The following is a 56,327-nucleotide window of genomic DNA, read 5'->3' as shown; positions in this document are numbered from 1 at the left end:
AGAAAGAAAAGGACCAGTTGGTTGTCAATGTAGTGATCTCTGATCGGACTTACGATTTTACCTTTGCTATCAGGGAGCCATCAGTCAGGTTAGATAAGGATCAGGATAAAGATAAAAAGTCTGAACTGGAAAAAGAAGAAAAGAAAGAAGCAGAGCCTGCCCGTGAAAAAGAGGAAGCCAAAGACGATAATGGCAAAAAAGATTAAATTTTGATAAGATAAGGAGCGGAGGAAACTATGAATTTTGAAAAAATCGAAGAAGCCTATACGCTCCTTTTAGAAAATGTCCAAGTCATTCAAAACAAGCTTTCAACTAATTTTTATGATGCCTTAATCGAGCAAAACGGTATCTATTTGGATGGACAAACGGACTTAGAAATCGTTAAAAAAAATCATCAGACCTTGAAGAGCTTAAAGTTAAGCAGAGAAGAATGGCGCAGAGCCTATCAGTTCATTCTGATGAAGGCTTCTCAGACAGAGCCTTTACAAGCCAATCATCAGTTTACACCAGATGCCATTGGTTTTCTGCTGATTTTCATCATTGACCAGCTGATGGTAGCATCAGATATTACTCTTCTTGAGATGGGGAGCGGAACCGGAAATCTTGCAGAGACAATCCTGAATAATAGTCGGAAAGAGATTGATTATCTAGGATTAGAGATTGATGATTTACTGATTGACCTATCTGCCAGTATTGCAGAAGTGATGGGATCAAAAGCCCATTTTGCCCAGGGAGATGCTGTGCGCCCTCAAGTTCTAAAAGAGAGCGACTTGATTATTAGTGATCTGCCTGTCGGTTACTATCCGGATGATCAGATTGCCAGTCGCTACCAGGTAGCCAGTCAGACGGAGCACACCTATGCTCATCATCTATTGATGGAGCAAGCTTTAAAGTATTTGAAGGTTGATGGTTATGCTATCTTCTTAGCTCCTAATCACCTCTTGACCAGCCCGCAGAGCGACTTGCTTAAATCTTGGCTCAAAGACAATGCCAGCTTGGTTGCGATGATTGCTTTGCCAGAAAAACTCTTTGCATCAGCCTCTCAGGCTAAGACGGTTTTTGTTTTGCAAAAACAAAAAAATATAAAAGCAGAACCTTTTGCCTATGCATTGACAGATCTACAAAATCATGATGAAATTACTCGCTTTCGCGAAAGTTTTCAAAAATGGCGCAAAGTTAGTGAAAACTGATCAAAATTCTGGTATAATGAGAACTGAAAACGCTTAAAAGAGGTAAATTATGTCTAAAACAATCGCAATAAATGCAGGAAGTTCTAGTTTAAAATGGCAACTCTACTTGATGCCAGAAGAAAAAGTATTAGCTAAAGGTTTGATTGAGCGGATTGGACTGAAAGATTCCATTTCAACGGTAAAATTTGATGGTCGTACTGAGAAACAGGTGCTTGATATTACTGACCACACTCAAGCTGTAAAGATTTTGTTAGACGATTTGATGCGTTTTAATATCATTGCGTCTTTTGATGAGATTACAGGAGTAGGTCACCGTGTCGTTGCGGGCGGTGAGTATTTCAAAGATTCTGCTCTAGTTGATGAAGAGGTCATTCAAAAAGTTGAAGAACTCTCTCTCTTGGCACCTCTTCACAATCCAGCAAATGCTGCAGGGATTCGTGCTTTTAAGGAACTTTTGCCTGACATTACAAGTGTGGTAGTGTTTGATACTTCTTTCCATACCACTATGCCAGAAAAAGCTTATCGCTATCCATTGCCAACGAAATATTATACAGAAAACAAGGTCCGCAAGTACGGAGCTCATGGTACCAGTCATGAGTATGTGGCGCATGAAGCAGCTAAACTTTTGGGCAAACCGATTGAGGAGTTGAAACTTATCACTTGTCATATTGGTAATGGTGCTTCTATTACGGCTGTTGATAAAGGTGTGTCTGTTGATACTTCTATGGGCTTTACACCTCTGGGTGGTGTCATGATGGGAACTCGGACTGGTGACATTGATCCTGCAATTATTCCTTATCTGATGCAACATACAGATGATTTTAAAAGTCCCGAAGATATCAGCCGAATTTTGAATCGTGAATCTGGTTTACTTGGGGTTTCCGAGAAATCAAGCGATATGCGTGATATTCATGAAGCGATGCGGGCAGGTGATGCCAAGGCTCAATTAGCTAACGATATCTTTGTAGATCGCATTCAAAAGTATATTGGCCAATATCTAGCCGTCTTAAATGGTGCGGATGCGATTGTCTTTACAGCTGGAATCGGGGAAAATTCAGTAACCATCCGCAAATTGGTTATTGAAGGTATTTCTTGGTTTGGTTGTGATATTGATCCAGAAAAGAATGTCTATGGGCAATATGGGGATATCTCAACACCAGAAGCAAAGGTCAGAGTGTTAGTTATTCCTACGGACGAAGAACTAGTCATTGCGCGTGATGTAGAACGTTTTAAAAAATAATAGGGGGTTAAGGCATTAGCCCCCCTTTTTTGCTAGATTGGGGAAGAAATGGAATTCTATTTAAAAAAAATAAAATATTGTTTAATTGTGTTAGTGATAGTGGTCTTGACACAAGTTCCTTTCATTGCAATGAGGTATATAGAAGACAAACAATCACCAATTAGTGTAGGTGGAATAATCATTCTGTACCTACTGATTATTCTTTTAACGCTCTTTCTTGCTAAAAGAGAAGGAATCCTCACATTTGATTTCAGCTTTTTTAGTTGGTCTTCAGTGGGACTTTTGGCCTTATCTTATTTCCTATCGATTCTCATCGGTGCTTTAGGGTTTATTGTCATGAGATTGGAAGGGGGCTCGCTCATACCGCGTAATCAAGAGAGAATTCAAGAGGCGATGCGTGAGATCCCACAGATTGTCATGATTATCGCAACAGTGATTGGAGCTCCAGTTCTAGAGGAAGTCATTTTTCGTGGCTTTATTCCCAAGAAACTTTTTCCTAAGCATCAACTGGTGGGATTTGTGATAGGTGCGATACTTTTTGGCCTTTTCCATGGTCCGACTAATATTGGTAGTTTTATCGTTTATGGAGGAATGGGAGCAGTCTTTGCCTATGTAGCCTATACGACAGAAAGGTTAGAAATGTCTATTATGGCCCATATGCTTCGAAATGGAATTGCCATATTCCTCATGTTATTTGCAAATAATCAAGCCTGACGAGAAATTTTCTCGTCTTTTTTCTGAGGAAAATATGATAAAATGTTAGTAATTAAGAATTAGTGAGAGAAATAAAATGGCTCAAAAAAAGATTGATGTTCGAAGACTAGTCCCAGACGGTAAGACAGGCTTGTGCGGGATTCTTAATGTAACCCCAGATTCTTTTTCGGATGGTGGCAAATACAACACTGTAGAATTTGCTTTAGAGCAAGCGAGGTATCTGATTCAAGAAGGTGCCCAGATGTTGGACATTGGAGGGGAGTCCACGAGACCCGGTAGCCATTATATTGAGATTGAAGAAGAGATCGAGCGAGTGGTTCCAGTGATTGAGGCTATTCGCAAGCAAAGTGATGTCTTGATTTCGGTCGATACTTGGAAGGCGTCTGTAGCAAAAGCAGCCCTAGCATCCGGTGCAGATATTGTTAATGATATCACTGGATTTTTAGGAGATGAAGGAATGGCGCAAGTGGTGGCTGAGTCTTCTGCGGGAGCTATTCTGATGTTCAATCCAGTTATGGCTCGACCTCACCATGCTAGCTCATTGATCTTTCCCAAGTTTGGCTTTCAAGATGTTTTCACAGACCAGGAATTATCAAGATTTGCTCATTCAGATATTGTAGATTTAATGTGGGCCTTTTTTGATAAGTCCTTGGCTAGAGCAAAAGCGGCAGGAATAGAGAAGAACAGTCTTATGCTGGATCCAGGTATCGGTTTTGGTCTGACCAAGCGAGAAAACCTAATTCTGTTACAGCATCTGGAAGATATTCATCGGGCTGGTTTTCCAATCTTTCTTGGCGTTTCTCGTAAGCGCTTTGTTGTGAATATACTGGAAGAAGCAGGCATTGAGGTTGATCCAGAGACAGATTTGGGCTACCAAAACCGTGATATAGCTTCCAGTCATTTGACCAGTATTGCGGCCAGTCAAGGGGTAGAAATGCTACGAGTTCACGATATTCCTTATCATAAAATGGCGGTGGAGATTGGTGATGCGATTCGTTTAGCTAACCGCGCTGAAGATTTAACCTTGGGACAATACAAATAAGATGATAGATAGAAACGAAAAACCAGATTTGAGCTGGATTGCAAACTATCGGACGGATACTCCGAACTTTGGCCTAGAACGAATGGAAGCCCTGCTGGCTCATCGAGGAGATCCTCATAAGCAACTTTCAGTCATTCATATAGCAGGAACCAATGGCAAGGGGTCAACGATTGCGACTCTTCGAGAACTTCTTCAGTTGAGAGGTTTACGAGTTGGAACCTTTACCTCTCCGTATATTGTTTCTTATAATGAGCAAATTGCTATAAACGGACAGGCTATTTCTAATCAAAAGTTGAACCAGCTCTTGCAGATTTATAAAGATTTGTTTGTCCATCAAGGACATCATTCGGCTTTCAAGGGAGTGACTGAGTTTGAAATTATCACGGCCTTGGCCTATGATTATTTTGCTCAGGAAGAAGTGGATGTGTCGATCGTAGAGGTAGGCATGGGCGGGCTTCTAGACTCAACAAATGTTTGTCAGCCGGATCTTACTGCGATTAGTACGATTGGTTTGGATCATATGGCTCTTTTGGGGTCCACCCTTGGGGAAATAGCAGAGCAGAAAGCTGGAATCATCAAGACTTCAATTCCAATAGTCACTGGTAAGATTGATAGGGCAGCCCTGGAAGTTATCCAGCGCGTGGCAACAAGTAAACTGGCTCCAACATATTTGTATGGACAGTCCTATCAGGTTGACTGGCTTGGAAGTGAAGAAACTGGCGAAGTCTTTTCACTGGAAAATAAATGGAGAGACTACAGTATTTACCAAACATCACTCCTAGGATCTTATCAAACAGATAATGCGGCCTTGGCTATTGAGATTTGTGATCTATACTGCCAACAAAAGGGTTTGCCTCTTCTGACAAAAGAAGAAATCGGCCGTGGACTTCTAGCAGTTGCTTGGCCAGCTAGGATGGAAAAAATTTTGGACCAACCTCTGATTTTTTTAGATGGGGCCCATAATCCGCATGCTTTGAGTCCTCTACTAGCTTCCTTCCAAGAACGCTTTGCTTCAAAAGATAAGAAGATTTTATTTACCTGTATTCGGACCAAAGCACTAGATGAGATGTTGCAGTTGTTTGCTCAAGCAGATGTATCTGTCACATTGACATCTTTTGCGGATGAGCGAGCAGTTTCTGAAGAGGAAATGAAGAGACAAGCCTCCCAAATGGAGCTAATCTATCAACCTTGGAAGCAGTATGTAGATAGCTATTTACAAGATGCATATAAGGATCGAGAGGTACTTCTGATTACTGGCTCCTTGTATTTTTTAGCTCAAGTTAGAGCTTATATATTGACAAAGAAAGAGGAAATAGATGGATCAGTTAAGAATTAAAGATTTGGAAGTCTATGCTTATCATGGGGTTTTTGCGGCTGAAAAAGAATTGGGCCAGCGTTTTGTTCTGGATCTGATTTTGGACTATGATATGACTCGGGCTGCCAAAACAGGCGACCTGACAGCTTCTATCCACTATGGCGAGCTGGCTCAGGAGCTAGTTAAGTGGTGTCAGGAAAGCAAGGAAGATTTGATTGAAACGCTGGCTTATCAGCTGATTGGCAAGATTTTTCAATCCTATTACCTGGTTGAGAAAGTCAGTTTAGAGGTCAAGAAACCTTGGGCTCCTGTTCCTCTACCTTTGGACACATGCTCAGTCAAGCTAGTTCGTCAAAAGCGGAAAGTCTTTGTCGCTCTGGGTAGCAATCAGGGTAGCTCAGCTACCAATCTGGATGCTGCTTTGGAAAAAATGGCTGAGCAAAATATAAGGATTTTGCAGGCATCAAGTCGTATCGAGACAGAGCCCTGGGGTGGAGTTGAGCAGGATCCGTTTCTCAATCAAGTTGTTGAAGTTGAAACCTGGCTCAATCCTGAGGAGTTGATGCAGACGCTCTTGGCTATTGAAGCGGATTTAGGACGCGTGCGGGAGATCAAATGGGGACCGCGCGTGATTGATCTGGATATCCTTTACATAGGACAAGAAGAGATATACAGTCCAAGCTTGATTGTTCCTCATCCTTATGTGGCTGAGCGGGCTTTTGTCTTGCAATCTCTGGTGGAAATCGCTCCACATTTTGTCGACCCCGTGCAGAAAAAAAGCATCCGCCAGCTCTGGGATGCAGTCGAAAAATGAGAAAAGAAGCTTGTCGCAAGGCAAGTTTTTTTCTTGTCTGATTTTCTTCTGAACTTGCCATTGTAAAATAAAGTCAAATAAAGAAAAGGAGTTCAGTATGGAACATATTGTAAAAATTGATCGTGTTTCTAAAAAATATGGAGACAAGCAAATTTTAAAGGATATTTCTTTTACAGCTAGGAGTGGTCGCATTACGGCTTTTCTAGGGCATAATGGTGCAGGGAAAAGCTCGACTTTGAGGATTCTTTTGGGATTAGATCGAGCGACCTCTGGGACTGCGACTTTTGATGGACAAACCTATCAGTCAATGATTTATCCGCTCAAAACGGTAGGTGCAGCCTTTGACGGTATTGGTGGTCTGCCAAATCGAAAGGTTTATGACCATCTGCATATTATTGCTGCAAGTAATGCCATTCCAAAGTTTCGGATTGATGAGGTATTGGAAATGACTGGAATTACTCATAAGAAAAAGGACTTCTTATCAAGCCTATCTCTAGGAGAGGGGCAGCGCTTGGGGTTGGCAGTAGCTTTACTAGGTGATCCTCAGTTTCTAATATTAGATGAGCCAACCAATGGACTGGATCCAAGTGGGATTAAGTGGTTTAGAAAGTTCATTCGCCAGCAGGCTGATTTAGGGAAAACCGTCCTTCTATCCTCTCATATCCTGTCTGAGGTACAAATGGTAACAGATGATGTAGTCTTGATTCATCATGGGCAAATTATCGAACAGGGAACGCTAGAGGATGTATTACAAGGAACAGATAGTTTAGAAGAGCTCTTCTTCGACTTAACAGAGGAGGTTTAAGATGAAAGAAACGATGTCCTTATTGCATTCAGAGTGGTTGAAAATCCAATCAACCAAGGCTTTCAGGGTAAGTGTGGTCTTTATGCTGTTATTGGTACCTGTTGTGTCATGGCTAGAGGGACGCCAGTATCTGTCTATCGGTTTAGATGCGACCCCCGAGACGGTTCCCGGTCTGGCAGAAGTTATTGATCCGCTGGAATATCTAGGTCTTAATGGCGCTTCTATGGGTGGTATGGTTTTAGTCATCTTAGCTGGAATTTTGGGAGCAACGGAATTTCAGTCTCATAGCTTGCGAACCAGTCTATTGGCTTGTAATAACCGCTTGAAGCTACTTATGGGGAAAATATTGACCTTTGGCTTGTTTTCACTCATCATTAGCTTGTTGTCCATTTATTTGAGCTATATTGTCATGCACTTGGCTTTAGGAAAAGAAGGGCTACATCCAATTTTACTTAATCAAGCTGCCTGGAGTCATCTTTTATGGAAGGCACTAGCTACTGCATTGTTGGGTCTCCTGTCATTTTTATTGGGATTGCTTGGGCGGACGATGTTGCTTCCCTTACTCTTTCTTGTTCCCCAGATCTATAATCTGGGAAACTACCTAGCTACCCACACGACTTGGGGAGCTTATTTGCCACAGCCTGCAGGAGAGTTGTTTGCTGCAACGCCAACTTCTCAATATGCCAACAATCCCTTGCAAGGACTGTTGATACTTGGTGCATGGTTACTAGTCATCGGCGGTATGACCTCTCTGCGCTTTTTGAAGACGGATTTAGGAGGGCGATACTGATGATAAAAGCTCTACTTAGAAGCGAATGGATTAAGTTCCGTTCTTACTATCTCGCTCTTGGTGCAGCCTTGGTGGCTCTGGGAGTCGTTCCATTTTTTCTAATGAATCTTGACTACAGTCAAACAGCAGTTGGCCAAACAAAGGCTCTGAGTGAGGCTTTGCATGCCCTCTATCTGGCACAGCCTGTCATCGTCATCTTTACTTCCCTCTATTTTGCCCAGGAGTTTGTCAAGTCTGGGATGCGAACGAATTTTCTAACCGTATCAAATAGAAGGGCTTGGTTGGCTGGGAAAATCCTTTTTCTGTTCTTGCTGCTCTTGATCCTCTACAGTATCATGATAGGCAGCTGTTTCCTTGTTATGCTGGCTCGTTTTGACCTAGACTTTAGCTGGTCCTTACTGGGGAAATTCCTTTATTACAACTTTTTTGGTCTTCTCAGCAATCTTTTTCTGGCTTTTTTAACTGGCGGCCTCGCTTTGCTCTTTCAATCTTGGGTTGTGCCGGTGTCGGTGCTCTTTCCTCTCTTGATTGGTCTCAGCCGTTTATTGGCAACGTTCATCAAGGAAGCAAAATACCTGCCCGATCTGGCTACGCTAAATCTTTTTGAGTATGAAGGGCTTCAGCATTCAATAGATCTATCAGGGCTGGGAACACAGCTGTTATGGTTAGCTTTGGTTTGGAGCTCTGCTACATTCTTAACCTTGAAACGAGATGTTCGCTAGAGGTATGCTATAATGGAAATCATGAGACAGTATCGTATTTTGGTGGTTGATGACGACCGGAGCATTTTGAAGCTAGTGAAAAACGTCCTAGAGCTCGATGCTTATGATGTGACGACGCTTGATCGGATAGAAGAGCTAGAGCTGACACATTTTGTCGGATATGACTTGATTCTGCTGGATGTGATGATGGAGCCTGTTAATGGTTTTGAGCTGTGTTCCTACATTCGTCCTCATCTTTCGTGTCCCATCATCTTTCTGACGGCTAAGGAGTTGGAGGCGGACAAGGTGGAAGGGCTCTTTCGCGGAGCAGATGACTATATTGTCAAACCTTTTGGGACCAAAGAATTGCTGGCGCGTGTCAGAGCTCATCTTCGGCGGGAGGAAAGACGTGAGGAGCGATATTCTGAAATTGCTTCTTGTCAATTTTATCCAGAGCGCTACGAAGTTGCCTGTTCTGGTAAAGTCTTGAAATTTTCAGAGCGAGAGTTTAAGTTGCTACATTTACTAGCTAGCAATCCCAAGCAGACCTTTTCAGCTGAACGCCTGCACACCTTACTTTACCCAGAAAGCTCAGAAACACAGCTTCGCTCCATATCAGAATACGTATATCAGATTCGTCAAAAATGTAAAAAAGAAGGGCTGCAAGCAATCGCGACAGTGAGAGGAGTAGGCTATAGATGGCAATTAGAACCCGAAATTTCAAAAGCCTAGTCTGGACAACCAGTTTAAAAATCGTCTTTTTCCATGTTTTGATTTTTGTGCTTATAGGTTATGAATTTACGCAAGGAAGTGATCACGTTCTTTTCACCTTGTTCTTTTGGGCGGGGAGCTTGCTGCTGATTACTTTTTATCATATTTTGAAATTGCTCCGAAAAATCGATAGGGAAATAAAAATGCTAACGAGCAAGAAGCTTTTAGAAGAAAATCAAAGCCAGTTTTTTCGGATCGAGGAAATGCTCGAAGTTTATAGCGATTTACGGAGCAGCCACCAAGAAAATGCTCGTCTTCTAGAAAGAGAGCAGCATCATAATCAGGAGTTGATTTTACAGCTATCAGCGACATCGCACGATTTGAAGACGCCCCTAACTGTGATTAAAGGGAATGCTGAGCTCTTGGAGTTGGCGCAGTTGAGCCAGCCACAGGCAGACTATGCTGCTGAGATTTTGCAGGCCAGTCACAAGATGGAAGAGTATTGTGGCTCTTTGATTGATTACGCTAAGACTTTTCAGATTGATTCTAATCAGTTCAGTCAGCTTTCCTTAGGGGACTTTTTGGCTTTTCTACAGGACGACTGGGCACTGTTCAGCAAACAGGAAAGCTATCGTTTCTACCTCCAAGAAGATTGTGATCTTAGTCTGATTTTGTCAATTTATTTGGACTATCTCAAGCGAGCTTTGCTCAATATCTTACTGAATGCGCTTGAACATGCAGACCAGGATCAAAAGGAAGTCAAGCTAACGGTATCAGTGCAGCAGGACCAGTTGGTTTTTTCTATCTGGAACAATGGTCCTGCATTTTCAGAGGAGATGCTGCTGGGAGCAGAACAACTCTTTTACCAGAGTGACCAAAGCCGCAATTCAGCTAATCCCCATCATGGAATCGGCCTAGCCTTTTCTAAGCAGGTAGCTCTCCTGCACGGTGGTCGTCTGACCCTGCTCAATCCAGACCAAGGAGGAGCCTGTGTCGAATTGACCGTAGCTTTGGAAAGCAAATAACAAAGGAAGTTAATAAAGATACTAAAACATACTAAGATTAGTAGTGAGGAAATCTCCGACGGGAGAAAGTACTCACTACTTTTTCGTTATGTTAGAACAATGTATTACCTTATAACGCATAACAAACTTTACGATTATACTTCTACCCAAAATCGGTAAAATTGTTTATGACATATTATTGTAACGCCTTATCAAAAAATCACCAGATGAGGTATTGGTTTAGTGTACACTTTTTACACTAAACTTTAGTTCAAAAAAAGACAATTCCCTTAGTTTGACTATGGAACTCAAACTATTTTTCACCAAATACCTTGATATACTTGACAAATGGTAGAAAAGGACTTAGTCCTGTACAATACAGAACTAAATCCTTTGCTTAAATAAATTGTCTAACTTTTGGGGTCAGTATATATTAAGTCAATTTTTTCCTAAAATCCCCAGGACTCATGCCAAATTCGTGCTTGAAAAGTTTGGAAAAATTACCGCTATCTTCAAAACCGATTGAGTAGGCGATATTTTTGATGGGGAGTTTGGTACTTCTGAGGAGTTCTTTGGCTTTACGAAGGCGAATATTGGTGAGAAAGGTTTTGGGAGCTTGCCCGATTTCCTGTACAAAGAGGCGATGGAGATAGGTGCGGTCGATAGCAAGGTGATTGGCGATGTCAGTTATACGGATATTGGTTTCGTAGTTATTGGTCATAAAGCTAATAGCTTTGGCAACGATGAGGTTATGGGTAGCTTGGGCCACCTTTTTGTTTTGGGAAGGAAAGTCTGAATTGAGTTGGTTGAGGATTTCCAAAAGACAAGCATTGAGCATGATGTCATTACTTTCAGAAATTAGAGAAATTTCAATTAGCTTGTTCATGAGACTCTTGATGGGGTCATTATTAGAAAAGACAGGATTGTTGCTAGAAATGGCGGTATCTTTGAGGTAGTGTTGGGCTAAATCTCCACGAAAGCCAAACCAGTAGTAGGCCCAGGGATCTGTTTCGTGGGCCTGGTATTGGATAGTAGCTTGAGGTGAGATAAAGAAAAAGTCGCCTGCCTTTAGGCTGTAAATCTTACCTTGACAGGTAAAGGTACCTCTGCCCTTGTAGATATAATGCAACATATAACCACTTCGAACAGCAGGGCCATAACTGTGGGAGGGTTGGGTTTCTTCATAACCAACTGTATACACACTTAGATAGGGATTGGTATTGGTATTGTTAAATAAAAAATTCATAAAATCTTCCTACAAATCGACTGATCTTGTCTACATTTTACCATTTATTTTAACTAAGTGAAAGGGTAAACTATAACTAAGTAAAACAAACAAGGAGGTTGTTCAGATGGCTCAATATCAAGACATCAGTGAACAAATTGAAAAATTAGTTGGTGGGCGTGACAATATTTCTAACGTGACACATTGTGCCACTCGCTTGCGTTTGGTCCTAAAGGATAATAAAAAAGCTGACATGGAAGGTTTGGAAAATATCCGTCTAGTTAAGGGGGTTTTCGTAGCGGGTGACCAGTTGCAGATGATCTTTGGCGCTGGTCTAGTCAATAATATCTATGACGAATTTTCAAGCTATATTGGTATTAATAGTGATAGTAAGATTGATGATGAGTCTAGTCAGGATTACCAGAATCCTTTGCAACGTTTTATGAAGGCCTTGTCAGATGTCTTTATTGAAATTATGCCATGTATCTTGGCTGCAGCGCTTCTTATGGGATTGTCATCACTCTTAACGACCAAGGACCTCTTTGGGGCCAAGTCCATCGTTGAGTATGTGCCTGGTCTGGCTGGTTTCAATCGTATTGTAAGCATTGCTTCATCAGGAATTTTTGCGCTCTTACCAATGATTGTAGCTTACTCAGCGACCAAACGTTTTGGAGGACGTGCTTCCCTTGGTTTGGCTATTGGAGCTGTTATGATTCACCCAAACTTGTCAGATGCCTATGCAGTAGCGGGTGGAACAGCTCAAGCAGAAATCGCCAATGTCTTTGGCCTCAATGTTGAGCTAGTTGGTTTCCAAGGCGGGATTATCATTGCCCTTCTAATTGGTTACATTGTTGCCTTCCTAGATAAGAAATTTAACAAAATTTTGCCCGATATGCTTAAGTTTGTTTTATCTCCTATGTTGACCATTTTGATCTCGTCATTCTTGCTCTTTACCATTATTGGTCCAGTTGGTCGTTCTATGGGATTTGGATTGACAGCAGGTTTATTGTGGATGGTTGAACACTTGGGTATCTTTGGTTATATGATTTTTGGTGGTATCCAACAAATTATCGTTATTACGGGTCTTCACCATACCTTTGGGGCTATCGAGACTCAGTTGCTACAAGATACAGGTCGTGATTTGCTCAATCCGCTCTTATCTGTTGCCATGATGGGGCAAGGTGGTGCAGTACTGGGGTATCTCTTCCTTAATCACAAGGACAGTAACAAACGATCAATGGCCGTTTCAGCGTTCACTTCAACTCTATTTGGGATTTCTGAGCCTGCTCTATTTGGTGTGACTGTCAAATACCGTTACCCATTGATTGCTGGCTGTATCGCAGGCGCTATTTCAAGTGGTTATGTTTACCTGTCTAAGTTGACCGCAGTTGGTTTCGGTGCGACAGCTATTCCTGGTTTCACTATCGTAGATGGGGCAAATCATGGCCATCTTAACTACATTATTGCTCACTTGATTGCCATTGTTACAGGTGCCATTTTAACAGTCGTCTTTGCAAAATTCTGGAAAGAAAAGGATTAATATCACATGAAGAAATATCATCAATACCGTGATATTCCTTCTCAATTAACAGCATCATTGGCTGATTGTGTGGCAGTGTGCCCTTATCGTCAAAGCTTCCATGTGGAAGGTGACATGGGCTATGTTAACGATCCTAATGGTGTTTGTTTCTTTGATGGGAAATATCATCTCTTTCATCAATGGAGCCCTCTCGCTTATAGCGAGGACAGCTGGTTTCAAGGCTGGTATCATCTGGTGTCATATGACATGATTACTTGGGAAGATGCAGGAGTGGGCTTGCAGACAGATACTGTCTATGAAACCCATGGAGCCTACTCAGGATCAGCCATCGCTGACGGTGATGTCATGCGTATCTTTTATACTGGTAATACTCGTGATGCCAATAACGAGCGAATCCCTTATCAAGTTGTGGCACTCATGGATAAGGCAGGTCATCTCTCCAAGGTGACACCACCAGCTATTATCGGTTACCCAGAAGGCTACACGGACCATTTCCGGGATCCAAAACTATGGAAGAAAGATGGTCATTATTATGCGGTTATTGGTGCCCAACGTCAAGACAAAACTGGTACAAGTCTGGTCATGCACTCACTTGATGGCTTTGACTGGTCTATTCTAGGTGAAGTGGGGACTCCTTACCAGGATTTTGGTTATATGTGGGAGTGTCCTAACTATTTTGAAATGGATGATAAGGGGATTCTCCTCTTTTCCCCTCAAGGACTAGCACCAGAGGGGAATTATTACCACAATATCTATCAGACGGGTTATGTGGTGGGGAATCACATAGATAAGGAAAATTTGCGTCTGACCGATCAGAAAAATTTTGTGGAGCTTGATCGTGGCTTTGATTTTTATGCAGCCCATGTCATGCAGGCTGGAGGTCGTACAATTCTCTTTTCTTGGATGGGTCTACCAGATATTAACTACCCAACAGAAGACTATGCTTATTGTGGTTGCTTGACTATGCCACGTGAGCTTTTCTTAGATGGGGACAAGTTGATTCAAAAACCTTTGCCGGAATTGGACAATTATCGTAAAGAAATATTGTCTAAAAATATTAATGCTTCAGAGGGCAAGGTATTCATGACTGGTTTTAAAACCAATCTTCAGTTTTCAGTGACCAAGGCGGAAGAAAGAGGGCAAGTGGTGATTAAACTTACAGCCAGTCAAGATGGTCGTTTGGGAACCAAATTGATCTTAGATTACGATAGAAAAGAGATAATTTTAGACCGTAGCCAGGCAGGTGCTCCTCTAGCAGAGGAGTATGGCAGCCAGCGCGTGCTTTTGGAGGATTTGGGTCAGCAACTTGATTTGGATATTTATCTGGATCGCTCATCCCTAGAGATTTTTGTGAATGGTGGGCAAGAAGTAGCTTCAAGCCGTATCTTCCCAGGTGATGAGCAGGTCTATACAGTGATTGAAGGAGCAGATGCTGAACTCGACATGACGATCTATGACTTGATGATTTAGGAGTTGATATGATTTATTTTGATGCCGATAAGCAGATTTTTCATCTGACCAACGGTCAGGTTTCCTATATTATTGGTGTGGAGGAAAAGGGACTTTTGGCCCAGCTTTATTATGGTAAGGCTGTTTCAGGTTATCACGGTGGGCGTCACTATCCCCGCTTTGAGCGCTCTTTCTCCTTTAACTTTGAGGAGGACAAGAAACGTGTCTATTCTAGAGATACCCTTTTACAGGAAATCAGTAGTTTTGGTGGTGGTGATTTTCGGGTGCCAAGCCTTGATATAGCAGGGTCGGATGGCTCTCATCAAACTGATTTTCGCTATGATTCTTACGAAATTTATAAGGGCAAGCCTGACTTGGGAGGGCTTCCTGCGACCTTTGCTTCAGAGGAAAATCCTGTTGAGACTTTGGACATCTGCCTTAAAGATAAGTATCGCCAGCTAGCTCTCCATCTACGTTACAGTATTTTTGAGCAGCTATCTGTTATTACCCGTAGTCATATCGTGGTCAATGAGGGCAGAGATGAGGTGGTTATTCACAAATTGTCTAGTCTTAGTCTGGATTTTCCAGCGGACAAATGGGAATCTATCCATCTACCAGGTGCTTGGGGTAATGAACGTCAATTGCAGAGGGACCCTCTCGTTCGAGGGATACATACCTTTGACAGTAAGCGTGGAACCAGTAGCCATCAGGAAAATCCCTTTGTTGCCTTGGTTAAGAATGATACGACTGAGAATCAGGGGCAGGCCTATGGTTTTGCTTTAGTCTATTCAGGTAATCACGAAGAAACCATCGAAGTAGACCAATACCAGCAAGTCCGCTTGACTATGGGGATTAATGGTTATGACTTTGTTTGGCATTTGTCTGCAGGAGAGTCTTTTACCACTCCTGAAGTTGTAATGGTTTATTCAGACCAAGGCCTTAACAGGATGTCCCAGATCTTCCATACAGTAGTACATAAGCATTTGACACGAGGGGCATGGAAGGATAAGGAACGTCCTATTCTTATCAATAACTGGGAAGCCACATATTTTGATTTTGACACAGATAGCATCAAAGGCTTGATGGATGAGGCTAGTCAACTGGGGATGGAGCTCTTTGTCCTTGATGATGGCTGGTTTGGACAGCGAGAAGACGACCAAACTTCTTTAGGAGATTGGTTTGTCAATGAGGACAAGCTACAGGGTGGCTTGCAGGCCCTAGCTACCTATGCTAAGAGTAAGAATTTAGACTTTGGTTTGTGGTTCGAACCTGAAATGATTTCACGGTCTAGTCAACTTTTTGAAGCTCACCCTGATTGGTACCTTCATCATCCAGGGTATGAGGCTGCGACTAGTCGTTCCCAATTTGTCCTAAACCTTAGTCGTGATGATGTCACCGATTATGTGATTGAAACCTTGTCAACTATTTTAAGGACAGTGGATATTTCCTATGTCAAGTGGGATATGAACCGTTATCTCAGTGATATTTATGCGACTGGAAATATTAGCAATCATGGCGAGGTGGCTCATCGATATGTGTTAAATCTTTACCGGATTTTCGAACATTTGCTAAGAGTCTTTCCTCATATCCTCTTTGAGGGCTGTTCTGGTGGCGGTGGCCGTTTTGATATGGGCATACTCCACTATATGCCGCAAATTTGGACTAGTGACAATAGTGATGCTATTGCTCGCCTAAAAATTCAATACGGTACTAGCTTGGCATACCCAGTTTCTAGCATGGGCGCCCATGTGTCTGCTGTACCTAATCATCAAAATGGGCGTATAACCAGCATGGAGACTCGCTTTAATATTGCCATGACAGGAGCCTTTGGATATGAATTAGATCCAAGACAGTTAAGTTCAGAAGAAAAAGCAATCATTAAAGACCAAATTGCCTTCTATAAGAAGAATCGTCAGCTCCTTCAGTATGGAACCTTTACACGATTGACTAGTCCTTTTGAGACCAATGCTTGTGCTTGGCAGTTGGTATCACAAGACAAAAATCAGGCTATGGTGATTTATACAACGGTCCTTAGTCATGCGGCTCCAGCTCTACAAATTTTAAAAGTTAAGGGCTTAGAAGCAAGCAGTCTCTACTATTGCCAACAAACAGAGCAATGCTATTACGGAGACGAATTAGCTGAAGTGGGATTCTATATCCACCCCATTTTTAACCAAAAAGACTTTGATAGCCGACGCATTGACTTTGTTAAGGTAGAAGATTTACCGAAGGGGAAATGACCGTAAATGGACAAACCTATACTCTGCACCCCAAAAGTTAGACAGAAAAAACCTAACTTTGGGGTATTTTATTATGAAATCCGAAAAGTTTTATGGTTATGAATAGACTTAAGTCACCTAACCAAATGGAACAGCTTTTGTAGACTATATTAATTACTACAACATTAAACGAATTAGAGTCAAACAAAAAGGACTGAAACTTTAAACATTTTAGTCTTTTTTGCCGCTTTCTTCTTGACAAAAGATGTAAAGGAGACTATACTATATTTGAAAAGTAAAGTTTGTTTTACATTATGGAAAGGAGGCAGCCTTGGAAAATCGAATTCAAGAATTACGAAAAAGAAAAAATCTCAGCCAGGAAGAACTGGCTGAGAAGCTAGAGGTCACGAGACAAACAATTATTTCTTTGGAAAAAGGCCGCTACAATGCTTCGCTCCTTTTGGCTCATAAAATTGCATCCTTTTTTAATTTAAGGATTGAAGAAGTGTTTCTCTTTGAGGAGGATGAATCATGAAATGGACTTATATGCTCAAATGGGGACTAGGTTTCTTAGTAGTCCTTGTCTTGATCTTTCTTCATTTACAGTTCGATTTTATTCCTAAGGAAATCCTGCCTATTGTGGGAATGATCTTGATTGTGCTGATCTTGAAAATTTTTCAAGCGTATGAAAAATAGGAGGCCGACATGGAAACATTAACTAAACAAGAATTTCGAAAAAAACTTCAAAAGAAAGTTATCGTGGGACGTATCTTAACCTTTATCATCTTGGTAGGATTGGCCTGGAGCCACTTTCATTCTCTGAATGATCGGCAGGAAGGAGTCATGGTCGGCATCCTGCTGGGGCTTTCTTTGATGACTATTCGGTATAATCTTGCCCTAAGACGGGAGGAAAATTTTGAGAAGCTCTACATTCAGGTGACTGATGAGCGCAATCGCATGATTGACGAAAAGACTCGCACTCTACTTTTTAATATCCTTTTGCTACTGGTAGCGTGCTTGAGTGTTCTGTCCATGATTTTCCCAATCATCTTAAGTCTCAATCAGTTTCTGACCGTGACCATTATCCTGGTTTTGGGACTTTACTATCTCTTGCGCTTTCTCCTATCTAAGCGTTATTAAAAAAAGCTGGCAGAGCCAGCTTTCTCAACAAGCTTTTAACAGAGCTTGTTTTTTATTTTCTATAAAGTCGATCATACTGGTAAACGGGGTCCATTGTAACATGGATGCCTAGTTTGCGCAGGACGTTTTTGTCTTCATCAGTCAGAGTGACGGTGGAGTGGGCCTCGCTGCCCTTGAGATTGCCGAGTTGTTGCATAGCATGCGCAGCATCTTGATTTTCCATGGCTGTGATAGCTAGAGCCATCAAGATTTCGTTTGAGTGGAGGCGCGGATTGCGGCTGCCCAGATGATTGATTTTCAGGCCTTGGATTGGCTTGACATACTCAGGCTCAATCAGCTTGGTTTCTTTAGCAATATGGGCTAATTTCTTAATGGCATTAATCAATACAGCAGCCGTAGGACCAAAGAGTTCAGAGGTTTTACCAGTTACGATTTCACCGTTTGGCAATTCCAAGGCTAGAGCTGGCTCACCAGTGCTTTCAGCCTTGGCACGCGCAGCAACTGTTACCTTACGGTCCAGCGGTGTGATGCCTAGGTCATTCATCAAGAGTTCGATTTTCTTGACAGCAGATTCAGAAACGCGCTCTGCCTTGAAGTCCAGAATCGTCTGGTAGTAGCGACGGATGATTTCTTGTTGAGATGCCTCGATAGCCGCATCATTATCTACAATGGCAAAGCCGACCATGTTGACGCCCATGTCCGTTGGAGAAGCATAAGGTGATTTGCCTAGGATGCGCTCCAGCATACGCTTGAGGACTGGGAAAATTTCGATATCACGGTTGTAGTTGACTGTGGTTTTTCCGTAGGTTTGCAGGTGGAAAGGATCAATCATGTTGACATCGTCGAGGTCTGCCGTCGCTGCCTCATAAGCTAAATTGACCGGATGGTGTAGGGGCAGATTCCAAACGGGGAAGGTTTCAAACTTGGCGTAGCCTGATTTGATACCATTGATTTGGTCGTGGTACATATTGGACAAGCAAGTTGCCAATTTACCAGAACCAGGACCAGGTGCGGTTACTACGACTAGATTACGGCTGGTTTTGATGTAGTCGTTTTTCCCCATACCTTCAGGCGAGATGATATGGTCCATGTCGGTCGGATAGCCCTTAATTGGGTAGTGGATGTAGGAGGCGATGCCATTCTTTTCCAGCTGGCTGCGGAAGAGGTCAGCTGCTGGCTGACCGGAATACTGGGTGATGACCACTGAGCCTACATAAATATCCAGCTCGTTAAATGTATCGATTAGTCGCAGCACTTCCTGGTCGTAGGAAATGCCCAAATCGCCACGCGCCTTAGAGTGTTCAATGTTGTTGGCATTGATAGCAATGACAATCTCTACTTGGTCCTTGAGCTCTTTGAGTAGTCTGATTTTATTGTCCGGCTCATAGCCTGGCAGGACACGGGCAGCATGGAAGTCTTCCAGCATTTTACCGCCGAATTCCATGTACAATTTGCCCTCAAATTGATTAATGCGCTCCAAGATATGGTCGCGCTGCAGGTTTAAGTATTTGTCAGAATCAAAAGCAATTTTTTTCATTTTCATTTTTACCTCTGCTAAGCATTATAACAAAAAAGAGACATTTTGGGGAGCAAAAGTAGTATCTGAGGACAAATAAAAAGAACCAATCAGAAGAAAAAATTTTAAATAGAACAATAAAAAAACCAAGGCTATTCAGCCAAGGTTCTTAATAGAAAAGAAAGGAAAAGTGGGAGTTTTAGAAAGGAAGCTCCTCTTCTTCCAAGACTAGGTCAGCCAAATCGGCTCCAGAATTATTTTCACGAATAGCCCGCTGGGCACGACTTTCAAGAAGCTGGAAACCATGTCCAAGGACTTCTGTGACATAGTGAGTCACACCGTCTTTTTCATAACGACGGGTCCGTAGTTCGCCGTCCAGAGAGATCAAGCTTCCTTTGCTGGCATAACTAGCTAGAGTCTCAGCCAATTTGCCCCAAAGGACAATATTGATAAAGTCTGCTTCGCGTTCACCGTTTTGATCCTTAAAACGACGGTTAACAGCAATTGTTGCGCGTGTGACAGATTTTTCATTGCTAGTTTTGTGCAATTCTGGTGTGGCCGTCAAACGACCGATAATAATGACTTTATTGTACATATAATTTCCTCCTACTTATTTATTCGGAAGAGAAAGAAAAAAATCGTGAAAATCACGATTTTTTTACCCTTGCCAATGTTTTGCTGGATCAAACGCAGTTCCGACGACTTCAGAGTCGGCTAATTCGATAATGCCACGTTTTTGAGGAGCGTTTGGTAATTGCAATTCACGTGGACTGCACATCATACCAAAACTTTTCTCACCCCGTAGTTCACCAGGAAAGATAAGGTTTCCCTTAGGCATCATAGCGCCAGGAAGGGCAACGATTGTTTTGAGACCTACTCGAGCATTGGGGGCACCGGCTACGATTTGAAGAGTCTTATCTGCTGCGACCTGTACTTGACAGATGTTGAGATGGTCACTATCTGGATGAGCAATCATTTCGACGATTTCTCCGACGACAAATTTCGGTCGGAGATCATTGATCAGAGTTTCAGAGAAGCCTTCTTTAGCCAACTCTTGGTTGAGCAAGGCAACCTCTTCGTCAGTAAGGAAGATTTGACCGTTTTGTTGGATATTAAGAATATCTGATACTTGGAAAATGTTCCAAGCTACGGTTTCGGCTGTATCTTGTCGGAAAATACGAGCAACATTTCCTTTGCGTTCAACAGAAAGTTTTGCATCTTCGTTGTTGGCAACAATCACCATCAAAACATCGCCAACAAATTCTTTGTTATAAGTAAAAATCATTCTTTTCTCCATTTGATTAGTTTAATGACGCTAAAAAATCATTGATTTCAGACTTGGTTTTTCGATTGCGATTGACCAACCGACCTATTTCGTGTCCCTTTTCCAGTACAACCAAACTAGGAATCCCATAGACATCCCAGCGTTTAGCAAGATCGAGATAGGCATCGCGGTCTACTTGGATGAAGGTGAAATTTGGATTCCTTGCCTCAATCTCTGGTAGGGAGGGCTGGATGAAATGACAGTCTCCACACCAGTCTGCTGTGAAAAAGAAGACAGTCCTCCCCTCTGACTGAACGTAAGTTGCCAATTCTTCTATATTTTCAGGAATAATCATCATTCTTCCTCATAAGTTAGCTGGCCGTTTTCGTAGACAAAGGTAAGGTGGCGGTCATCTTCAAGGACTACTCCACCAACCAGTGTATCTTCGCTGGACTCATAGAGTTGCACATAGACCGTGGCAATCTGTCCTTGACTAGCAAAGAAGCTACGGACCAGTTGAATAATCTCTTCTCTCTTTTTGGCTAGCTGTTGTTCTTTGACGACTTTTCGCGCGCCCAAGGCAAGACTTCCTGCTCCAAGAAGAGCAGCTGTTGTTAAAATGATTTTTTTAGCTTTCATGACAATATTTTAACACAAAAAAGAAGGGGGAACAATGGCCAAGATAGAAAAGGAGAAATTGACAAGCGAGAGGACTTAACTGAAATTTTTTTACTTGGATATTTCTCCTGTAGAGAGTTAGGCTTTTGCTACCTATCTTTCCCAAAAAGTGATAAAATAGGGGGCAGAAAGAAGGTAAATATGACAGACTTATTTTCAAAAATCAAAGAAGTAACTGAGATTTCTGCAATCTCAGCTCATGAAGGTCCTGTAAGGACTTATTTGCGGGAGAAAATGACTCCGCATGTGGATGAAATGGTGACAGATGGCTTGGGTGGCCTCTTTGGTATCAAGCATTCGAACCTAGCAGATGCACCTCGAGTTTTAGTGGCCTCTCATATGGATGAAGTTGGTTTCTTGGTCAGTGAGATTAAAGCAGACGGTACTTTTCGTGTAGTTGAAATCGGTGGTTGGAATCCTCTTGTGGTAAGCAGTCAGCGCTTCAAATTGTTTACTAGAGAAGGTCGGGAAATTCCAGTGATTTCTGGCTCTGTTCCACCTCACTTCCTACGTGGAGCTGGTGGGACACCAACCCTGCCACAAGTGAGCGATATTGTCTTTGACGGTGGATTTGCCAATAAGGAAGAAGCAGAAAGTTTTGGAATTCGTCCAGGAGATGCTATTGTGCCAGATAGCTCAGCTATTTTAACAGCTAATGGTAAAAATGTTATTTCCAAATCTTGGGATAACCGTTACGGGGTTCTCATGGTCAGCGAACTGGCTCAGGCCTTATCAGGTCAAGCTTTGGGTAATGAGCTATATGTCGGTGCTAATGTCCAAGAAGAAGTTGGTTTGCGTGGAGCTCACGCTTCAACAACTAAATTTGAGCCTGAATTGTTCTTTGCTGTAGACTGTTCTCCAGCTGGTGATGTATATGGTGGTCAAGGTGCTATTGGTGACGGAACGCTGATTCGTTTCTTCGACCCTGGTCATCTCATGCTGCCTAATATGAAAGACTTCCTGCTTACTACAGCTGAAGAAGCTGGTATTAAGTACCAATACTATTGTGCAAAAGGTGGAACAGACGCTGGTGCAGCTCATCTCCAAAACGGTGGTGTTCCATCTACAACTATCGGAGTTTGCGCTCGTTATATCCACTCCCATCAAACACTCTATGCAATGGATGACTTCTTACAAGCTCAGGCATTCTTGCAAGCAATTGTGAAGAAGTTAGATCGTTCAACAGTCGATTTGATTAAAAATTACTAAACTGATAATTATTTTTTGTGAAACTGCAATCAGTCAATAAAACAACGCCGCAGTTACCTGAAGCTCCATGATTCTATTTTGGTCATGGGGCTCTTTTAGTGGGGAAGACTAGATTGGAAGTATAGAAAAATTTTGATTTTAGCGATGAAAGGATAGTTGGCTTTTTAGAGTAGATTTTGATTTTTTCTCGCTTTGTAATATAATAATTCTGTATATAAGTGTAGCCTACTAGATAGATTGGGGGTATAAATAGTAGTGAAAACAGAAAAGCAAAGAAGTCATATTCATTTTAAAAATACTTTGTGGCCCCTCTTAGCTCTACTTGTACTGGCTTTATCTTTTGTGTATTTTAAGGGGATTCTTCCAGATCCAAAACAGGTCAAGATTGGGGTGACCTACATGACCATGAATAACGACTTTTACAAGACCTTGAATGCGGAGTTAGAGAAAAAAACTAATCAGCAGGGGAGTCGGCTCTATGTTCGAGATCCTGAGCTGGATGAGGGCAAGCAGAGCCAACAGATTGACTTTTTCGTCCGAGAAAAGGTAGATGTCATTGTGATTAATCCGGTGAAGAGTAATAGTCCAAGTATCATTTCTTCTCTTCAAAAGGCCAAGAAAGCTGGGATTAAAATCATCGTAGTGGATGCGCCAGTCAGCAAGGAAGTGGCAGTCGATACGACAATTGTTTCAGATAATTACCAAGCTGGTGTTTTAATTGCTAAAGATATGATGAAACGTTTGCCAGCTGCGAATATCCTTCTGCTAGAACATCGAAATGCAGTTTCTGCTATGGACCGCATTCGAGGTTTTGTAGAGACAATAAAAGATCAACCTCGTTACAAGATTGTTTCCCAAAAAGAGACGCTTGGCCAGACTGAAGAAGCAATGCCTCAAGTAAAAAGTGCCTTAGATGAAGGAATGGACTTTAATGTGGTCATGGCTCTCAATGATCGGGCAGCGATTGGTGCCCTAGCGGCTATTAAAAATAACGGCTTGAACCGAAAGCTTTCTATTTATGGCGTGGATGGCTCACCAGATATCAAAAACTTTTTGGCTACAACAAACGATATAGAGGGGACCGTGGCCCAATCGCCCATTCAGATGGGACGCAAGGTGGCGCAGGTAATTGAGCTGATGAAGGAAGGGAAATCCTACGACAGCCAATATCTGATTCCAGTTCATCTGGTTAATAGGGATAATATCAGTCAATACACAGTTACAGGGTGGCAATAATGAGACCTCAAAAAAGTATATTTTACAGCAAAATAGCGCTGATGGTCATCAATCTGGTTGCCATTGTCTATAATGCGTCTATCTATCTCTTTGCGACCAACTATGTGGCGGCTAAGGGCTTCAGTCACTCGCTTTTAGAGCGTTTGGATGCCATTCCCGGCTCTCCCAGCTTGATTTTCTGGGTATCAATTAGCTTGTATGCCTGCCTGCTCTTGGTCATGTACTATCGCGAGCGCCACCCTAATCAGCTGTCCGTCTATGACAAGGCGACCATTATTGAAATCCTGCTTATGCTGGTCATCTTTTCTGTCTTGCACTCATCCTACAATGGCTTGCTTCTCTTAGTGTTTGCGGATATTTTCTATGGCTCTAAGGAGTTCAATTCTTCCAAAGACAAGAAGTACTGGTTTTCTTTCATTATTTTGAGCTTTGGCATGCTGCTCTTGTCCAACTATGACCTCATGTCGCTCTTTATCAAGTTGCCTTCTCTAGATACCTATATTCGGTTTTATCCAGAGTCTGTCCGGCTGTTGCTGCTTTTTGGTAAGAACTTTCTCTACTCCCTCAATATCGTTGTCTTTATGATTTCCTTGCTCTTCTATATCTTGTCGGCTATTACAGAGCGTCATCGGATTGAGGAAGAGCTGCGCATGGCTTCTCAGGCCAATCGCGAGTTGAACTCTTATCTGGCCTTGTCTGAGAAAATAGCAGAAGATCGAGAGCGAAAGCGGATTGCCAGAGAAATTCATGATACATTGGGCCATGCCCTGACAGGAATTTCAGCGGGTATTGATGCGGTCAAGGTCTTGGTCGATATTGATACCAACCGAGCTAAGGAGCAACTCAATAATGTTTCAGTCGTTGTTCGAGACGGTATCCGTGATGTCCGAGGCTCGCTCAATAAAATGCGGCCGGGAGCTCTAGAAAATAACACTTTGAAGGAAGCTCTGATTAAGATTATCCGTGAGTATGAAGCTATCTCCAATTTGGAGATTCATCTCTGCTACGAATGGGATAATATTGACTTGGATATTGCCAAGGAAGACATTGTCTTCCGGGTGATTCAGGAGTCTATTACCAACTCTGTCCGACATGGCCATGCCAAGACTATCTGGGTTGAGCTATTGGAGGAAGACGAAGCTTATGTAATGACCATTCAGGATGATGGTGTTGGTTTTGATGAACTCTGCTACGGCTATGGCCTCAAGCAGATGCAGGAGCGTCTAATGATTATTGGCGGAAGCGTCCGATTTGAAAATCGGGACGGTTTCTACACGCATATCGAAATCCCAAAAATAGGAGGAAGACATGATTAAGGTTTTAATAGCAGACGATCAGGCCTTGATTCGCGAATCTCTGCAAATTATCCTGTCTGCCCACGCAGATATTGAGGTTGTCGGGACAGTCGGAGACGGCAAGGAAGTGCTGGAAAAGCTTCATCGAGTGCGCCCAGATGTGATTTTGATGGATATTCGCATGCCAGTCATGGACGGTGTTCTCTGTACCAAGGCTGTCAAGGAGCAGTATCCGGATGTTAAGATTATCATTCTGACGACCTTTGATGACGATGAATTTATCTTCTCCGCTCTCAAATATGGTGCGTCTGGTTATATTCTCAAAGGGGTTTCGACAGAAGAACTTCACGAAGCCATTCAGACAGTCTATCGAGGCGGAGCTATGATCAATCCCAATATTGCCACCAAGGTCTTCAAAATCTTTTCTCAGATGGCCCAGTCCAACTTTGCTATCACAGTGACGGAGGAAAATATAGAGGACATGAGCCGGACGGAGTGGAAGATTATCCAGCAGATTGGCTTTGGGATTTCTAATAAAGAAATTGCTGCCAAGCTCTTTCTATCAGAAGGGACAGTCCGAAATTACCTGTCAGGTATCCTAGCCAAGCTCAACTTGCGCGACCGAACCCAGCTGGCTATCTGGGCTGTTCAGACTGGGGTTACCCAGAGAGATTTTAGTAAGGAAAGCGACAAATGAAGTGGAGACTGAGACATTTGGCCCTACTGGTTGTCCTGATCATATCTGTTGCTCTGGCTTTTGTCTTTTGGGCTTCAGCTCAGGAAAAAATCCTGCGTATCGGTGTTTATGCTGGTTCTAGCTGGGGTGTGCCTAACAGCCGGGAAAACAAGATCTTAGACAGCTTGATTAAAAAATTTGAAAAGACGCATCCTCATGTCAAGGTCATTTATGAAAGCGGGATTCCCAAGGATGATTACGCCGACTGGCTGGCAGAGCAAGTCTTGAAAGGCGAGCAACCAGATCTCTTTATGGTACCGGAAAACGACTTTAGCGTGTTGGCTTCGACTGGCGCTCTCAAATCCTTGGACACCCTCTTACGGGATGATGAGCGAAAGGCATTTTATCCGGTGGCTTATGAAGCTGGGCAATATCAGGGAGTCAGCTATGCTCTTCCAGTTGAGAGCAATCCTATCATGATGTGTGTCAATAAAGACTTGCTTGAAAAAGAAGGAATTAGCATCCCTGAGTCAGGCTGGACTTTAGAGGATTTCTATGAGATTTGCAAGAAAGTAACCAAAGACACCAATGGCGATGGTGTGGTGGATCAGTACGGTATAACAGATTACACTTGGCAGCAAGCTCTGGTAGCTTATGGTGGGCATCTGACAAATAAATATGGCATCAATGTAGACAGCTCAGAGATGCACCAAGCCCTGTCCTTTATGAGCAAATTAGATATGCTCAGTCGGCACTATAAAGTTACTTCTAATGACTTTGATGAGGGAAGGGTGGCCTTCTATCCTATGAGTCTGGCCCAGTATCGGACCTACAAGCCCTATCCTTACCATGTTTCCAAATATTCTAGCTTTTCTTGGACCTGTATCCCAATGCCGACGGCCAACAATCAGGTGATGGGAACACAGGTCAAGACTTCGCTCTTTGCCATGTCTTCTAATACCAGTCAAGAAAAACTGGCATGGGAATTTATGCTTTTGTTGTCGCAGGATAAAGAAAGCCAACAGGCTCTATTTGAGAAATCTCAAGGGACTTCGGTCTTACCATCTGTAGTGAAAAGTCAGCAGTCTAGAGAAATCCTACAGGCAGATGATTTTGGCTTGGATTCTTTGACTTCTGAGAGGTTGGATCGCATGATGAATCGCTCTATCATTGATATCAGTCTAGAAGTAGATCAACATACGATGGAGCGGATGGACTATCTGATTCAAAATGCGATGCAGAATCAAGAGATTGATAGTGCCCTACCTAGTATTCAAAAGGAAATAGAAAGCGGAAAATAATCTGCTTTCTTTTTTGCATTTCAATCACAGAATAAACAAAGTTGACTAGACCAATATGACAATTGTCATATTCTTCCTAACAAATGTCATCTAACTTAAGTGACATTTGACAATATGAAACCGGTTCCACAACCTGTAAAATAAAATCATAAAGAAACCTTCGACGTTTAAAGCCTAAATTGGCTAAGAAGTAGAAGGGTAAGGAGGCAGGAAAGATGAAATATCTTGTATTGGTCAGCCACGGTGGCTTGGCCGAAGGGGTGCAAAGTTCTTTGGGAATGTTTGCCGGCGACAAGACAGATCAAGTGATTGCTGTTGGTCTAAAAGCAGGTAAGTCAGTAGACGATTTTGCCTTGGAGTTTCGCCAAGCTTTAGCGGGCTTAGCTGAGGAAGATCAGGTTCTTGTGTTGGCAGATATTGTTGGGGGAAGCCCTCTTACTACTGCCTGCGATGTCTTGGCTGAACTTGGAAAATTAGACACAGCAGTTGTCCTAGGTGGTCTAAACCTGACCATGGCTTTAACAGGGCTAGTTATGAAAGATATGTTAGAAGGCAAAGAACTAGCTAGAACCATTCTTTCAGAAGCTTCAGCAGCTCTTCAAGAATTCGAAGTCGCAACCGATAGTGACGAAGAAGATGACGACGATATTTAAATACTTAAAGGAGATTTATCATGACAATTTCATTTGTACGGATTGATGACCGCATGATCCACGGTCAGACAGTTACTCGCTGGGCTAAGGAATATCCTTGTGATGGCTTAATTGCGGTCAATGATGCAGCTGCAGGGAATGCCGTATTAAAACAAGCTTATAAAGCTGCTTCAGATAAGAAAACTTTTGTTTGGACTAAAGAAGCTTTTAAAGAAAAATCACAAAAGGTCTTGGATTCAGATAGCCGCTATTTCTTAATTACGAAGAATCCAATTGATATGAAAGAAATTTTAGTAGACCAAGGCTTTGTTCCAGCTGATGTTAAAGAAATTATCGTCGGGCCTGCTAATGATCGCCCAGGAGCAACGAAACTAGGAAACAATCAGTCTATTACTCAGGAAGAAGCAGAGGCAATTGAAGCAATTGAAAAGGCTGGTTATAAGGTGAAATTCCAATTATTGCCAGATGTTTCCATCGGCTACTGGAGTGATTTCAAGTCTAAGTTTGGTTTTTAATAATACTATAAGCGTTAAAGGAGGCTTATTATGACAATTTCTTGGTTACAGGCCGCTTTGCTAGGATTGTTTGCGTGTTTGTCATCCATGCCTGGTCTAGGTGGTACATCAATTGGTAACTATACTCTGGGACGCCCGCTTGTTGGTGGACTTGTTTCAGGGCTTATCTTAGGAGATATTAAACTAGGTATAGTCTGTGGGGTTGCCATGCAATTGGTTTATATTGCTCTGGTTACTCCTGGTGGTACAGTTTCAGCAGACGTTCGTGCGGTTTCTTATATCGGTATTCCGCTAGCGATGGTAGCTATTACGACACAAGGCTTAGCCTTAGATTCTTCAGATGCAGCTAACTTGGCTAAATCAATGGGAACTTTAGTAGGAACAGTTGGTACCGTTCTATTTTATGGTACAGCTACAATGAACTTGCTCTGGCAACACATTGGTTGGAAAGCAGTCGAAAAAGGAGAATTTAAGCGTTTGTACGCAGTAGACTGGGGCTTCCCATGGATTTCACACATTGTCTTCTCTTTCTTACCAACTCTAATCATGTGTAAATTAGGGGCAGATGCAGTTACAGCTTTGAAATCAGCCCTTCCTTTGGATGGAATTCCAATGAAAACCCTCTTTACAGTGGGCTCACTCCTTCCATGTGTCGGAATCGCTATTTTGTTAAAACAAATTGTTGAAAAAGCTGTCGACTTCATTCCTTTCTTTGTCGGTTTTACTCTTGCAGCTTCTCTAGGATTAAATCTAGTCTCTTGTGCAGTCATTTCATTGATTTTCGCTGTTCTATTCTATGAAATTCAAATGGCTAAAAATGTCAGAGCTCAAGCAGTAGCAAGTACAGGCGTGATTGATGACGATGATGAGGAGGATATCTAAAATGGCAAAATTAACGAAAAAAACATTAGGAAAATCTTTCCATCATTGGTACTATGGTAACTTGACCTGCTTCTCACAAGAGCACATGCAGACTTTTGGTTATCTTGCGTCTATGCTACCAATTGTGGAAGAACTTTATCCGAAAAAAGAAGATCAAGCAAAGGCAATGCATACTTATACAGCCTTCTTCAATACTGAACCTCAGCTAGGTGCCTTGATTGTCGGGATTACAGCAGGGCTCGAAGAGGCACGTGCAAATGGTGCTGACGGAGTGGATGATGAAACAATCAATGGACTTCGTGCTGGTTTGATGGGACCTGTTGCAGGTATTGGAGACTCGCTGATTGTTGGGACACTGATCCCGATTATCTTGGGGATAGCCCTTGGTTTATCAAACGGAGGATCTCCACTAGGTGCTATCTTCTACATCGTTGTCTGGAACTTGCTAGCTTACTTCGGTATGAAATTTGCCTATTTTAAGGGCTATGAACTGGGCGACAAAGCGGTTGAATTTCTTGTTGGTCCTCAAGGACAAGCTATCCGTAAATCTGTATCTATCATTGGTGGTATGGTTATCGGAGCAGTAGCAGCTACTTGGGTGCCTGTTAAAACAGCTTTCCAATTAAAAGACTCATCCGGAAAAGCATTCTTGGTTCTGCAAGATCAATTGGACGGAGTTTATCCAGGACTTTTGACGGCATTATTTATCGTCTTTTGCTGGTGGTTAATGGCTAAGAAAAATCTATCTCCAATCAAAGTGATGCTACTTCTTGTAGTTGTTGCATTTATTGGTGTATTACTTGGCTTCTTTAATCCAGGTTTGAAATATTAAAAGGAGAAATCATGACAGAACAAGAATTGATTCAAGGCTATGAAACAGAAATTCACTATCAAAAACATATGATTGAAAATCTAGGACGTTGGTTTAGTCTCTTCTTTACCATTGCGAGTATCGGTCTTGTTCTGATTTATTTCTTTCGCCAAACCAATATGATTCTTTTCATTGTTGGAATTATCCTAGCAGTTTTAGGTGTTCTTGCCATGTTAGTATTTGGTTATGGTATCTACAAAGGCCGACTCAATCTTCAAAAAGTTATTGATGATTTTGAAGCTAAAATTCAAATAAAATATTAAGCTAGATGCCCCTGATAAAAGATTATCGGGGGTTGATTGTTAAAAATTTTCAGAAATTTTCTAAAAAAGTCTTGACATTGTATGAAATTAAGGGTATAGTATTAAACAATAAAAACAAGGAGAAATAAAATGGTTAAACAAACGTCATCACAGACAATTAAATTAAATACCTACTTTTACTTTAGTTTCTTTAGATAGACGTTTGTAGCCGAAAGGATACAAACGTTCCCCGTTTGTATCTATGAAGCTAAAGCATTTTATGATGAATCCAGCTGATTAGATATCTTTTCTAACTGACTGGATTAAAGTGGATGATTGATCTCATCTATATCAGCACTTAAAAGCCAGTTAGAATATTATCTAATTGGCTTTTTGTTTTTGAAAAAAATTAAGGAGCATGATATGAAAAAAACACTACTTTCCTTGGTTAGTTTGGCGATAGCCTTACTTCTTGTAGCAGGATGCAGTTCTTCAAAGAAGTCGGAAAAACAGGTCCATATTGGGATTCTTCAATATGTGGAGCATGAGTCCCTGACAGCTGCTCGAAAAGGCTTTGAGAATGAGTTGAAAGACCAAGGGTATATTGATGGTAAGAATATCAAGATTGACTACCAGAATGCCCAAGGGGACCAGTCCAATCTCCAAACGATTTCTACGAGCCTACTCTCTAAGAATGACTTGGTTCTAGGGATTGCAACGCCAGCAGCCCAATCTTTAGTCAATCTATCGACTGACACCCCCATTCTCTTTACAGCGATTACAGATCCTGTATCCGCAAAGCTCGTGAAGTCTATGGACAAGGTTGGCGGTCTAGCAACTGGTACAAGTGACCGAGCTCCCGCCAAGAAACAAGTGGCCTTGCTAAAAAAAGTCATGCCTAATCTGAAAAAAGTTGGGATTATGTACACCACCAATGAACGAAACTCAGAGATTCAAGTGCAAGAGGCAGAAGCAGCTTTTAAAGAAGCTGGTATTGAAACGGTTGTCAAGGGGATTTCCTCTACAAATGATGTGCAAGATACCACAAAAAGCTTGATGAGTCAGACGGAAGCCCTCTTTATTCCAGCTGATAATACCATCGTTTCAGCGATCACCTTGGTGACAGACTTATCTAAAGAAATGAAGGTGCCTGTAGTGGGTGGTTCTGTTGATGTGGTAGATGATGGGGTGCTCTTTACCTACGGGGCTGATTTTGAAGCTTTGGGTCGCCAAACTGCTAAAATGGCTATTCGAATTATGAATGGAGAAAAAGTCGATGATATTTCAGCTGAAGATCCTGAGACGCTGAAGGCAGTAGCTAATAAAGAAATGGCTCAACTTCTAGGAATTGACATCAGCGCCATTGAGCAAGAGGAACAGGCAAATGCTCAAGCGAAAAAAACAACTCAGAAAAGCTCTTCTGCTAAAAATACCGCTAATCCGAAAGTGAATTCTCTTTCCAAACCTAAGTCGTCTGATTCATCTGGTGGTCTTCTAGATATTGTACTCTCTGCTCTATCTCAAGGTTTGCTCTGGTCTATTATGGCTATTGGAGTCTTCATTACCTTCCGAATTTTAGATATTGCAGACCTGACTGCAGAAGGATCCTTCCCGCTTGGTGCAGCAACTACAGCCATTTTAATTATGAAAGGCTTGAATCCTCTTCTAGCCACCATTGGCGGTTTTATTGCTGGAATGCTGGCGGGGGCAGTGTCTGGATTTCTACATACCAAGATGAAGATTCCGGCTCTTCTGACGGGGATTATCACTCTAACTGCTCTTTATTCTGTTAACTTACTTGTATTAGGAAGTTCTAATCTTTCTCTTTCAGGTCAGACAACACTGGTGACTGTGATGACAAGTCTACTTAGTCTATCTAAGACCTCTTCGGTCATTGTATTAGGGCTTGCCTTCGTTGCCTTTGTTATCTTACTTTTAATTGTCCTACTCAATACCCAGCTTGGTTTAGCTTTGCGGGCGACCGGAGATAATTTGGCTATGGGAGAAGCCAATGGAATTAAAGTTGACCGAATTAAGATTTTAGGTTATATGCTTTCAAATGGGCTAATTGCCCTTGCTGGCTCCCTTTTAGCTCAAAATAATGGTTATGCGGATATGAATATGGGAACAGGAACCATTGTAAACGGCTTAGCATCGATTATCTTGGCCGAAGTCATTGTTAAATACCTTCCGCTTGGAAAACGTCTCTGGTCCATTGTGGTCGGATCCATCCTATATCGTTTAGTTCTAGTAGTTATTCTGGCTATGAATGTGGATGCTCAAATGCTTAAATTAGCCTCAGCTATTCTTCTTGCTCTCATTCTTTACGTTCCAGAAATTCGTCAAAAATTGCAGATTAAAGCAAACAAAACCTTAACGCCAGGAGGTGACAGCTAATGTCTTTATTAACATTAACCAATATTCATAAGACCTTTGAAAAAGGAACAATCAATGAGAATCCTGTTCTCCGAGGCTTGGATCTCGAAATCGAACAGGGAGACTTTATTTCCGTAATTGGTGGGAATGGAGCAGGGAAATCAACCTTGATGAACTCTATCGCAGGTGTCGTAGAGATTGATGATGGAGATATCTTGCTTGATGGTCAGTCTATTAGAAAGCCTTCAGTAGCTGATCGATCGAAAAGTATTAGTCGAGTTTTTCAAGACCCGCGGATGGGGACAGCCACCAATTTGACGATAGAAGAAAATATGGCCATTGCTTATCGTCGTGGGAAGAAGCGGAGCTTTTTCAAACGATCAATTACAGAAGAAGAACGCCAAATCTTTAAGGGTGCACTGGAACATCTTGGCCTAGGTCTTGAAAATAGAATGAAGACGGATGCTAATTTCTTATCTGGAGGTCAAAGACAGGCTTTGACTCTTTCGATGGCGACCTTAGTTCGGCCTAAGGTTCTCTTGCTGGACGAACATACTGCAGCTCTCGATCCTAAAACAAGTGATATGGTGATGAACTTAACGAAAAAAGTAGTAGAAGAGCAGAAGCTAACAACCCTCATGGTCACTCATAACATGGAACACGCCATTGAGTATGGTAATCGCTTGATTATGCTCTATCATGGGAAGATTGTCGTGGATGTGAAGGGTGAAGAAAAGGAAAATCTAACGGTAGCTCAGCTCATGGATCTCTTCCATAAGAACAGTGGTCAAGTACTGAATGATGATGCTCTAGTCCTAGGATAAGACAAAAAAACTGACTGGTTTCTCTAGTCAGTTTTTTAAGTTCTTTGAAGAAAAAATAGTATTTTTTTCTTGACTATTTTTGACCAAGTGATAAAATAATAACTATAGATTAGCACTCGATATAAGAGAGTGCTAAAAATTAATCTCAGGAGGGATACTATGTTAAAACCATTAGGTGACCGAGTGGTCCTAAAAATAGAAGAAAAAGAAGAGAAAGTTGGCGGTTTTGTTATCGCTGGTAACAGTCATGCAGCGACTAAGACAGCCGCAGTTGTAGCAGTTGGCCAAGGAGTTCGTACCTTGACCGGTGAATTGGTAGCACCATCTGTCAAAGCTGGAGACAAGGTTCTTGTTGAAAGTCACGCAGGAGTAGAAGTGAAAGACGGTGAAGAAACCTACCTTCTAGTCAGCGAAGCCAATATTCTAGCAATAGTTGAGTAAGATTAGAAAAGAGGGATAAAAAATGGCAAAAGACATTAAATTTTCAGCAGATGCAAGAAGTGCAATGGTACGCGGAGTCGATATTTTAGCAGATACAGTCAAAGTAACCTTGGGACCTAAAGGTCGCAATGTTGTTTTGGAAAAATCTTTTGGCTCTCCCCTTATCACTAATGACGGTGTGACCATCGCTAAAGAAATTGAATTGGAAGACCACTTTGAAAATATGGGTGCTAAGTTGGTGTCAGAAGTTGCTTCCAAAACCAACGATATCGCAGGTGACGGAACAACAACAGCAACAGTTTTGACGCAGGCTATCGTCCGCGAAGGAATCAAAAACGTAACTGCCGGAGCCAATCCAATCGGTATCCGTCGTGGGATTGAAGCAGCTGTTGCAACAGCTGTCAGCGCTCTGAAAGAAACTGCTATTCCAGTTTCTAACAAGGAAGCTATCGCTCAGGTTGCTGCCGTTTCTTCTCGTAGTGAGAAAGTCGGTGAATACATTTCTGAGGCTATGGAAAAAGTTGGCAACGACGGAGTTATCACTATCGAAGAGTCCAAAGGGATGGAAACTGAGCTGGATGTTGTAGAAGGAATGCAGTTTGACCGTGGCTACTTGTCTCAATACATGGTGACAGATAGTGAAAAAATGGTGGCTGATCTGGACAACCCTTATATTTTGATTACAGACAAGAAAATTTCTAACATTCAAGAAATTCTGCCATTGTTAGAAAGCATCTTGAAAACCAACCGTCCGCTTTTGATCATTGCAGATGATGTGGATGGCGAAGCTTTGCCAACACTGGTTCTTAACAAGATTCGTGGAACTTTCAACGTTGTAGCTGTTAAAGCACCAGGTTTTGGTGATCGTCGTAAGGCTATGTTGGAAGATATTGCCATCTTGACAGGTGGAACAGTCATTACAGAAGATCTTGGATTGGACCTCAAGGATGCAACCATTGAAGCACTTGGACAAGCATCTAAAGTCACTGTTGACAAGGACAGCACTGTAATTGTAGAAGGTTCTGGAAATCCTGAAGCCATTGCTAACCGTGTAGCTGTTATCAAATCTCAAATTGAGAGTGCAACTTCAGAATTTGACAAGGAAAAACTGCAAGAACGTTTGGCTAAATTGTCTGGTGGTGTAGCTGTGATTAAGGTTGGAGCTGCAACCGAAACAGAACTCAAGGAAATGAAACTCCGCATCGAAGATGCCCTTAACGCAACCCGTGCCGCTGTAGAAGAGGGAATTGTATCCGGTGGTGGTACAGCCTTTGTTAGCGTTCTAGATGCAGTTGCTGGTCTCGAATTAACAGGAGATGAAGCTACTGGTCGTAATATTGTTCTTCGTGCCTTGGAAGAGCCAGTTCGCCAAATCGCTCTCAATGCAGGCTTTGAAGGTTCAATCGTCATTGACCGTTTGAAAAACTCTGAAGCTGGTACAGGTTTCAATGCAGCGACTGGCGAATGGGTTAACATGATTGAGGCAGGAATCATTGATCCAGTCAAGGTGACTCGTTCAGCCTTGCAAAATGCGGCTTCTGTTGCTAGCCTGATCTTGACTACCGAAGCAGTGGTAGCGAATCAGCCAGAGCCAGCTAGTCCAGCACCAGCCATGGATCCAAGCATGATGGGCGGAATGATGTAGTCATTAGCTAAAAGCTTAAATAACAAAAAGAGGAAAGAAATTTCCTCTTTTTTACTGTTAAAACATAATTACTTCCTTGAAGATTTGAGCTCAGGCTTCCTATATGATAAAATAACGATAGAAAAAGGAGAAAATGATGATTGATGTAGAAGAAATTCTGAGCAAGATGAATCTCAACCAGAAAATCAATTATGACCGTGTCATGCAGAAAATGGTTCAGGTTTGGGAAAAGGATCAGAAACGCCCGACCATTCTTATGCATACTTGTTGTGCCCCTTGCTCGACCTATACCTTGGAATATCTCAGCCAATATGCAGATGTGACAATTTACTTTGCCAATTCCAATATTCATCCTAAGGCGGAGTATCAGAGGAGGGCTTATGTGACTCAAAAGTTTGTCAGCGACTTCAATGAGAAAACAGGTTATACAGTTCAGTATTTAGAAGCCCCTTATGCACCTCAGGAATTTTTCCGAAAAGTTCATGGCCTGGAGGATGAACCTGAAGGGGGCGATCGTTGCAAGGTTTGCTATGACTATCGATTGGACCAGACGGCAGAAGTTGCGGTTGAACTTGGTTTTGATTATTTCGGTAGCGCCCTAACTATCAGCCCACATAAGAATTCACAAACCATCAACAGTGTTGGTATTGAGGTTCAAAAGGTCTATGCTACCCACTATTTGCCGAGTGATTTCAAGAAGAATCAAGGCTACAAGCGCTCGGTGGAGATGTGCGAGGAATATGATATTTATCGTCAGTGTTATTGTGGCTGTATTTTTGGTGCTCAAGACCAGGGAATCGACTTAGTAAAAGTAAAGAAAGAAGCTACGGCCTTTATGGCGGGCAAGGATTTAGAAAAGGACTACTCTCATATCAAGTTCACAGTGATAGATTAGTTCTTGATAGACTCATAGTCTGTGGCCTATAAAAAAGAACTGCTTTAAGATAGATTATTCTGTCTTGAGCAGTTCTTTTAACTATGTAAGTGTTTAAAAAGGTAAACTTGGCTGATCATTATCTAATCGCGCAGCTGTTTGGTAGGCTAAGAAGAAGGTAAAAATAGCTAGGGCAGATAGGATAGGTCTTACAAGCGGTATTTCGGTTTCAATAGCTGAGAGCGGTGAGTTCCAGATGAAATGTAGGATGAAAGCCGCTAGGAAGTATATAAGTCCTGTTTTGAAGTTGCTAGCATTCTTTTTGCGATAGCGAATCATGAGGGTCAAGCCGAAAGCAGTCAAGCCTGTGTAGAGCCAATGAGAGGCGATTGAGCCAACCACGCGTCCCAGAATTCCTGAGATAGCGAAAGAGAAGCCTTCAGACATATCAGATAGAATATATGAGAAGTCCTCGCTGATTTGGAAACCAAACCCTGCTACAATTCCCAGAAGTAAGATAGACTTCAAGTTTTTTACAGGAACTAGGTAGAGAGCAAAGGCTACGCCAATCAATTTGAGAGGCTCTTCAACTAAGGGAGCAACAATGGCACTTTCTAAATCACTAATAAAAGAAATAGATAAAGTAGAAACACCATCATGGATATAAGTGTTGGCAAGACCAGAAGTCCATCCTGCGATGAAGAGTCCGCCCAAGAAGGCAATGATTAAACTAGCAAGCGGAGTCTTCCATTTTTTTTGAAAGTGTAAAATGATTAAGCTAGCTGGAACAATATAAAGCAAGGCTAGTAAGGCAGCCAGTCCAATAATGCCGTAAGCTTTGCCAGATAATTCGCCTAGAGTATAGGTCTTTGTTTCGTACTCAATTCCAATACAGATAAGGACCAGAAATAGGAGAAATACTAATTTTTTCTTCATAAACTTCTTTCTAAGGTGAGATTATTATGTTGCGGTGATTGAGGGAATCAGTCGTGATGAATCATGGACAAGATTTCCTGTCTCTGATGAACATTTTCTTTGTAAATTCCTTTTGCAACTGTAGTAACAGTCTTACTACCAGGTTTTTTGATTCCTCGCATAGTCATGCACATATGTTCGGCTTCAACCATGACAAATACACCCTCAGGTGACAAAGCTTCATCTAAGGCTGTCGCAATTTGGGCAGTAAGGCGTTCTTGTAGTTGAGGACGTTTGCTAGCTACTTCAACAGCACGGGCTAATTTGCTCAGCCCAGTGACTTTGCCATTGCTAGGTAGGTAGGCGACATGAGCAACACCATAGAAAGGTAAGAGATGATGTTCACACATGGAATGAAATGGAATATCTTTTACAAGAACGACTTCTTCATGACCTTCCGAAAATACAGCAGTAAATTCATCCTTAGGATCTCGACCAAGCCCAGAAAAGACTTCCTGATACATTTTAGCTACTCGCTTTGGTGTGTCAAGCAACCCTTCACGGTCAGGATTTTCCCCAACTAATTCTAATAGTTGGTAAACAGTCTCTTGCAATTTTTCAAAATCAGACATAAAAAACTCCTCATTAGTCAAACTAGTCCTATTATATCGGAAAGAAACAGGGTCGTCAAATACTTGAGCAGTATCAGAACATCTCGTTCACGAAGTTTTAAAGAATTCTCTTGCTATTTCATAGAGAATCTAGTATAATAGTTATTCGTGAGAAAACCTCACTTACCCCTTGCAAAGTCTTGGGGTCATTAGACCAAAAGGAGGAAAAATCAATGGCTAAATACGAAATTCTTTATATTATTCGTCCAAACATTGAAGAAGAAGCTAAAAACGCTTTGGTAGCACGCTTTGACTCTATCTTGACTGACAACGGTGCAACTGTTGTTGAATCAAAAGATTGGGAAAAACGTCGTCTTGCATACGAAATCCAAGATTTCCGTGAAGGACTTTACCACATCGTTAACGTTGAAGCAAACGACGATGCAGCTCTTAAAGAGTTTGACCGTCTTTCAAAAATCAACGCTGACATTCTTCGTCACATGATCGTCAAACTTGACGCTTAATTAAGAAGGTAGATTCATGATAAATAACGTTGTACTTGTAGGTCGCATGACCCGCGATGCTGAACTACGCTATACACCGCAAAACCAAGCGGTTGCAACATTTACATTAGCTGTTAATCGTAATTTTAAAAACCATAATGGTGAAAGAGAAGCAGACTTTATCAATGTTGTCATCTGGCGTCAGCAGGCAGAAAATCTTGCAAACTGGGCTAAAAAAGGTGCTCTAGTCGGAATTACAGGTCGTATTCAGACTCGTAATTATGAAAATCAGCAAGGTCAACGTGTCTACGTCACTGAGGTCGTTGCAGATAACTTCCAACTATTGGAAAGTCGTACAAGCCGTGAAGGACAGTCTGGAGGTTATACTCCAAATAACTTTGGCGGTAATGCAGCACCAAGCTTCGGAGGCGCTGACTCGTCTCACCAAGTACCGAATTTTTCTCGTGATGAGAATCCATTTGGTAACTCAAATCCAATGGATATCTCAGATGATGATCTGCCATTCTAATTGGACAAACTAGAACTATAATATAAAGGAGAAAACACATGGCTCAACAACGTCGTGGCGGATTCAAACGCCGTAAAAAAGTTGATTATATCGCAGCGAACAAAATTGAATATGTTGATTACAAAGATACTGAGCTTCTTAGCCGTTTCGTTTCAGAACGTGGGAAAATCCTTCCTCGTCGTGTAACAGGAACTTCAGCTAAAAACCAACGTAAAGTAACAACAGCTATCAAACGCGCTCGCGTAATGGCTTTGATGCCTTTCGTAAATGAAGACTAATTTGATTAACAGCAGGCTCTGACCTGCTGTTTTTTTTATTATATCATTGACAAAATGTCAGTTAGGTGCTATACTGACCACAAGGAGGCAGAAATCATGCGTGATGTCAAGGAAGTAGAGGTACGGAGAGCAGAGATTATGTCTGCAGCCTTACAGCTCTTTGCCCAAAAAGGCTATCTAAAGACTAGAACTCAAGATATTATTGATAAGCTTGGAATCTCACGAGGTCTGCTTTACTATCATTTTAAGGATAAGGAAGACATTCTCTATTGTCTGATTGAAAAGAACTCTGAGCCCTTGCTGAGAAAGCTAGAAAAGATTAGCTATCAGCCAAATGTTGGGGCCAAGGAAAAAATCAGAGCCTTTATTGAGGCGACCCTTATCCCAGAGGAAAGCAGAACACAGGAAAATCAAGTTTTGCAGGAAACCGTCAATTTGGAGACCAATCGCTATGTTTTAGATCGCTTTTATCATAGACTCTGTGAACGGATGATTGTTTTCTTCACTCATATCTTGGAGGAAGGACAGAAATCCGGAGATTTTCATTTAATATATCCACATGAAACGGCTTCTTTTCTCATGACTGCCTACGTCTTTGTGTCAAATGATATTAAGATGAGTAATGAAAAACCAGAGACTTTGCAGGATTATCTCACCAGCTTCCAGGCGATATTAGAAAAAACCTTAGGATTAGAAGAATCTATTTTTTTAGAATAATCGGCAGTTTTCTGCCTTTTATTTAGAAACATAACTGACAAAATGTCAGTTCAAGTCTTCAATCTCTTAACCTAAATTTTAAAAAATTTTACGCTAAAACTGACAAAATGTCAGTTAAAACAAAAGGAGAAATTCATGTTAAAAATAGAACATTTAACAAAAGTATATAGCAATGGTAAAAAGGCTGTGGATGATCTTAGTCTGATGGTGGAGCCTGGAGATATTTATGGCTTCATCGGCGCTAATGGAGCAGGTAAGACATCCACCATTAAGTCCATTGTGGGGATTCATGATTTTGATAAAGGAGAGATTTATATCTGCGGGCACTCTATCAGGAAGGAGCCCTTGCTTTGTAAGAAAAAGATGGCGTTTCTGCCGGATAACCCAGACCTTTATAAAAATCTGACAGCAAGGCAGTTTTTGGATTTTGTAGCAGACATTTATAGGGTTTCTATGGAAAAGAGGCAAGCAGCTATAGAAAAGTATTCTAAAATGTTTGAGCTGGATACGTCTTTGGATCAGTTGATATCAGCTTATTCACATGGGATGAAGCAGCGATTGGCACTAATAGCGGCTCTCCTGCATGAGCCAGAATTGTTGATTTTAGATGAACCTTTTGTCGGTTTAGATCCGAAAGGCGCATATTATTTTAAGCAAATCATGAGAGAGCTAGCCAGTCAAGGGCATGCGATTTTCTTTTCTACTCACGTTTTAGAGGTTGCGGAAGAACTCTGCAATAAGGTAGCAATTCTGCAAAAGGGACGTTTGGTGGCTAATGGAAGGACCTCTGAAGTTAAGGGGGCATTCAGTTTGGAACAAGTATTTATGGAGTTACAGGAAGATGACTAATATTCTTTTGCTTTTAAAAGTACAATTATACAACACATTTTCGCTTAATGATTTAAGGAAAGGACGAGGGTTGGGCAGGTATTTTAAGCTTGGTCTGCTCTTCTTGCTTATTTTGCTATTTTCAGGCTATAACCTTTTGACGGCTTTGAGTTTGGTCAAGTTGGGGCAGGCAAATTTGATTCCAGCCTATATGATTGCCTTGGTTAGTTTTATTATTTTCTTTTTCAGTCTGATGCAATCAAATGGCATCTTGTTTGACCAAGAGGAACTTGACAGGCTCATCGTATTGCCGCTCAGTATTAGAGAGATTGTCTGTGAGAAATATGCTTTTCTTTATCTTTTGAACAGTGTGTTTGCCATTCTTCTCATGCTCCCAGCAGGCCTCGTTTGGTTTGGATATAGTGCGTCCTTGTTGGAGTTGCTTCTTTATCTGCTTTTAATGGGATTTATTCCTCTTTTACCTCTCTGTTTAGCCTCTTTACTTGGCTTGTGCGTTGCCTACATAGCCTCAAAGGCCCCTCATAAGAATCTAGTTGCCTTCCTTTTTTCTCTCTTCTTGCTTTTGGGGCTGGCAACAGGCAGTATGTGGGCTATGAGAGCTGGACTGTCAGCGGAAAATGTTGGTCTCTTGCTTACCAAGCAGCTGACTTCTCTCTATCCTCCGGCAAGCTTGTTTTTTAACCCTCAGCATTTCTGGTGGTCTAGCCTTTTGTTGATGTTTGTCTCGTTTGCGCTGACAGGACTTTTTCTGAGGTATTTAAGTAGAAATTATTTAAAAATAAATCAGATGATAACAGGAGTGAAGTCAGAAAGCAAAGTCTATAGAAGCTGGCAGAAGTCTCCCTTTATGGCTCTTTATAGGAGAGAATTTGCGAATTTTGTGAGTTCCTATCTTTATATGCTCAATAGTGGACTAGGAACTATTTTAATCATCGTTTTAGCCATCTCGCTTTGTTTTATGAGTCCTGATGTCCTCTTTTCTTCGATAGGACTCAGCGATAGCCGAGAATTTTTACCCCTATTACTGGCTGGCTGTCTCAGTATTTCCAATCCTGCAGCTGTCAGTATTTCCTTAGAGGGGGAAGAGATTTGGCTGCTTCAGACGCTCCCGGTTTCTATGAGGCAGATAATGATGGCAAAGCTGGCCTTGACGGTGTCCTTACATTTCACAGCCTTGCTGCTGGGCTTGCCTGTTCTGACTTGGCGTTTCTCGCTAGGAGGATTGCAAGTAGTGGATTTGGTCCTTATTTCACTGGCTTATTCACTGTTTACAGCTCTTCAGGGACTTGTGGTCAATTTTCATTATCCTAAGTTCATCTGGGACAATGAAATGATTGTTATTAAGCAAAGTTTTTCGGCTATCTTGTCTGGAGGAATTGGCATCTTGGTTCTTGTGTTCCCTCTTTGCTTATCCTTACTATTTGGTATGGACTTGGAGATGTCGCTGCGAATCTCAGCTCTTGGACTTTTGCTTTTGGCTGCCGTCCTTTATAGGCATTTAATAAAACAAGGATATTTTAAGGAGGTCCATGGCTAATGAAAAAGAAAGATTTATTCGTTTTGTTTTTCTTAGCAGTAATCATATTTTTGATTATCTGCCTGCTACCAGAGCAGGTTCCCATTCATTTTAACAGCGCAGGAAAGGCGGATATTGTTGTCAATCGCTTTTGCTTGATTCTCGGTTTGCCCATTCCCTACTCTCTTTATTGGAAATATTTCCGAAGCAAATCAAAAAGAGGTCAGTGAATGATTTCTAAAAGGAGCTGGATGTGAATAGTTTGGAAGATTTCAACCAAGCAAATTATTTCAACCTGCCTTTTTTATTAGCGTAAATTCGTTTATATCAAAATATTGGCCAACAGAGATATAAAGCAGGAGATTTTTCTGATTCAGTATTGAATAGAGTAGAAAAAGTGCAGTAGTAAGTAAAGTTGCTATATTTCTTGGACAAGCAGACTAGGTGTGACCATCAAAAAAGAACCCCTTATGAACAGAATATAGTTTTCTATACGGTTCATAAATGGTTCTTTTTCTTTTATTCTTTGCAATTAAGGTGATGGTATCTTTTTTATCCATGCTCTTAGAAAGCTTAGATCATTAAAGATAAAAATTAGAAAAATTATTTGGCAGAAGTAATATCCCCAATCAAGCTTATAAATATCTCTTTGTATGGTGATGGAGAACATTGTGTAAACCATTAAGACAAAACTAGCTATAAAAAATAGAAAAGATTGTAAACTTGCTAGAAAAGGATAGCCTTTGTTTTTTAAAATGAATTTCAATAAAACGGCTAGGGCAGGAAGAACAGATAGAAAAATAAAGGAATTCTTAAAATAGGAATTGTTCAGATCTGCAAATTCTTTTCCACCAAAAATAGGATTGTTATTTTGGAATAGATAAATTTGTGATGTTTTATCGTGTAAAAAAGGCATACTAGCAATAACTAAGTAAAGTGCAACTAATAGTCCGATTTGCCAAGGGAAACTTACTTTAACCCTTTCTTTATTCTCTGACATCCCTATCTCCTTTCTCTAATTTTTCCTTGCTCAACGACGACAAAATCGCCTCCTGCTTCATCAATCGTCCCTAAGACGTAGGCTCCATCTGGCAGGCTTAATTGTTCTAACAACTGTTGGATTTGGTCTCTTAGGTGGATATCTTCTCTGTCGACTCCTTTGGGCAAGATAATTTGGACATAGACAGCTCCTTGCGACAAGGCATGATTTAATGAAAAATCGTACAATTCCTCAAGGATAGAATGTTTATTTTTAGTAGCATTTTCAATGCGATCGCTATACCAAGTTTCACCTCTAACAAAATTAGCTTGATCAGATAGGGTGCTTCTTAACTTAGCTGATGCTCCACTTAGATCTGGAGCTTGATTTAATTTTCTTGTTAAAGACTCTTCCAACTTGGTCCGTTCGGGATTGATTTCCAGCATTTTTTCAATCATTGGTAAATAAACTCTGATAGATTCATCATAAGCCGTCCCTAACTCAGATATAGAGTTGTATCTATCAGATAAATCTATTTTGTCATAATAAGGCATGATTAATTGTTTAAAGCGTACGGATTTTTTCAAGGGCAGAGAAATGTTCTTGCCGTTAATTTTTTCAGTATAAGTAAAATTAACATCAATGCCCGTTCTTTCTTCAGCCCAGGAAAAGCCGTTAATCTTAATCTCTCCAGGGAAATTCCGATTAGCATAAAAACCCTTGAGATTGGCCTCTAGATTCTTATAGAAAAACAGGAACAAGAGTGCTAGAAAGCACACAAGGACAAGTATACTTTTCCACTTGTCAGAATTAATCTTCAATATCTTTTTCAATAGCATCCTCCTTAATTACTTGCTTGAACTCTTGATCTGTTTCTACATACTCTTCCCGGCCAGTTTTTGTATATCTACTCCTAATGGTCCAGTGAAAATAGGAGGCATCAGGATATAAAATCTTTGTCAGAGTTTCACTATCATCTAAGGTCATATTTTCTTTTAAAACTAATAAATAACCATACTTCTTAAGTGTTGCAAGTGTTATGTTATCCTCCGTTTTAACATTACTGCTACTATGATTCTTGTCGGAAGAATTGCCAGTTGAAATTGAGTCTTTATCGTCTTTTTCATACTTAAACCAAGGTCCGTAACTATGTATATTACTCTCGTCATCACTATATGCCTCAGTAATAAATGATGGATCTGAGAGTGCACGATAGATTCCTCCATAGCCGAATTGGATCGTCTCTTTGGGGCGTTTTTTTGTTGCCTTTTTATTAGTCAGATTGATATAAATTTCGTTATCGTAGTCTATTTGGATTTTTACATAGTCATTTTTTCCATCAGAATACATCTGATTATCTAATTCGCCATTTATAGATACATATCCCATATCTTGAACAATCTTTAAGGCATCAATCGTTTGACCTTCTCCTTTTTCTTGTCCTAGTTGGTAATAACGAATTCGGAAGTATTCTTCCTTATCCTTCTTTTTCAGTGTGCCATCATATTGCTTGGAATCTTGAACTGCTAGATATTTCCGACCTACGGCAAAAACAGATGAGCTCCGATCGTCATCATCTTCCTTAAAAGAGAGGGCTATCATAGGGAATTCAGGCTCATTCTCTCCAATTGTTACATAATTCGTTAGACGCAGATTCTTCCCTTTATAAACATAATTTCGTTCTTTAACTACATAAGTAGCTTCTTTTACAAAAAAGAAAGAACAAGCACCACCGACAATAAAGACGACCAGCGCTGCTAAAGCATAAATTTGCCACATTTGCCAAGAGAAATTCTCTAGCTTCTTCATCCTATACTCCTTTAAGATAGATTATGCACTATTATATCATTTTTTGGTAAGATTTCTGCTAAAACTGGAAGAAAAGTATGATAGAATGGTATTATTATATTTTTATTAGGGAAGCGAATATGGATCAAACACCTTTCAAAAAAATCATTAAAATATCTAGTTTCTTTTTTCTAGCGCTAGTAACCTATCTGATCTATTATCCGACGATTAGTCCTGAACCTGCAAAAAGGGAAGTGGTTAGCAAGAATCATAGTCGGACCGAGTCAGAAGATCGATATCGAATAGGTGTTAGTCAGGTAAATGACTTTCAGAAAATCGGAAATATTGCCCTAGCTATCGATAAGTTTGGAAGAGTCCAGGAGAAAGATGGCTATTTAGTTGCTCAGAATTACAAACTCCCCGAGGATCCGTATCCTGACGAGGGGAAGGCTTTTTATGATAAAAAAAACACGGAATATTTTTATCAGATTGATATTTACAAAGAGGACGAAGGGATTCAGTCATTAAAGAAGGTCGATGTACGAGCCCTCCTTCTTAAAGAAAAGAAAAAATATAACATTAAGAGTACCGCGAAATTAGACGTGCTTGACTCGTCTCCAGATGCTCCTTATATAGAAATAGCGCTGGAAGAGATTGATGGTGGCCCTCAAAAAGCATCTCTGATTATTGACTTAAAGACGGCAAAGAGTCGGATTGCTCACTACATAGGAGCTGCACAAGAAGAAGTCTTAACTGCTAGCGATAATAGTGAATTAAAAATTGCTCAAAGCAATCCTATTTTTGCTGACCGTTTAAAGAGCTTAAGCTTTATTCTTGATGCAAAAAAAGACACAAATTCCTATGATAACCAAGAAAAGCAAAATCAAGAAAAAATTATCATGATGAGACCATATCAGGGTGGAGACCTAATCAATCTTTACCAAGAATATCCTCATGCCCTCGAAATGGCTAAGAAAGGTAGTTTCGCTATCTATCCATTGTTTAAATACACCCAGGATTCCACTCAACAAGCCTCTGATTTTGCTAGACTCTTTAATTATCCAGGAGAAGCTCCTTTTTGGTCTGCTCAAAAGAAACAAGAGTATGAAGCAGAACAAATCGTAAAACAGAAGAAAAGTCCTGAAACTCCACTTCCTTATGACTTGTTTATAAAGAAGGTACAGGAGGAAGGAAAAATCAATTGGGCGGAAGGGATTGTCCCAATTGGACTTGATATCGATAGTGAAGAAGTAGTTACTGTTGACTTCAAAAAAGGTCCGGTTTACACGCAGCATTTCGATCTATATGACCACATAAGTGCCTTAGGAAGCCTGACTGATCTTAGCTCTACCAATACGATGCTAAATCAAGTTAGTTTCGATAAAACCAGACGTTATGGACTAAAAACTGTAAAAGACGTCAGCACTCTTATTGATGAATCTAAGCGGTCTAATCCAGCCGGCCCGCAATATATTAATTGGCTTCAATATAACCCTGGTAGCCCTTTGTCTGAAACGTATATGAATACCGTTAAGGAGATTGTGGAGCAGGGACCTCTGTATAGAATTTTCTCCATATTTAGTCTTGAGGTAGGACAGATGACGGTTAGTCAAGCCGAAACTAATGACAATCTTGTGGCAGGGTCAATTTCTGTAATGGTTCAAAACGGCAACCAGGCTTTAGTTCCTCTGCAGTTTAAGATAAATAATTTTCATAATTTAACCCCTGATAAAATGATAAAATCGGGACGAATTATCTATGTCCTTATAGATGGTCAGCTTCGTCGAGTAAAAGTTCCGGAGGAAAGATAAGTGAGTCAGATCATTATAAAGATAAAAAAACTATTTCAAAATAAAATCTTTTTGAATATTGGTGGCTATACTTTAGCATTTGCAATTGGTCTATTTTTGGCTTCTTATGTTGCTGAAAAACAAAAAAACACTATACACTCTCAGCAAAGTCAGACTGAGCAGCAAGAGGTTGGTAAAAATAGGCCAGATAAGGATGCGACTTTTAAGATAGAAAAGCTGGGTGATAATCTCTATATGGTCGAGAATCCTAATTTGGCCATCTTGTCTGACAAGTATATCTTGCAGCAAGAGATGAATTACCCCAACAAAACTTTTTACTACGATAGTTACCAGCAATTTAGTAAAGATAAGAACAAAAATAACCACCTAAAAATTAGCCTTCTAAACCAAGCTGAAGGGACTTACAAAGATTATGACCTACTTCAATTGGCTCAAAAACTACATCCTCAAGCTATTCCAGGGAAAGTGAGTCACCAACTGTACCAAGATCCTCAAGACAGTCAACTCTATTTTGCTTTTGAGGTATATCTACCAGGTGGATCAAATGCAAGCTACTATTCTAGTTCAAGTAGTGGCTCCTTTACCCAGACTCTCTATACGAATATTGAAAATGGTCAGACTTTTTCTCTTGATCGCTATTTCGGACCTCTAACAGCCCATTCGAAGCAACCAATCTATTCAGCTACTGACCTGGATGATAAATTGAATCGTTATGGACTAGTCTTGGCCAATAAAACACAGAATATTACTCTCATCGAGGGAGGAGAGGATTTAAATATTAAGAGTTTGAGATTAAGTAAAGAATTGCCTGGTATAGAAAAGAAATTTAGTGCCGGATGGAGCTTAATGATAACTGGCGATGATTCTTATGAAAAAAGTCTAAAGCTTCTAGCTGCTGAAGGGGAAATCGATCTTTATACTAATATCAAACTAGATGGTTCGTACTCATCCGATAAGAAAGATCATCTCTTAAAATCTTATCAAGATTTTCTAAACCTCTACCAAAAAGGTAAAAACTAACTTGCTTCTTTTCTAGCAAAGTTGGTCGGACATGGTTGAGAGAAGCTTATACACTTGATAACACTTAAAGAATGTATTCATAGCGATCAAGGACGGCTTTCGTAAAAGGAGACCAAGTAAATCCCTGCTTTTGCAGGGGTTTTTTATTATTCTTTAAAGTGTTAAAATGAGATGAGAATCTGTTATAAGGAGTATGATATGGGTGAAGAGCGAATCGTCAGAAAGATGCTTTTTGAGGATATTGAAGGATTATCAAATGCTTTTGTTGAGCAGGGATGGCCTGAGCGAAAAGATATTCTGCACAAATATTTTCTTGAGCAAGAGGAGGGAGAACGCCAAGTTTTGGTGGCTCTTGTTGGCAGATTTTTGGCAGGTTATATAACAGTCATTCCATCAGCAAATCACGGTCCTTTTGCAGGTCTTTATCCGGAGTTAACTGATTTTAATGTTTTTGAAAGCTTTCAAAGGCAGGGGATTGGCACGGCTCTAATCGAAAAAGCAGAGCAAGAAGCCTTGAAATATTCAGATGTGGTTACCTTGGGAGTGGGATTACATAAGGGATATGGGCCGGCACAGCGCTTATATATTAAAAGAGGATATATTCCAGATGGTTCTGGACTTTGGTTTAACAATGAAGCCCTTGCCCCATATACTCCTTGTGAAAATAGTGATGACCTAGTACTTTATTTTTCGAAAAAAAGAAAATAAAAAAATTCCTAAGCTGGTTTGCTTAGGAATCAAAAAATTAGTAGCGTCTCGGGTTAGCTGTGGCGCTTTTAATGTTGAATTTTTTCTTGAGGTACCAGCGTCCTACTAGGGCAAGACCACCAATCATTATGACAAGGAGGTTTGGCAATTGCGGATTAAGGAAGCTTGGTAGGAAAGCACTAAGAGTGAAGGCTACCAACCAAAGTAGGACAGCACCACTCATAACAATGGCTGATTTCCAAAAAGGTGGTTTAGTACCGTATTCTTGGTCCGGTTCATAGTAGCGATAAATGAAATGGTAGAGTGAATAGAAAACCAAACCTCCTGTTAAACTACCCAGAACTAGGGTAGTAAATCCGTAAGGATTCGGTGTTTTTGCAAAATAGTTAACTGCTCCTTGGAAAATAGATAAAAGCCCGAAAATTAAAAGAGCAGAATCCAAAATCATGAGGCGCGGATCGTCATTTTGTGCAGGATTTTCAGCTGCTTTTTTCTCTGCAGCGGTTAATTGCTGAACCCAGGCAGTTGGGGAACCGTAGAGACCACGGGCAGTGATTCCTTTGGATTGGTTTTCAAGGATGGTAGGAATAATATCTTCTAGGAGGACTTTGATTTCCTCATCGGTTTTCCCAGCTTCAATCAACTGGTGAGTTGCAATGCGAATAAATTCTTGGTTTTTCTTGCTAAGTTTGTCTATAGATACTTGTGACATAGGCTTTCCTTCTATCAATTAAAATAGTTTTTTGTGCATGAGGTAAACGGTGAGAGAACCGCTGATAGCAAAGGCGATAAACATGATGATCCAAAAGGCATGAGGTTCGCCATTGAGTGGGATATCGTTATTTTTAAAGTTCATACCATAGGCAGAAAAAATCATAGTTGGAATGGACATAACGACCGTTACCAAGGCCAGAGTTTTCATAATGTTGTTCTGGTTATTGGAAATAATGGACGCAAAGGTGTCTGTCATCCCACGCAGGATATTTCCATAAATGTCTGCCATCTCAATGGCCTGCTGGGTCTCAATCAAGGTGTCTTCTAGCAAGTCTTCATCCTCTAGGTATTTTTTGATATTGCTAGTGGCGCTGGTCAGCTTTTTAATCACGCGCTCATTGGTTTTGAGAGAGGCCTTGAAGTAGACAATGGTTTTTTCCAACTCCATGAGTTCAATCAACTCTTCGTTTCGCGTAGACTGGTGTAGCTGGCTTTCAATCTGCTCGCTCTTGCGGTCAATAGAACGTAGGGCTGTCAGATATAGCTCGGCATTACGATAGAGAATCTGAAAGATAAAGCGTGACTTCATAAAGGTGTAAAAGTTGCGCAGGCGACGGTGGATGAAGATATCCAACAAGGGGAGCTTTTCCAAACAGGTGGTGATAATGGCATCCTCTGTCAGAATGATACCAAGCGGAATAGTGACATAATAGGTCTTGTTGTTTCTTTCTTCAGTGATGGGAACGTCCACGATAATCAAAGTATAGTCATCTTCGATGGTTACCCGGGACATTTCTTCCGCATCGAGTGGCGCACGTAAGTCGGTGATATCAATACCGAAAGCATTGGCAATTTCAACTGATTCGCTCTGGGAAGGATTGACAAGATTGATCCAAGTACCCGATTCGAGGGAGTCAATCTCTTTGAATTCGGTCGTAGTAGATAAAAAGACTTGTTTCATGCTCTTTTCCCTTTCCAGATTGTTTTTTTAGACACCGTACTATTATACTATAAATTCACGATTTTTGGAGCAAAAGAATAGAGAAAATTTTGATATAATAGAGAATGTTCAAAGTGAAATGAGGTTAAGATGCAAGATAAAATTGTGATCCATGGAGCGCGAGCTCATAATCTAAAAAATATTGATGTAGAAATTCCTAGAGACAAGCTGGTTGTGGTGACAGGATTATCCGGTTCAGGTAAGTCTAGTCTGGCTTTTGACACTCTCTATGCTGAGGGGCAACGTCGCTATGTTGAGAGTTTGTCGGCCTATGCTCGGCAGTTCTTAGGTAATATGGAAAAGCCGGATGTGGACTCAATTGATGGTCTTAGCCCGGCTATTTCCATCGATCAAAAGACGACTAGTAAAAATCCCCGTTCAACTGTGGGAACTGTTACTGAAATCAATGACTACTTGCGCTTGCTCTATGCCCGTGTTGGCACGCCATACTGTGTCAACGGCCACGGAGCTATTACGGCTTCCTCTGTTGAGCAGATTGTAGACCAAGTCTTGGAGCTTCCAGAGCGCCAGCGCTTGCAGATTTTGGCGCCAGTTATCCGCAAGAAAAAGGGCCAGCATAAGACTGTCTTTGATAAAATTCAGAAAGATGGCTACGTCCGAGTGCGCGTGGATGGTGAAATTTACGATGTGACAGAAGTTCCTGACCTATCAAAGAGCAAGCAACATGACATTGAGGTTGTGGTAGACAGAATTGTCATCAAAGAGGGAGTGAGAAGTCGTCTTTTTGATTCGGTCGAAGCTGCTTTACGGATTGCAGAGGGCTATGTAGTTATTGATACCATGGATGGGAAAGAACTGCTCTTTTCTGAGCATTATGCCTGTCCGGTTTGTGGCTTTACGGTGCCAGAACTTGAGCCACGTCTCTTCTCTTTCAATGCGCCCTTTGGCTCTTGTCCGGACTGTGATGGCTTGGGAGTAAAACTAGAAGTAGACTTAGATCTTGTGGTGCCAGATTCTAGTATGACTTTACGAGAAGGTGCACTGGCACCCTGGAATCCGATCTCTTCCAACTACTATCCGCAGATGCTAGAACAGGCGATGACCTCCTTTGGCATTGATATGGACAAACCTTTTGAAGAGCTAAGTGAAGAAGAAAAGCAATTGATTTTCTTTGGCTCAGATGGACGAGAATTCCATTTCCACTATGAAAATGAATTTGGAGGCGTGCGAGATATTGACATTCCTTTTGAGGGAGTGGTGACCAATATCAACCGTCGCTACCATGAGACCAATAGTGACTATACTCGGACCCAGATGCGAACCTATATGAATGAGTTGTCCTGTGTAGCGTGTCATGGCTATCGTCTTAGTCCTCAGGCCTTATCAGTCAGGGTTGGGGGTGAAGCAGGTTTGCATATTGGTGAGATTTCAGACTTGTCCATTGCAGATCATTTGCTTCAGTTGGACAAGCTTAGCTTGACAGACAACGAAGCTACGATTGCTCGGCCTATTCTCAAAGAAATTCATGATCGGCTAACCTTCCTCAATAACGTTGGTCTTAATTACTTGACCCTATCTCGTTCTGCTGGTACATTATCAGGAGGCGAAAGCCAGCGGATTCGCTTGGCGACCCAGATTGGTTCTAATTTGAGTGGCGTTCTTTATATTCTTGATGAACCATCGATTGGCTTGCACCAGCGTGACAATGACCGCCTGATTGCCAGCCTTAAGAAGATGCGTGACCTAGGAAATACCCTCATCGTGGTTGAGCACGATGAGGACACCATGCGGGAGGCTGACTGGCTGATTGATGTCGGGCCAGGAGCAGGAGTCTTTGGTGGTGAAATAGTTGCAGCTGGTACTCCTGCACAAGTGGCTAAGAATAAGAAGTCTATCACTGGACAGTACCTATCAGGCAAGCGTGAAATTCCAGTACCACTGGAACGTCGTGTAGGAAATGGGCGTTTTATCGAAATTACAGGTGCGGCTGAAAATAATTTACAGAACATTACAGCTCGTTTCCCACTTGGGAAGTTTATCGCTGTGACGGGAGTTTCGGGATCCGGCAAATCGACCTTGGTCAACTCTATTCTAAAAAAGACCTTGGCTCAAAGACTCAATCGTAATTCGGATAAGCCTGGAAAATTTAAAACGATCTCTGGAGTAGATTATATAGATCGTTTAATCGATATTGATCAAAGTCCAATTGGTCGGACACCGCGCTCCAACCCTGCCACCTACACTGGAGTTTTTGATGATATTCGGGATCTTTTTGCTCAAACCAATGAAGCCAAGATTCGTGGCTATAAGAAGGGTCGTTTTAGTTTTAACGTGAAGGGTGGCCGTTGTGAGGCTTGCTCGGGTGACGGTATCATCAAAATCGAAATGCATTTCTTACCAGATGTTTATGTTCCTTGTGAAGTTTGTCATGGAAGACGCTACAACAGTGAGACCTTAGAAGTACACTACAAGGAAAAAAATATCTCACAAATCTTAGATATGACAGTCAATGATGCAGTTGATTTCTTCAAACATATTCCAAAGATCAATCGGAAGCTACAAACAATTAAAGATGTGGGCCTAGGGTATGTTACTTTAGGACAGCCAGCGACTACTCTATCGGGTGGTGAAGCCCAGCGGATGAAGCTGGCTAGTGAGCTTCACAAGAGATCGACCGGCAAGTCGCTCTATATCTTGGATGAACCGACGACTGGCCTTCATACAGAGGATATCTCTCGCTTGCTAAAAGTTCTGGATCGTTTCGTTGATGATGGAAATACCGTCTTAGTTATTGAGCACAATCTAGATGTGATTAAGACAGCTGACCATATTATTGATTTAGGCCCAGAAGGTGGTGTCGGTGGTGGTACGATTATTGCAACTGGTACACCAGAGGAGATCGCCGCAAACCCAACTAGCTATACTGGTCAGTATCTGAAAGAGAAGTTGCATCAAAAATAGTATTTTATAAATCCTTGCCGTCTGCATGTTGGCAGGGATTTTTGTTATGTGGAATTTCTGAGTAATACGGCCGAAATATTGCTTGATAAAAATACTTCTCTTTTATTTGTTTTTTGATATAATATGCTTAACTATTTTGTGGAGGTATGAAATGTTATCAAGAGTTGAAAAATTTGAAGCAGCATTGGCTCAGACAGAATGTGATGCTGTCTTAGTAACCAATTTAAAAAATATATACTATCTGACTGGCTTTAGCGGAACAGAGGCGACAGTTTTCATCAGTAAGACACGTCGTATTTTCCTGACGGATGCCCGTTATACACTGATTGCCAAGGGAGTAGTTCAAGGATTTGATATTGTTGAAACGCGAGACGCACTTGGTGAGATTGCTAAAATCATAGCGGACGACAAGCTGGAAAAAATTGGCTTTGATGACGAGATTTCCTATGCTTATTTCAAGATGCTAGAAAGTCTTTTCTCAGGCTATGAGCTAGTACCAATGACTGGTTTTATTGAGAATTTGCGCATGATTAAAGATGAGCAAGAAATCGCGACCATTCGCAAGGCCTGCCAAATTTCAGATCAAGCCTTCCTAGATGTACTGGACTTTATCAAGCCGGGTGAGACGACTGAGCTGGCGGTTATGAACTTTTTAGATGCCCGGATGCGTCAGCTAGGTGCTTCAGGTGCCTCTTTTGACTTTATCATCGCTTCAGGCTACCGCTCTGCTATGCCTCACGGTGTGGCTAGTGAAAAGGTCATTCAAAATGGCGAAACCCTGACCATGGACTTTGGCTGCTACTACAATCACTATGTCAGCGATATGACACGGACAATTCATGTGGGGCGGGTGACAGACGAAGAGCGGGAGATTTATGATATTGTCCTGCGCAGCAATCAAGCTCTGATAGAAGCTGCTAAGGCTGGGCTTAGTCGGATTGATTTTGACCGAATTCCGCGGCATATTATTAACGATGCTGGATATGGTCCTTACTTTAGCCACGGGATTGGCCACGGTATCGGTCTGGATATCCACGAGATTCCTTACTTCGGCAAGTCAGAAGAGCCGATTGAGGCCGGTATGGTCCTGACGGATGAGCCGGGTATTTATCTAGACGGCAAATACGGTGTCCGTATTGAAGACGATCTCATCATCACAGAAACAGGCTGTGAAGTCCTAACCCTTGCGCCAAAAGAATTGATTGTTATTTAGATTAAGAAATCTTTTCTTACCCTATTCATTTTAAAGGATAAAAAGAGGCTTATGAAAAAAGGTATTTTAGTATTTGCGACTATCTTTCTTGTTCTGCTCTTCTTTTTAGCCCCTGCCGTTGATGCTGGTGTGGGGAATTCTGAAAGTGGTGGTAGTAGCTTGATTGATTCGGGTGGCGGAAGCAGTTGGTCTGGAGGAGACAGTTGGTCTGGTGGCTCGAGCAGTTATAGCTCAAGCTCTGGTTCGGGTTCTTCGGGAAGTTTTGCCGTTGTTGTCATCAGTGGAGTTATTGGTTTACTATATAACTTAGTAAAAGGTACAGATGATACTAGTTCTTCAAATAATGAATTAAAAAGAACGACTGAGGAAAGAGCCGGCAAGCCGATTCAGAATAATCTCGAAGCGATTAGACAACTGAAACAACAGGATCCAAACTTTGATGAAGAGCGTTTCTTGTCACAGGTGAAGGTAATCTACCTTCGACTTCAATCTGCCTGGACCGAGAAAGATTGGGCTTCGGTTCGTGGCTTAGAAAGTCCGAGTCTCTATGACCAGCACAGCACTCAGCTACAGGAGCATATTCGAGCGAAAACGACCAATGTCTTGGAACGTGTACGAGTAGAAAATTCTAAGATTAAGGACTTCTATCCAAATCCGCAAGGACATGATAGATTGGAAGTGATCTTGTCATCGACTATGAGGGATTATATCAGGGACGATGAAACAGGTCGGATTATCGAAGGTGATCCAACCAAGGACTTATTTACAGTCTATCGCCTAAACTTCATTCGTCTGCATGATGCTAAGACTGAAGAAGTTACGAAGACTGACATTCTTAGTGACCACTGTCCAAACTGTGGGGCTCCTCTGACGATTGAATCTGTTTCCAAGTGTGAATACTGTCAGGCTTCCTTGGTACGAACAGCTCAGGATTGGCTCTTGGATACCTATGATGTTGTCGATGAAATTGAATTTTATAAATAGGAGATAGTATGGGATTTATTAAAGCAGCCCTTTCTGGGGGCATCAGTAGCTTTCGTGATAGCAAGTTTAAAGAAGCGGTTGTTCTGCCTGAGTCAGTTCCGTCAGAAGCCTTGGCAGTTAAAGGTGTTTTGTTGACAAAAGACCCTGATGGTCAATCTCGACACGGCAATCAAAATACCGGTCTTTTAACGGATGGCTCTTTGGTAATTGTTCCTCAAGGCTATGTGGCTTTATTGGTCAACAATGGAACTTTTCTGGGAGAACTTTTGGAAGCTGGTAGTCACGAATGGCAAGCTGGCGACAATGCTTGGTTACTAGAAAAAGGTGGGATCAAAGGAACTTGGGAAAACTTTAAGAATCGCTTCTCATTTGGCGGACAAGTTGTGACCCAACAAGAAATTATTTATTTCAAGATCCAGCCTTTCACAGGTAATAAATTTGGAACTCAAAACCCTGTTGAATACTTTAGTGAACGTTATCAACAACTGCTTAGTATCAGATTTTACGGGCTGTACGATGTCAAAATTGCGGATCCAGTTCTCTTTTATATTAGTTCTGTAAGTCGTCAGATTACGGTGGATCAACCATTTACCTTACAAGATGTAGCAAAAGGAACCCTGCGCCAAAATCTGCCACCAAAGATTGCGGTTGCCATCGCAAAGTATACTGCTGACAATCACGTAGATATCTATAGCCTCAATGCTAATCAAGAAGTCTTTAATGAACTTGCAAAACAAGAGGTCAATCAAACTTGGACGAGCTTATATGGCTTGGAAGTAACCAATGTCCTCCTTGAAGACCTAAGCTATGATGAAGATAGCATGGCGACTGTTCGAAAGCTTGATAGTGAGTTGGTGGCTATGAAATACAACA

At 41.4% G+C, this 56,327-nt stretch carries 60 protein-coding genes and 1 pseudogene (2 of these 61 running past the window's edge); 48 read left to right on the top strand and 13 right to left on the bottom strand.

What is annotated here, in order from left to right:
* The 12 genes from comGG to AWH02_RS01015 all read left to right on the top strand — a co-directional run.
* A protein-coding gene (gene comGG / locus AWH02_RS01070; protein WP_060553924.1) for a competence type IV pilus minor pilin ComGG crosses the window boundary here: on the top strand, window positions 1-206 show its end. The gene continues 223 nt to the left of window position 1, outside the view; 206 of the gene's 429 nt are visible here — the last part of the coding sequence; the start codon falls outside the window, past its left edge; it ends in the stop codon at window positions 204-206.
* 30 nt (window positions 207-236) lie between these two features.
* Window positions 237-1,190 (top strand): class I SAM-dependent methyltransferase, encoded by a 954-nt coding sequence (locus tag AWH02_RS01065; protein WP_060553799.1) that lies wholly within the window; start codon window positions 237-239, stop codon window positions 1,188-1,190.
* Window positions 1,191-1,239: 49 nt separating this feature from the next.
* Window positions 1,240-2,430, top strand: a complete 1,191-nt coding sequence (locus tag AWH02_RS01060; protein WP_060553800.1) for an acetate kinase — start codon at window positions 1,240-1,242, stop codon at window positions 2,428-2,430.
* Between the two features lie 87 nt (window positions 2,431-2,517).
* On the top strand, window positions 2,518-3,144 hold the full coding sequence (locus tag AWH02_RS01055) for a CPBP family intramembrane glutamic endopeptidase (protein WP_236708890.1): 627 nt from the start codon (window positions 2,518-2,520) through the stop codon (window positions 3,142-3,144).
* 76 nt (window positions 3,145-3,220) lie between these two features.
* On the top strand, window positions 3,221-4,186 hold the full coding sequence (gene folP, locus AWH02_RS01050; protein ID WP_060553802.1) for a dihydropteroate synthase: 966 nt from the start codon (window positions 3,221-3,223) through the stop codon (window positions 4,184-4,186).
* Window positions 4,187-4,190: 4 nt separating this feature from the next.
* Entirely contained in the window at window positions 4,191-5,522 is a 1,332-nt protein-coding gene (locus AWH02_RS01045) for a bifunctional folylpolyglutamate synthase/dihydrofolate synthase (protein ID WP_060553925.1), read from the top strand.
* Window positions 5,503-6,315 carry a 2-amino-4-hydroxy-6-hydroxymethyldihydropteridine diphosphokinase gene (gene folK, locus AWH02_RS01040; RefSeq protein WP_060553803.1) on the top strand — a complete coding sequence of 271 codons (813 nt, stop codon included), beginning with the start codon at window positions 5,503-5,505 and terminating at the stop codon, window positions 6,313-6,315. Before AWH02_RS01045 ends, folK begins: the two co-directional genes overlap by 20 nt.
* A 97-nt stretch (window positions 6,316-6,412) precedes the next feature.
* A complete protein-coding gene (locus tag AWH02_RS01035; protein ID WP_009443399.1) occupies window positions 6,413-7,120 on the top strand; it encodes an ABC transporter ATP-binding protein in 708 nt (235 codons plus the stop codon).
* A gap of 1 nt (window position 7,121) precedes the next feature.
* Window positions 7,122-7,910: a lantibiotic ABC transporter permease gene (locus AWH02_RS01030; RefSeq protein ID WP_060553804.1), complete on the top strand. Its 789-nt coding sequence runs from the start codon at window positions 7,122-7,124 to the stop codon at window positions 7,908-7,910.
* Window positions 7,910-8,632, top strand: a complete 723-nt coding sequence (locus AWH02_RS01025; RefSeq protein ID WP_060553805.1) for a lantibiotic ABC transporter permease — start codon at window positions 7,910-7,912, stop codon at window positions 8,630-8,632. Before AWH02_RS01030 ends, AWH02_RS01025 begins: the two co-directional genes overlap by 1 nt.
* Window positions 8,633-8,644: 12 nt before the next feature.
* Window positions 8,645-9,343 carry a response regulator transcription factor gene (locus AWH02_RS01020; protein ID WP_060553806.1) on the top strand — a complete coding sequence of 233 codons (699 nt, stop codon included), beginning with the start codon at window positions 8,645-8,647 and terminating at the stop codon, window positions 9,341-9,343.
* On the top strand, window positions 9,310-10,347 hold the full coding sequence (locus AWH02_RS01015; RefSeq protein WP_060553807.1) for a sensor histidine kinase: 1,038 nt from the start codon (window positions 9,310-9,312) through the stop codon (window positions 10,345-10,347). The genes AWH02_RS01020 and AWH02_RS01015 overlap by 34 nt, the downstream gene beginning before the upstream one ends.
* Window positions 10,348-10,759: 412 nt before the next feature.
* Here the strand turns inward: AWH02_RS01015 and AWH02_RS01010 are convergent, their stop codons facing one another.
* Complete coding sequence (locus tag AWH02_RS01010) at window positions 10,760-11,572, bottom strand: AraC family transcriptional regulator (RefSeq protein ID WP_060553808.1); 813 nt, start codon at window positions 11,570-11,572, stop codon at window positions 10,760-10,762.
* Window positions 11,573-11,678: 106 nt separating this feature from the next.
* Between AWH02_RS01010 and AWH02_RS01005 the strand changes: the two genes are divergently transcribed.
* From AWH02_RS01005 to AWH02_RS00985, 7 genes and pseudogenes are all read left to right on the top strand, one after another.
* Window positions 11,679-13,091, top strand: a complete 1,413-nt coding sequence (locus tag AWH02_RS01005; protein ID WP_060553809.1) for a PTS transporter subunit EIIC — start codon at window positions 11,679-11,681, stop codon at window positions 13,089-13,091.
* Between the two features lie 6 nt (window positions 13,092-13,097).
* Entirely contained in the window at window positions 13,098-14,561 is a 1,464-nt protein-coding gene (locus tag AWH02_RS01000; protein WP_060553810.1) for a glycoside hydrolase family 32 protein, read from the top strand.
* An 8-nt stretch (window positions 14,562-14,569) separates the two neighbouring features.
* The gene (locus AWH02_RS00995) at window positions 14,570-16,780 is read left to right on the top strand and encodes an alpha-galactosidase (RefSeq protein WP_060553811.1); all 2,211 of its coding nucleotides are present in this window, start codon (window positions 14,570-14,572) and stop codon (window positions 16,778-16,780) included.
* Between the two features lie 70 nt (window positions 16,781-16,850).
* Window positions 16,851-16,985, top strand: a pseudogene (locus AWH02_RS11300) (IS3 family transposase); the annotation flags it as partial.
* 105 nt (window positions 16,986-17,090) lie between these two features.
* Window positions 17,091-17,294 carry a helix-turn-helix transcriptional regulator gene (locus AWH02_RS00990; RefSeq protein WP_002901686.1) on the top strand — a complete coding sequence of 68 codons (204 nt, stop codon included), beginning with the start codon at window positions 17,091-17,093 and terminating at the stop codon, window positions 17,292-17,294.
* Window positions 17,291-17,455, top strand: coding sequence for a hypothetical protein (locus tag AWH02_RS11055; protein ID WP_169791776.1), 165 nt, complete (start codon window positions 17,291-17,293; stop codon window positions 17,453-17,455). Before AWH02_RS00990 ends, AWH02_RS11055 begins: the two co-directional genes overlap by 4 nt.
* 9 nt (window positions 17,456-17,464) lie before the next feature.
* Entirely contained in the window at window positions 17,465-17,899 is a 435-nt protein-coding gene (locus AWH02_RS00985) for a hypothetical protein (RefSeq protein WP_060553812.1), read from the top strand.
* A gap of 52 nt (window positions 17,900-17,951) precedes the next feature.
* Here the strand turns inward: AWH02_RS00985 and AWH02_RS00980 are convergent, their stop codons facing one another.
* From AWH02_RS00980 to AWH02_RS00960, 5 genes are all read right to left on the bottom strand, one after another.
* Complete coding sequence (locus AWH02_RS00980; protein WP_060553926.1) at window positions 17,952-19,436, bottom strand: DUF1846 domain-containing protein; 1,485 nt, start codon at window positions 19,434-19,436, stop codon at window positions 17,952-17,954.
* Window positions 19,437-19,614: 178 nt separating this feature from the next.
* Entirely contained in the window at window positions 19,615-20,010 is a 396-nt protein-coding gene (locus AWH02_RS00975; RefSeq protein WP_046164720.1) for a single-stranded DNA-binding protein, read from the bottom strand.
* Window positions 20,011-20,073: 63 nt separating this feature from the next.
* Window positions 20,074-20,700, bottom strand: coding sequence for a YtpR family tRNA-binding protein (gene ytpR / locus AWH02_RS00970; protein WP_060553813.1), 627 nt, complete (start codon window positions 20,698-20,700; stop codon window positions 20,074-20,076).
* A 16-nt stretch (window positions 20,701-20,716) separates the two neighbouring features.
* Window positions 20,717-21,034, bottom strand: coding sequence for a thioredoxin family protein (locus AWH02_RS00965; RefSeq protein ID WP_060553814.1), 318 nt, complete (start codon window positions 21,032-21,034; stop codon window positions 20,717-20,719).
* Entirely contained in the window at window positions 21,034-21,318 is a 285-nt protein-coding gene (locus tag AWH02_RS00960) for a DUF4651 domain-containing protein (RefSeq protein WP_060553815.1), read from the bottom strand. Before AWH02_RS00960 ends, AWH02_RS00965 begins: the two co-directional genes overlap by 1 nt.
* A 180-nt stretch (window positions 21,319-21,498) precedes the next feature.
* Here AWH02_RS00960 and pepA point away from each other — a divergent pair, with 180 nt between their 5' ends.
* The 15 genes from pepA (at window position 21,499) to AWH02_RS00885 (ending at window position 36,418) form a co-directional block, all read left to right on the top strand.
* Window positions 21,499-22,566, top strand: a complete 1,068-nt coding sequence (pepA, locus tag AWH02_RS00955) for a glutamyl aminopeptidase (protein ID WP_060553816.1) — start codon at window positions 21,499-21,501, stop codon at window positions 22,564-22,566.
* A 249-nt stretch (window positions 22,567-22,815) separates the two neighbouring features.
* Window positions 22,816-23,802, top strand: a complete 987-nt coding sequence (locus AWH02_RS00950; protein ID WP_060553817.1) for a sugar ABC transporter substrate-binding protein — start codon at window positions 22,816-22,818, stop codon at window positions 23,800-23,802.
* Window positions 23,802-25,118: a sensor histidine kinase gene (locus tag AWH02_RS00945; protein ID WP_060553818.1), complete on the top strand. Its 1,317-nt coding sequence runs from the start codon at window positions 23,802-23,804 to the stop codon at window positions 25,116-25,118. The genes AWH02_RS00950 and AWH02_RS00945 overlap by 1 nt, the downstream gene beginning before the upstream one ends.
* Window positions 25,111-25,794: a response regulator transcription factor gene (locus AWH02_RS00940; protein ID WP_002896732.1), complete on the top strand. Its 684-nt coding sequence runs from the start codon at window positions 25,111-25,113 to the stop codon at window positions 25,792-25,794. The genes AWH02_RS00945 and AWH02_RS00940 overlap by 8 nt, the downstream gene beginning before the upstream one ends.
* Window positions 25,791-27,074 (top strand): ABC transporter substrate-binding protein, encoded by a 1,284-nt coding sequence (locus AWH02_RS00935; RefSeq protein ID WP_060553819.1) that lies wholly within the window; start codon window positions 25,791-25,793, stop codon window positions 27,072-27,074. The genes AWH02_RS00940 and AWH02_RS00935 overlap by 4 nt, the downstream gene beginning before the upstream one ends.
* Before the next feature lie 215 nt (window positions 27,075-27,289).
* Window positions 27,290-27,727 (top strand): PTS sugar transporter subunit IIA, encoded by a 438-nt coding sequence (locus AWH02_RS00930; RefSeq protein WP_048777246.1) that lies wholly within the window; start codon window positions 27,290-27,292, stop codon window positions 27,725-27,727.
* 20 nt (window positions 27,728-27,747) lie between these two features.
* Window positions 27,748-28,242, top strand: coding sequence for a PTS system mannose/fructose/N-acetylgalactosamine-transporter subunit IIB (locus AWH02_RS00925; protein WP_008810035.1), 495 nt, complete (start codon window positions 27,748-27,750; stop codon window positions 28,240-28,242).
* A gap of 30 nt (window positions 28,243-28,272) precedes the next feature.
* Complete coding sequence (locus tag AWH02_RS00920; protein ID WP_008810034.1) at window positions 28,273-29,124, top strand: PTS mannose/fructose/sorbose/N-acetylgalactosamine transporter subunit IIC; 852 nt, start codon at window positions 28,273-28,275, stop codon at window positions 29,122-29,124.
* A gap of 1 nt (window position 29,125) precedes the next feature.
* Entirely contained in the window at window positions 29,126-29,956 is an 831-nt protein-coding gene (locus AWH02_RS00915) for a PTS system mannose/fructose/sorbose family transporter subunit IID (protein ID WP_048777245.1), read from the top strand.
* Between the two features lie 11 nt (window positions 29,957-29,967).
* Window positions 29,968-30,258 (top strand): hypothetical protein, encoded by a 291-nt coding sequence (locus tag AWH02_RS00910; protein WP_045504452.1) that lies wholly within the window; start codon window positions 29,968-29,970, stop codon window positions 30,256-30,258.
* Window positions 30,259-30,660: 402 nt separating this feature from the next.
* Window positions 30,661-32,634: an ABC transporter substrate binding protein gene (locus tag AWH02_RS00905; RefSeq protein ID WP_060553820.1), complete on the top strand. Its 1,974-nt coding sequence runs from the start codon at window positions 30,661-30,663 to the stop codon at window positions 32,632-32,634.
* Window positions 32,634-33,437, top strand: a complete 804-nt coding sequence (locus AWH02_RS00900; RefSeq protein ID WP_060553821.1) for an ABC transporter ATP-binding protein — start codon at window positions 32,634-32,636, stop codon at window positions 33,435-33,437. The genes AWH02_RS00905 and AWH02_RS00900 overlap by 1 nt, the downstream gene beginning before the upstream one ends.
* Before the next feature lie 159 nt (window positions 33,438-33,596).
* Window positions 33,597-33,878, top strand: coding sequence for a co-chaperone GroES (groES, locus tag AWH02_RS00895; RefSeq protein ID WP_045504448.1), 282 nt, complete (start codon window positions 33,597-33,599; stop codon window positions 33,876-33,878).
* A gap of 22 nt (window positions 33,879-33,900) precedes the next feature.
* Window positions 33,901-35,523: a chaperonin GroEL gene (gene groL, locus AWH02_RS00890; RefSeq protein ID WP_060553822.1), complete on the top strand. Its 1,623-nt coding sequence runs from the start codon at window positions 33,901-33,903 to the stop codon at window positions 35,521-35,523.
* A gap of 136 nt (window positions 35,524-35,659) precedes the next feature.
* On the top strand, window positions 35,660-36,418 hold the full coding sequence (locus tag AWH02_RS00885) for an epoxyqueuosine reductase QueH (RefSeq protein WP_060553823.1): 759 nt from the start codon (window positions 35,660-35,662) through the stop codon (window positions 36,416-36,418).
* Window positions 36,419-36,511: 93 nt separating this feature from the next.
* Here AWH02_RS00885 and AWH02_RS00880 read toward each other — a convergent pair whose 3' ends face one another.
* Both AWH02_RS00880 and folE read right to left on the bottom strand, forming a co-directional pair.
* Complete coding sequence (locus tag AWH02_RS00880) at window positions 36,512-37,333, bottom strand: PrsW family intramembrane metalloprotease (RefSeq protein WP_060553824.1); 822 nt, start codon at window positions 37,331-37,333, stop codon at window positions 36,512-36,514.
* 47 nt (window positions 37,334-37,380) lie between these two features.
* Entirely contained in the window at window positions 37,381-37,944 is a 564-nt protein-coding gene (folE, locus tag AWH02_RS00875) for a GTP cyclohydrolase I FolE (RefSeq protein ID WP_045634139.1), read from the bottom strand.
* Window positions 37,945-38,156: 212 nt separating this feature from the next.
* Here folE and rpsF point away from each other — a divergent pair, with 212 nt between their 5' ends.
* The 7 genes from rpsF (at window position 38,157) to AWH02_RS00840 (ending at window position 42,545) form a co-directional block, all read left to right on the top strand.
* On the top strand, window positions 38,157-38,447 hold the full coding sequence (rpsF, locus tag AWH02_RS00870; protein WP_002896497.1) for a 30S ribosomal protein S6: 291 nt from the start codon (window positions 38,157-38,159) through the stop codon (window positions 38,445-38,447).
* Between the two features lie 16 nt (window positions 38,448-38,463).
* Entirely contained in the window at window positions 38,464-38,955 is a 492-nt protein-coding gene (locus tag AWH02_RS00865; RefSeq protein WP_012130902.1) for a single-stranded DNA-binding protein, read from the top strand.
* 38 nt (window positions 38,956-38,993) lie between these two features.
* A complete protein-coding gene (gene rpsR / locus AWH02_RS00860; protein WP_000068664.1) occupies window positions 38,994-39,233 on the top strand; it encodes a 30S ribosomal protein S18 in 240 nt (79 codons plus the stop codon).
* A gap of 54 nt (window positions 39,234-39,287) precedes the next feature.
* Window positions 39,288-39,950: a TetR/AcrR family transcriptional regulator gene (locus tag AWH02_RS00855; protein ID WP_081041939.1), complete on the top strand. Its 663-nt coding sequence runs from the start codon at window positions 39,288-39,290 to the stop codon at window positions 39,948-39,950.
* Window positions 39,951-40,085: 135 nt separating this feature from the next.
* On the top strand, window positions 40,086-40,799 hold the full coding sequence (locus AWH02_RS00850; RefSeq protein ID WP_060553826.1) for an ABC transporter ATP-binding protein: 714 nt from the start codon (window positions 40,086-40,088) through the stop codon (window positions 40,797-40,799).
* Window positions 40,726-42,336 carry a hypothetical protein gene (locus AWH02_RS00845; protein ID WP_060553827.1) on the top strand — a complete coding sequence of 537 codons (1,611 nt, stop codon included), beginning with the start codon at window positions 40,726-40,728 and terminating at the stop codon, window positions 42,334-42,336. The genes AWH02_RS00850 and AWH02_RS00845 overlap by 74 nt, the downstream gene beginning before the upstream one ends.
* Window positions 42,336-42,545 (top strand): DUF1648 domain-containing protein, encoded by a 210-nt coding sequence (locus AWH02_RS00840; RefSeq protein ID WP_045504435.1) that lies wholly within the window; start codon window positions 42,336-42,338, stop codon window positions 42,543-42,545. The genes AWH02_RS00845 and AWH02_RS00840 overlap by 1 nt, the downstream gene beginning before the upstream one ends.
* A 302-nt stretch (window positions 42,546-42,847) precedes the next feature.
* Here AWH02_RS00840 and AWH02_RS00835 read toward each other — a convergent pair whose 3' ends face one another.
* Genes AWH02_RS00835 through AWH02_RS00825 form a run of 3 tightly spaced genes read right to left on the bottom strand, consistent with a single transcriptional unit; the run spans window position 42,848 to window position 45,103 of the window.
* The gene (locus AWH02_RS00835; RefSeq protein ID WP_045504434.1) at window positions 42,848-43,315 is read right to left on the bottom strand and encodes a hypothetical protein; all 468 of its coding nucleotides are present in this window, start codon (window positions 43,313-43,315) and stop codon (window positions 42,848-42,850) included.
* A 2-nt stretch (window positions 43,316-43,317) separates the two neighbouring features.
* The gene (locus AWH02_RS00830; RefSeq protein ID WP_060553828.1) at window positions 43,318-44,133 is read right to left on the bottom strand and encodes a hypothetical protein; all 816 of its coding nucleotides are present in this window, start codon (window positions 44,131-44,133) and stop codon (window positions 43,318-43,320) included.
* A complete protein-coding gene (locus tag AWH02_RS00825; RefSeq protein WP_060553829.1) occupies window positions 44,105-45,103 on the bottom strand; it encodes a hypothetical protein in 999 nt (332 codons plus the stop codon). Before AWH02_RS00825 ends, AWH02_RS00830 begins: the two co-directional genes overlap by 29 nt.
* A gap of 77 nt (window positions 45,104-45,180) precedes the next feature.
* On the opposite strand from AWH02_RS00825, the gene AWH02_RS00820 reads away from it, so the two are divergent.
* From AWH02_RS00820 to AWH02_RS00810, 3 genes are all read left to right on the top strand, one after another.
* On the top strand, window positions 45,181-46,893 hold the full coding sequence (locus tag AWH02_RS00820; RefSeq protein WP_081041940.1) for a hypothetical protein: 1,713 nt from the start codon (window positions 45,181-45,183) through the stop codon (window positions 46,891-46,893).
* Window positions 46,894-47,913: a hypothetical protein gene (locus tag AWH02_RS00815; RefSeq protein ID WP_060553830.1), complete on the top strand. Its 1,020-nt coding sequence runs from the start codon at window positions 46,894-46,896 to the stop codon at window positions 47,911-47,913. It begins immediately after the preceding gene.
* A gap of 198 nt (window positions 47,914-48,111) precedes the next feature.
* Complete coding sequence (locus AWH02_RS00810) at window positions 48,112-48,621, top strand: GNAT family N-acetyltransferase (protein WP_060553831.1); 510 nt, start codon at window positions 48,112-48,114, stop codon at window positions 48,619-48,621.
* Window positions 48,622-48,658: 37 nt separating this feature from the next.
* On the opposite strand, the gene AWH02_RS00805 is transcribed toward AWH02_RS00810, so the two are convergent.
* On the bottom strand, window positions 48,659-49,333 hold the full coding sequence (locus AWH02_RS00805) for a DUF1129 domain-containing protein (protein WP_060553832.1): 675 nt from the start codon (window positions 49,331-49,333) through the stop codon (window positions 48,659-48,661).
* Window positions 49,334-49,351: 18 nt separating this feature from the next.
* Window positions 49,352-50,296 (bottom strand): magnesium transporter CorA family protein, encoded by a 945-nt coding sequence (locus AWH02_RS00800; RefSeq protein WP_008809852.1) that lies wholly within the window; start codon window positions 50,294-50,296, stop codon window positions 49,352-49,354.
* Window positions 50,297-50,425: 129 nt separating this feature from the next.
* Here AWH02_RS00800 and uvrA point away from each other — a divergent pair, with 129 nt between their 5' ends.
* The 4 genes from uvrA to AWH02_RS00780 form a co-directional block, all read left to right on the top strand.
* Entirely contained in the window at window positions 50,426-53,257 is a 2,832-nt protein-coding gene (gene uvrA, locus AWH02_RS00795) for an excinuclease ABC subunit UvrA (protein WP_060553833.1), read from the top strand.
* A 151-nt stretch (window positions 53,258-53,408) separates the two neighbouring features.
* Window positions 53,409-54,470 (top strand): M24 family metallopeptidase, encoded by a 1,062-nt coding sequence (locus AWH02_RS00790; protein WP_060553834.1) that lies wholly within the window; start codon window positions 53,409-53,411, stop codon window positions 54,468-54,470.
* A gap of 51 nt (window positions 54,471-54,521) precedes the next feature.
* Window positions 54,522-55,454 (top strand): Tim44 domain-containing protein, encoded by a 933-nt coding sequence (locus tag AWH02_RS00785; RefSeq protein WP_060553835.1) that lies wholly within the window; start codon window positions 54,522-54,524, stop codon window positions 55,452-55,454.
* Between the two features lie 8 nt (window positions 55,455-55,462).
* A protein-coding gene (locus AWH02_RS00780; protein ID WP_060553836.1) for an SPFH domain-containing protein crosses the window boundary here: on the top strand, window positions 55,463-56,327 show its 5' portion. 239 nt of this gene lie beyond the right edge of the window; 865 of the gene's 1,104 nt are visible here — the first part of the coding sequence; its start codon is at window positions 55,463-55,465; its stop codon lies beyond the right edge, outside the window.

Source organism: Streptococcus gordonii (genome assembly GCF_001553855.1).
GTDB classification, from domain to species: Bacteria; Bacillota; Bacilli; order Lactobacillales; family Streptococcaceae; genus Streptococcus; species Streptococcus gordonii.
Note: the sequence above shows the minus strand (reverse complement) of the source record. Positions and strands in the feature narration are given on the sequence as shown.

Excerpts from the sequence above, each read along its gene's own strand:
- AWH02_RS00800 (WP_008809852.1), bottom strand. The coding sequence starts at position 50,296 with ATGAAACAAGTCTTTTTATCTACTACGACCGAATTCAAAGAGATTGAC.
- AWH02_RS00925 (WP_008810035.1), top strand. The coding sequence starts at position 27,748 with ATGACAATTTCATTTGTACGGATTGATGACCGCATGATCCACGGTCAG.
- AWH02_RS00995 (WP_060553811.1), top strand. The coding sequence starts at position 14,570 with ATGATTTATTTTGATGCCGATAAGCAGATTTTTCATCTGACCAACGGT.
- AWH02_RS01065 (WP_060553799.1), top strand. The coding sequence starts at position 237 with ATGAATTTTGAAAAAATCGAAGAAGCCTATACGCTCCTTTTAGAAAAT.
- uvrA (WP_060553833.1), top strand. The coding sequence starts at position 50,426 with ATGCAAGATAAAATTGTGATCCATGGAGCGCGAGCTCATAATCTAAAA.
- folP (WP_060553802.1), top strand. The coding sequence starts at position 3,221 with ATGGCTCAAAAAAAGATTGATGTTCGAAGACTAGTCCCAGACGGTAAG.
- rpsF (WP_002896497.1), top strand. The coding sequence starts at position 38,157 with ATGGCTAAATACGAAATTCTTTATATTATTCGTCCAAACATTGAAGAA.
- AWH02_RS00840 (WP_045504435.1), top strand. The coding sequence starts at position 42,336 with ATGAAAAAGAAAGATTTATTCGTTTTGTTTTTCTTAGCAGTAATCATA.
- AWH02_RS00960 (WP_060553815.1), bottom strand. The coding sequence starts at position 21,318 with ATGAAAGCTAAAAAAATCATTTTAACAACAGCTGCTCTTCTTGGAGCA.
- AWH02_RS00940 (WP_002896732.1), top strand. The coding sequence starts at position 25,111 with ATGATTAAGGTTTTAATAGCAGACGATCAGGCCTTGATTCGCGAATCT.
- AWH02_RS01000 (WP_060553810.1), top strand. The coding sequence starts at position 13,098 with ATGAAGAAATATCATCAATACCGTGATATTCCTTCTCAATTAACAGCA.
- AWH02_RS00850 (WP_060553826.1), top strand. The coding sequence starts at position 40,086 with ATGTTAAAAATAGAACATTTAACAAAAGTATATAGCAATGGTAAAAAG.
- ytpR (WP_060553813.1), bottom strand. The coding sequence starts at position 20,700 with ATGATTTTTACTTATAACAAAGAATTTGTTGGCGATGTTTTGATGGTG.
- AWH02_RS00785 (WP_060553835.1), top strand. The coding sequence starts at position 54,522 with ATGAAAAAAGGTATTTTAGTATTTGCGACTATCTTTCTTGTTCTGCTC.
- AWH02_RS00880 (WP_060553824.1), bottom strand. The coding sequence starts at position 37,333 with ATGAAGAAAAAATTAGTATTTCTCCTATTTCTGGTCCTTATCTGTATT.
- AWH02_RS00905 (WP_060553820.1), top strand. The coding sequence starts at position 30,661 with ATGAAAAAAACACTACTTTCCTTGGTTAGTTTGGCGATAGCCTTACTT.
- AWH02_RS01060 (WP_060553800.1), top strand. The coding sequence starts at position 1,240 with ATGTCTAAAACAATCGCAATAAATGCAGGAAGTTCTAGTTTAAAATGG.
- AWH02_RS00985 (WP_060553812.1), top strand. The coding sequence starts at position 17,465 with ATGGAAACATTAACTAAACAAGAATTTCGAAAAAAACTTCAAAAGAAA.
- AWH02_RS00975 (WP_046164720.1), bottom strand. The coding sequence starts at position 20,010 with ATGTACAATAAAGTCATTATTATCGGTCGTTTGACGGCCACACCAGAA.
- rpsR (WP_000068664.1), top strand. The coding sequence starts at position 38,994 with ATGGCTCAACAACGTCGTGGCGGATTCAAACGCCGTAAAAAAGTTGAT.
- folK (WP_060553803.1), top strand. The coding sequence starts at position 5,503 with ATGGATCAGTTAAGAATTAAAGATTTGGAAGTCTATGCTTATCATGGG.
- pepA (WP_060553816.1), top strand. The coding sequence starts at position 21,499 with ATGACAGACTTATTTTCAAAAATCAAAGAAGTAACTGAGATTTCTGCA.
- AWH02_RS00980 (WP_060553926.1), bottom strand. The coding sequence starts at position 19,436 with ATGAAAAAAATTGCTTTTGATTCTGACAAATACTTAAACCTGCAGCGC.
- AWH02_RS00810 (WP_060553831.1), top strand. The coding sequence starts at position 48,112 with ATGGGTGAAGAGCGAATCGTCAGAAAGATGCTTTTTGAGGATATTGAA.
- AWH02_RS01020 (WP_060553806.1), top strand. The coding sequence starts at position 8,645 with ATGGAAATCATGAGACAGTATCGTATTTTGGTGGTTGATGACGACCGG.
- AWH02_RS00835 (WP_045504434.1), bottom strand. The coding sequence starts at position 43,315 with ATGTCAGAGAATAAAGAAAGGGTTAAAGTAAGTTTCCCTTGGCAAATC.
- AWH02_RS01035 (WP_009443399.1), top strand. The coding sequence starts at position 6,413 with ATGGAACATATTGTAAAAATTGATCGTGTTTCTAAAAAATATGGAGAC.
- AWH02_RS00900 (WP_060553821.1), top strand. The coding sequence starts at position 32,634 with ATGTCTTTATTAACATTAACCAATATTCATAAGACCTTTGAAAAAGGA.
- groL (WP_060553822.1), top strand. The coding sequence starts at position 33,901 with ATGGCAAAAGACATTAAATTTTCAGCAGATGCAAGAAGTGCAATGGTA.
- AWH02_RS00935 (WP_060553819.1), top strand. The coding sequence starts at position 25,791 with ATGAAGTGGAGACTGAGACATTTGGCCCTACTGGTTGTCCTGATCATA.
- AWH02_RS01010 (WP_060553808.1), bottom strand. The coding sequence starts at position 11,572 with ATGAATTTTTTATTTAACAATACCAATACCAATCCCTATCTAAGTGTG.
- AWH02_RS00790 (WP_060553834.1), top strand. The coding sequence starts at position 53,409 with ATGTTATCAAGAGTTGAAAAATTTGAAGCAGCATTGGCTCAGACAGAA.
- AWH02_RS01025 (WP_060553805.1), top strand. The coding sequence starts at position 7,910 with ATGATAAAAGCTCTACTTAGAAGCGAATGGATTAAGTTCCGTTCTTAC.
- AWH02_RS00920 (WP_008810034.1), top strand. The coding sequence starts at position 28,273 with ATGACAATTTCTTGGTTACAGGCCGCTTTGCTAGGATTGTTTGCGTGT.
- AWH02_RS01030 (WP_060553804.1), top strand. The coding sequence starts at position 7,122 with ATGAAAGAAACGATGTCCTTATTGCATTCAGAGTGGTTGAAAATCCAA.
- AWH02_RS00885 (WP_060553823.1), top strand. The coding sequence starts at position 35,660 with ATGATTGATGTAGAAGAAATTCTGAGCAAGATGAATCTCAACCAGAAA.
- groES (WP_045504448.1), top strand. The coding sequence starts at position 33,597 with ATGTTAAAACCATTAGGTGACCGAGTGGTCCTAAAAATAGAAGAAAAA.
- AWH02_RS01005 (WP_060553809.1), top strand. The coding sequence starts at position 11,679 with ATGGCTCAATATCAAGACATCAGTGAACAAATTGAAAAATTAGTTGGT.
- AWH02_RS01015 (WP_060553807.1), top strand. The coding sequence starts at position 9,310 with ATGGCAATTAGAACCCGAAATTTCAAAAGCCTAGTCTGGACAACCAGT.
- AWH02_RS11055 (WP_169791776.1), top strand. The coding sequence starts at position 17,291 with ATGAAATGGACTTATATGCTCAAATGGGGACTAGGTTTCTTAGTAGTC.
- AWH02_RS00845 (WP_060553827.1), top strand. The coding sequence starts at position 40,726 with ATGGAAGGACCTCTGAAGTTAAGGGGGCATTCAGTTTGGAACAAGTAT.
- AWH02_RS00820 (WP_081041940.1), top strand. The coding sequence starts at position 45,181 with ATGATAGAATGGTATTATTATATTTTTATTAGGGAAGCGAATATGGAT.
- folE (WP_045634139.1), bottom strand. The coding sequence starts at position 37,944 with ATGTCTGATTTTGAAAAATTGCAAGAGACTGTTTACCAACTATTAGAA.
- AWH02_RS00855 (WP_081041939.1), top strand. The coding sequence starts at position 39,288 with ATGTCAGTTAGGTGCTATACTGACCACAAGGAGGCAGAAATCATGCGT.
- AWH02_RS00915 (WP_048777245.1), top strand. The coding sequence starts at position 29,126 with ATGGCAAAATTAACGAAAAAAACATTAGGAAAATCTTTCCATCATTGG.
- AWH02_RS00945 (WP_060553818.1), top strand. The coding sequence starts at position 23,802 with ATGAGACCTCAAAAAAGTATATTTTACAGCAAAATAGCGCTGATGGTC.
- AWH02_RS00805 (WP_060553832.1), bottom strand. The coding sequence starts at position 49,333 with ATGTCACAAGTATCTATAGACAAACTTAGCAAGAAAAACCAAGAATTT.
- AWH02_RS00865 (WP_012130902.1), top strand. The coding sequence starts at position 38,464 with ATGATAAATAACGTTGTACTTGTAGGTCGCATGACCCGCGATGCTGAA.
- AWH02_RS00965 (WP_060553814.1), bottom strand. The coding sequence starts at position 21,034 with ATGATTATTCCTGAAAATATAGAAGAATTGGCAACTTACGTTCAGTCA.
- AWH02_RS00825 (WP_060553829.1), bottom strand. The coding sequence starts at position 45,103 with ATGAAGAAGCTAGAGAATTTCTCTTGGCAAATGTGGCAAATTTATGCT.
- AWH02_RS00910 (WP_045504452.1), top strand. The coding sequence starts at position 29,968 with ATGACAGAACAAGAATTGATTCAAGGCTATGAAACAGAAATTCACTAT.
- AWH02_RS00930 (WP_048777246.1), top strand. The coding sequence starts at position 27,290 with ATGAAATATCTTGTATTGGTCAGCCACGGTGGCTTGGCCGAAGGGGTG.
- AWH02_RS00830 (WP_060553828.1), bottom strand. The coding sequence starts at position 44,133 with ATGCTATTGAAAAAGATATTGAAGATTAATTCTGACAAGTGGAAAAGT.